This is a genomic window from Alphaproteobacteria bacterium SS10, from assembly GCA_019192455.1.
Taxonomy (GTDB): domain Bacteria; phylum Pseudomonadota; class Alphaproteobacteria; order TMED2; family TMED2; genus TMED2.
Map to the genome: position 1 here is coordinate 344870 of JAHCML010000006.1, position 57671 is coordinate 402540.

At 58.4% G+C, this 57671-nt stretch carries 55 protein-coding genes and 1 other RNA gene (2 of these 56 running past the window's edge); 27 read left to right on the forward strand and 29 right to left on the reverse strand.

The features are described from left to right. Nucleotides 1-10, forward strand: the final stretch of a protein-coding gene (locus tag KI792_11645) for a hypothetical protein (protein MBV6633670.1). 947 nt of this gene lie to the left of the window's left edge; the window shows 10 of its 957 coding nt (coding positions 948-957); its start codon lies beyond the left edge, outside the window; its stop codon occupies nucleotides 8-10. Between the two features lie 6 nt (nucleotides 11-16). Here the strand turns inward: KI792_11645 and KI792_11650 are convergent, their stop codons facing one another. The 5 genes from KI792_11650 to KI792_11670 form a co-directional block, all read right to left on the reverse strand. After that, nucleotides 17-1159, reverse strand: a complete 1143-nt coding sequence (locus tag KI792_11650) for a Fic family protein (protein MBV6633671.1) — start codon at nucleotides 1157-1159, stop codon at nucleotides 17-19. A gap of 245 nt (nucleotides 1160-1404) precedes the next feature. Then, nucleotides 1405-2052 (reverse strand): pyridoxamine 5'-phosphate oxidase family protein, encoded by a 648-nt coding sequence (locus tag KI792_11655; protein MBV6633672.1) that lies wholly within the window; start codon nucleotides 2050-2052, stop codon nucleotides 1405-1407. Between the two features lie 82 nt (nucleotides 2053-2134). Continuing rightward, nucleotides 2135-3157: a hypothetical protein gene (locus tag KI792_11660; protein ID MBV6633673.1), complete on the reverse strand. Its 1023-nt coding sequence runs from the start codon at nucleotides 3155-3157 to the stop codon at nucleotides 2135-2137. 221 nt (nucleotides 3158-3378) lie between these two features. Continuing rightward, nucleotides 3379-6510, reverse strand: coding sequence for an ATP-dependent Clp protease ATP-binding subunit (locus KI792_11665; GenBank protein MBV6633674.1), 3132 nt, complete (start codon nucleotides 6508-6510; stop codon nucleotides 3379-3381). Between the two features lie 154 nt (nucleotides 6511-6664). After that, on the reverse strand, nucleotides 6665-7840 hold the full coding sequence (locus tag KI792_11670; protein MBV6633675.1) for a pyridoxal phosphate-dependent aminotransferase: 1176 nt from the start codon (nucleotides 7838-7840) through the stop codon (nucleotides 6665-6667). 116 nt (nucleotides 7841-7956) lie between these two features. Here KI792_11670 and KI792_11675 point away from each other — a divergent pair, with 116 nt between their 5' ends. After that, a complete protein-coding gene (locus KI792_11675; GenBank protein MBV6633676.1) occupies nucleotides 7957-8652 on the forward strand; it encodes a DsbA family protein in 696 nt (231 codons plus the stop codon). A 17-nt stretch (nucleotides 8653-8669) separates the two neighbouring features. On the opposite strand, the gene KI792_11680 is transcribed toward KI792_11675, so the two are convergent. Next, the gene (locus KI792_11680) at nucleotides 8670-9962 is read right to left on the reverse strand and encodes an OpgC domain-containing protein (protein ID MBV6633677.1); all 1293 of its coding nucleotides are present in this window, start codon (nucleotides 9960-9962) and stop codon (nucleotides 8670-8672) included. Nucleotides 9963-10069: 107 nt separating this feature from the next. Next, nucleotides 10070-11518, reverse strand: a complete 1449-nt coding sequence (locus tag KI792_11685; GenBank protein MBV6633678.1) for a tetratricopeptide repeat protein — start codon at nucleotides 11516-11518, stop codon at nucleotides 10070-10072. 391 nt (nucleotides 11519-11909) lie between these two features. Between KI792_11685 and pepN the strand changes: the two genes are divergently transcribed. The 5 genes from pepN to KI792_11710 all read left to right on the forward strand — a co-directional run bounded on the left by pepN (nucleotide 11910) and on the right by KI792_11710 (nucleotide 18507). Next, the gene (pepN, locus tag KI792_11690; protein ID MBV6633679.1) at nucleotides 11910-14735 is read left to right on the forward strand and encodes an aminopeptidase N; all 2826 of its coding nucleotides are present in this window, start codon (nucleotides 11910-11912) and stop codon (nucleotides 14733-14735) included. A 95-nt stretch (nucleotides 14736-14830) separates the two neighbouring features. Then, on the forward strand, nucleotides 14831-15901 hold the full coding sequence (locus KI792_11695; protein MBV6633680.1) for a TIGR00341 family protein: 1071 nt from the start codon (nucleotides 14831-14833) through the stop codon (nucleotides 15899-15901). 15 nt (nucleotides 15902-15916) lie between these two features. Then, on the forward strand, nucleotides 15917-16390 hold the full coding sequence (locus KI792_11700) for a GNAT family N-acetyltransferase (GenBank protein ID MBV6633681.1): 474 nt from the start codon (nucleotides 15917-15919) through the stop codon (nucleotides 16388-16390). Between the two features lie 194 nt (nucleotides 16391-16584). Further along, nucleotides 16585-17019: a hypothetical protein gene (locus KI792_11705; protein MBV6633682.1), complete on the forward strand. Its 435-nt coding sequence runs from the start codon at nucleotides 16585-16587 to the stop codon at nucleotides 17017-17019. 72 nt (nucleotides 17020-17091) lie between these two features. Next, entirely contained in the window at nucleotides 17092-18507 is a 1416-nt protein-coding gene (locus tag KI792_11710; GenBank protein ID MBV6633683.1) for a PepSY domain-containing protein, read from the forward strand. Nucleotides 18508-18549: 42 nt separating this feature from the next. Here the strand turns inward: KI792_11710 and KI792_11715 are convergent, their stop codons facing one another. From KI792_11715 to KI792_11745, 7 genes are all read right to left on the reverse strand, one after another. Beyond that, nucleotides 18550-20193, reverse strand: a complete 1644-nt coding sequence (locus KI792_11715) for an ABC transporter ATP-binding protein (GenBank protein ID MBV6633684.1) — start codon at nucleotides 20191-20193, stop codon at nucleotides 18550-18552. Between the two features lie 8 nt (nucleotides 20194-20201). Then, a complete protein-coding gene (locus KI792_11720; GenBank protein MBV6633685.1) occupies nucleotides 20202-21335 on the reverse strand; it encodes an ABC transporter permease in 1134 nt (377 codons plus the stop codon). 3 nt (nucleotides 21336-21338) lie between these two features. Beyond that, nucleotides 21339-22430, reverse strand: a complete 1092-nt coding sequence (locus tag KI792_11725; GenBank protein ID MBV6633686.1) for a microcin C ABC transporter permease YejB — start codon at nucleotides 22428-22430, stop codon at nucleotides 21339-21341. A 15-nt stretch (nucleotides 22431-22445) separates the two neighbouring features. Beyond that, nucleotides 22446-24320, reverse strand: a complete 1875-nt coding sequence (locus KI792_11730; GenBank protein MBV6633687.1) for an ABC transporter substrate-binding protein — start codon at nucleotides 24318-24320, stop codon at nucleotides 22446-22448. 128 nt (nucleotides 24321-24448) lie between these two features. Further along, nucleotides 24449-25240: a histidinol-phosphatase gene (hisN, locus tag KI792_11735; protein MBV6633688.1), complete on the reverse strand. Its 792-nt coding sequence runs from the start codon at nucleotides 25238-25240 to the stop codon at nucleotides 24449-24451. Nucleotides 25241-25294: 54 nt separating this feature from the next. Continuing rightward, nucleotides 25295-26026, reverse strand: coding sequence for a cytochrome c family protein (locus KI792_11740; GenBank protein ID MBV6633689.1), 732 nt, complete (start codon nucleotides 26024-26026; stop codon nucleotides 25295-25297). Nucleotides 26027-26212: 186 nt separating this feature from the next. Further along, on the reverse strand, nucleotides 26213-26971 hold the full coding sequence (locus tag KI792_11745) for an alpha/beta fold hydrolase (protein ID MBV6633690.1): 759 nt from the start codon (nucleotides 26969-26971) through the stop codon (nucleotides 26213-26215). 122 nt (nucleotides 26972-27093) lie between these two features. On the opposite strand from KI792_11745, the gene KI792_11750 reads away from it, so the two are divergent. After that, nucleotides 27094-27975 carry a prephenate dehydratase gene (locus KI792_11750; GenBank protein MBV6633691.1) on the forward strand — a complete coding sequence of 294 codons (882 nt, stop codon included), beginning with the start codon at nucleotides 27094-27096 and terminating at the stop codon, nucleotides 27973-27975. Nucleotides 27976-27984: 9 nt separating this feature from the next. On the opposite strand, the gene KI792_11755 is transcribed toward KI792_11750, so the two are convergent. The 3 genes from KI792_11755 to nudC all read right to left on the reverse strand — a co-directional run bounded on the left by KI792_11755 (nucleotide 27985) and on the right by nudC (nucleotide 29984). Next, nucleotides 27985-28434, reverse strand: coding sequence for a cupin domain-containing protein (locus KI792_11755; protein MBV6633692.1), 450 nt, complete (start codon nucleotides 28432-28434; stop codon nucleotides 27985-27987). A gap of 93 nt (nucleotides 28435-28527) precedes the next feature. Next, the gene (locus KI792_11760) at nucleotides 28528-28971 is read right to left on the reverse strand and encodes a PaaI family thioesterase (GenBank protein MBV6633693.1); all 444 of its coding nucleotides are present in this window, start codon (nucleotides 28969-28971) and stop codon (nucleotides 28528-28530) included. Further along, nucleotides 28968-29984, reverse strand: coding sequence for an NAD(+) diphosphatase (gene nudC, locus KI792_11765; protein ID MBV6633694.1), 1017 nt, complete (start codon nucleotides 29982-29984; stop codon nucleotides 28968-28970). Before nudC ends, KI792_11760 begins: the two co-directional genes overlap by 4 nt. Nucleotides 29985-30115: 131 nt before the next feature. Here nudC and ffs point away from each other — a divergent pair. The 9 genes from ffs to KI792_11810 all read left to right on the forward strand — a co-directional run bounded on the left by ffs (nucleotide 30116) and on the right by KI792_11810 (nucleotide 37461). Beyond that, nucleotides 30116-30212: signal recognition particle sRNA small type (ffs, locus tag KI792_11770), an RNA gene on the forward strand. Nucleotides 30213-30253: 41 nt separating this feature from the next. Then, a complete protein-coding gene (locus KI792_11775; protein MBV6633695.1) occupies nucleotides 30254-32116 on the forward strand; it encodes a DNA polymerase III subunit gamma/tau in 1863 nt (620 codons plus the stop codon). A 39-nt stretch (nucleotides 32117-32155) separates the two neighbouring features. Continuing rightward, nucleotides 32156-32479, forward strand: coding sequence for a YbaB/EbfC family nucleoid-associated protein (locus tag KI792_11780; protein ID MBV6633696.1), 324 nt, complete (start codon nucleotides 32156-32158; stop codon nucleotides 32477-32479). A 28-nt stretch (nucleotides 32480-32507) separates the two neighbouring features. After that, nucleotides 32508-33101 (forward strand): recombination mediator RecR, encoded by a 594-nt coding sequence (gene recR / locus KI792_11785; protein MBV6633697.1) that lies wholly within the window; start codon nucleotides 32508-32510, stop codon nucleotides 33099-33101. A 23-nt stretch (nucleotides 33102-33124) separates the two neighbouring features. Further along, complete coding sequence (locus tag KI792_11790) at nucleotides 33125-33835, forward strand: pyrimidine 5'-nucleotidase (protein ID MBV6633698.1); 711 nt, start codon at nucleotides 33125-33127, stop codon at nucleotides 33833-33835. Between the two features lie 113 nt (nucleotides 33836-33948). After that, on the forward strand, nucleotides 33949-34809 hold the full coding sequence (gene dapD, locus KI792_11795; protein ID MBV6633699.1) for a 2,3,4,5-tetrahydropyridine-2,6-dicarboxylate N-succinyltransferase: 861 nt from the start codon (nucleotides 33949-33951) through the stop codon (nucleotides 34807-34809). A 3-nt stretch (nucleotides 34810-34812) separates the two neighbouring features. Then, nucleotides 34813-36021: a succinyl-diaminopimelate desuccinylase gene (gene dapE / locus KI792_11800; GenBank protein ID MBV6633700.1), complete on the forward strand. Its 1209-nt coding sequence runs from the start codon at nucleotides 34813-34815 to the stop codon at nucleotides 36019-36021. A gap of 21 nt (nucleotides 36022-36042) precedes the next feature. After that, nucleotides 36043-36789 (forward strand): hypothetical protein, encoded by a 747-nt coding sequence (locus KI792_11805; GenBank protein MBV6633701.1) that lies wholly within the window; start codon nucleotides 36043-36045, stop codon nucleotides 36787-36789. A gap of 33 nt (nucleotides 36790-36822) precedes the next feature. After that, a complete protein-coding gene (locus KI792_11810; protein MBV6633702.1) occupies nucleotides 36823-37461 on the forward strand; it encodes a hypothetical protein in 639 nt (212 codons plus the stop codon). On the opposite strand, the gene KI792_11815 is transcribed toward KI792_11810, so the two are convergent. From KI792_11815 to argB, 6 genes are read right to left on the reverse strand one after another with little or no spacing between them, the layout of a single operon-like run. Beyond that, nucleotides 37458-38528 (reverse strand): alcohol dehydrogenase family protein, encoded by a 1071-nt coding sequence (locus tag KI792_11815; GenBank protein ID MBV6633703.1) that lies wholly within the window; start codon nucleotides 38526-38528, stop codon nucleotides 37458-37460. The two genes, KI792_11810 and KI792_11815, sit on opposite strands and share 4 nt — an antisense overlap. Before the next feature lie 17 nt (nucleotides 38529-38545). After that, a complete protein-coding gene (gene truA, locus KI792_11820) occupies nucleotides 38546-39322 on the reverse strand; it encodes a tRNA pseudouridine(38-40) synthase TruA (protein ID MBV6633704.1) in 777 nt (258 codons plus the stop codon). Next, nucleotides 39319-40245 carry a methionyl-tRNA formyltransferase gene (gene fmt, locus KI792_11825; protein ID MBV6633705.1) on the reverse strand — a complete coding sequence of 309 codons (927 nt, stop codon included), beginning with the start codon at nucleotides 40243-40245 and terminating at the stop codon, nucleotides 39319-39321. Before fmt ends, truA begins: the two co-directional genes overlap by 4 nt. Before the next feature lie 34 nt (nucleotides 40246-40279). Next, on the reverse strand, nucleotides 40280-40813 hold the full coding sequence (def, locus tag KI792_11830) for a peptide deformylase (protein MBV6633706.1): 534 nt from the start codon (nucleotides 40811-40813) through the stop codon (nucleotides 40280-40282). 58 nt (nucleotides 40814-40871) lie between these two features. Next, on the reverse strand, nucleotides 40872-42251 hold the full coding sequence (rmuC, locus tag KI792_11835) for a DNA recombination protein RmuC (protein MBV6633707.1): 1380 nt from the start codon (nucleotides 42249-42251) through the stop codon (nucleotides 40872-40874). Beyond that, entirely contained in the window at nucleotides 42251-43141 is an 891-nt protein-coding gene (argB, locus tag KI792_11840; GenBank protein ID MBV6633708.1) for an acetylglutamate kinase, read from the reverse strand. Before argB ends, rmuC begins: the two co-directional genes overlap by 1 nt. Nucleotides 43142-43415: 274 nt before the next feature. Between argB and KI792_11845 the strand changes: the two genes are divergently transcribed. The 4 genes from KI792_11845 to KI792_11860 all read left to right on the forward strand — a co-directional run bounded on the left by KI792_11845 (nucleotide 43416) and on the right by KI792_11860 (nucleotide 47169). Beyond that, nucleotides 43416-44159, forward strand: coding sequence for an aspartate/glutamate racemase family protein (locus KI792_11845; protein MBV6633709.1), 744 nt, complete (start codon nucleotides 43416-43418; stop codon nucleotides 44157-44159). Next, nucleotides 44156-45157: a hypothetical protein gene (locus KI792_11850; GenBank protein MBV6633710.1), complete on the forward strand. Its 1002-nt coding sequence runs from the start codon at nucleotides 44156-44158 to the stop codon at nucleotides 45155-45157. Before KI792_11845 ends, KI792_11850 begins: the two co-directional genes overlap by 4 nt. A gap of 113 nt (nucleotides 45158-45270) precedes the next feature. Beyond that, nucleotides 45271-46491: a zinc metallochaperone GTPase ZigA gene (zigA, locus tag KI792_11855; GenBank protein ID MBV6633711.1), complete on the forward strand. Its 1221-nt coding sequence runs from the start codon at nucleotides 45271-45273 to the stop codon at nucleotides 46489-46491. A gap of 3 nt (nucleotides 46492-46494) precedes the next feature. Beyond that, nucleotides 46495-47169 carry a DUF1826 domain-containing protein gene (locus KI792_11860; GenBank protein ID MBV6633712.1) on the forward strand — a complete coding sequence of 225 codons (675 nt, stop codon included), beginning with the start codon at nucleotides 46495-46497 and terminating at the stop codon, nucleotides 47167-47169. On the opposite strand, the gene yihA is transcribed toward KI792_11860, so the two are convergent. The 6 genes from yihA to rpmH form a co-directional block, all read right to left on the reverse strand. Next, complete coding sequence (gene yihA / locus KI792_11865; protein MBV6633713.1) at nucleotides 47166-47732, reverse strand: ribosome biogenesis GTP-binding protein YihA/YsxC; 567 nt, start codon at nucleotides 47730-47732, stop codon at nucleotides 47166-47168. The two genes, KI792_11860 and yihA, sit on opposite strands and share 4 nt — an antisense overlap. A gap of 120 nt (nucleotides 47733-47852) precedes the next feature. Then, entirely contained in the window at nucleotides 47853-48383 is a 531-nt protein-coding gene (locus KI792_11870) for an AAA family ATPase (protein ID MBV6633714.1), read from the reverse strand. Then, complete coding sequence (gene yidC, locus KI792_11875) at nucleotides 48380-50188, reverse strand: membrane protein insertase YidC (protein ID MBV6633715.1); 1809 nt, start codon at nucleotides 50186-50188, stop codon at nucleotides 48380-48382. Before yidC ends, KI792_11870 begins: the two co-directional genes overlap by 4 nt. Before the next feature lie 69 nt (nucleotides 50189-50257). Continuing rightward, complete coding sequence (gene yidD / locus KI792_11880; protein MBV6633716.1) at nucleotides 50258-50572, reverse strand: membrane protein insertion efficiency factor YidD; 315 nt, start codon at nucleotides 50570-50572, stop codon at nucleotides 50258-50260. Nucleotides 50573-50587: 15 nt separating this feature from the next. Continuing rightward, nucleotides 50588-50986 carry a ribonuclease P protein component gene (gene rnpA / locus KI792_11885; protein ID MBV6633717.1) on the reverse strand — a complete coding sequence of 133 codons (399 nt, stop codon included), beginning with the start codon at nucleotides 50984-50986 and terminating at the stop codon, nucleotides 50588-50590. A 41-nt stretch (nucleotides 50987-51027) separates the two neighbouring features. Further along, nucleotides 51028-51162: a 50S ribosomal protein L34 gene (rpmH, locus tag KI792_11890; GenBank protein MBV6633718.1), complete on the reverse strand. Its 135-nt coding sequence runs from the start codon at nucleotides 51160-51162 to the stop codon at nucleotides 51028-51030. Nucleotides 51163-51430: 268 nt separating this feature from the next. Between rpmH and KI792_11895 the strand changes: the two genes are divergently transcribed. The 6 genes from KI792_11895 to KI792_11920 all read left to right on the forward strand — a co-directional run. Then, on the forward strand, nucleotides 51431-52213 hold the full coding sequence (locus KI792_11895) for a TVP38/TMEM64 family protein (protein ID MBV6633719.1): 783 nt from the start codon (nucleotides 51431-51433) through the stop codon (nucleotides 52211-52213). 33 nt (nucleotides 52214-52246) lie between these two features. Beyond that, complete coding sequence (locus KI792_11900; GenBank protein MBV6633720.1) at nucleotides 52247-53674, forward strand: FAD-dependent oxidoreductase; 1428 nt, start codon at nucleotides 52247-52249, stop codon at nucleotides 53672-53674. Nucleotides 53675-53704: 30 nt separating this feature from the next. Next, nucleotides 53705-55141 (forward strand): HAMP domain-containing histidine kinase, encoded by a 1437-nt coding sequence (locus tag KI792_11905; protein MBV6633721.1) that lies wholly within the window; start codon nucleotides 53705-53707, stop codon nucleotides 55139-55141. 74 nt (nucleotides 55142-55215) lie between these two features. Then, nucleotides 55216-56229 carry a DUF547 domain-containing protein gene (locus tag KI792_11910; GenBank protein MBV6633722.1) on the forward strand — a complete coding sequence of 338 codons (1014 nt, stop codon included), beginning with the start codon at nucleotides 55216-55218 and terminating at the stop codon, nucleotides 56227-56229. A gap of 115 nt (nucleotides 56230-56344) precedes the next feature. Next, entirely contained in the window at nucleotides 56345-57061 is a 717-nt protein-coding gene (locus KI792_11915) for a hypothetical protein (protein MBV6633723.1), read from the forward strand. 232 nt (nucleotides 57062-57293) lie between these two features. Further along, on the forward strand, nucleotides 57294-57671 hold the 5' portion of the coding sequence (locus KI792_11920; GenBank protein ID MBV6633724.1) for an endo alpha-1,4 polygalactosaminidase. It continues 486 nt past the right edge of the window; the window shows 378 of its 864 coding nt (coding positions 1-378); the start codon lies at nucleotides 57294-57296; the stop codon falls past the right edge of the window.

The window sequence follows — 57671 nt, forward strand, 5'->3', positions numbered from 1 at the left end:
GGAGCGGTGAAGCATCCTAGGGCCTGACCAGTTTCATCAATGGCTCAAAAGCGTACAATGCCGCTCTTCGTCCAGAAGCAGGCTCAAGTTCAAGTAACAAACCTCGACTCACCAATGCTCTCGTGAATCTTGCTGCTGTTTGAGCAGGTATTCCAGCTTTTGTTGTAAACTTATTATTTCTGAAAATAGGTGATTTGAATAAAAAATCTTGGGCATTAGCTACCCATTGTGAATTTAATGCCTCTCTAAAAACAGGCTTCATCTCTTCATAAAGATCGGTAATGCTATTAGCCGTTTCGATATTACGTCTAGCTTGCCTTTCAAGAGCAACAAGAAAAAATTCAACCCATCCGGTCCAATCTTGACTCTCAGAAACGGCACGCATTCTATAAATATACTCTTCCTTTTTTTCTTCAAGGTATCCACTAATGTAAAAATTAGGCCTGGATATCAAGCCTTTTTGCCATAATATTAGAGTTATTAACATCCTGCCAATCCGGCCATTACCATCATTAAATGGATGCAAGGCCTCGAATTCAACATGAGATAATGCAGTTATCAAAAGCGGATCCAAATTTTCTTTATCAATAAAATCAAATAGTCTCGACATAGATGGAGATAATTGCTCCGGACTTATTGGAACAAAATAAATTTCTTTTTTAATATCATCACCAACATAGTTTTGCTGAGTTTTGTATTCCCCTGGAGATTTGCTTGCCCCTCTTCCAAAACTTAATAAGTGTTTATGAGCTTGCCTTATCAAAAATTCAGATATTGGCTGGCCTTTGTCGATTGAAACAGATGCCCTCCTCAAAGCAGCTGAGTAAAGAAACACTTCAATTGCCTCATGACGAGCCTGTGATGAATAGCTATCCGTTTCTTCACTATCAGCTTCAATCTGAAGGACTTCATCCAAGGTCGATATTGTCCCTTCCATTCTGGATGAAATGACAGCTTCCTGACCACGAAGAGACGTCAAAAGAATATCGCTGTTGTGTAAGGAAAGCAGCATCTGATCATATCGCGCGATCGCATTTGCAGCAGATGTAATTGGCCTAATCAGCCGTTCGAAATCTAGTTCGGCACTCTGGGGAGGAAATTTGCCATAATGGTACTCCACCGCATCTGCCATTGAGTACTTTTCAAAATCGTATCGCATTTAAATCGCTCAACTGATTGGTCTATAATTTGAATATCGACACAGCGCTGAATTGACAATCAATTTTCTTGATTTTTCATGATCAAAGAGTTTTGAGCTTAATTCTATAGAGCCAAAGCGATTAGAGAATCAAAATTCACTCAATCTGAATCTCAAAGCATATAGACCTTCAAAGATGAGCTCCTAACCATCTTGATAAACATTTTTCCTTTTTTTTGATCATCAAAAGGCACTCAAACCCAAGCCTAATACAACGTATCCCGCTGCCTGGCCGGTAGGGCTTGGTCGTAGCTGTCGCCGTCGAAGCCTTCTGTGGTGGCTTTGAGCATCTCGCCTGGTGACGGGATGGTGCTTTTATCCGGGTGTTTGGTTGGATCCCACAGGGCCGAGCGGAGTAGTGCGCGGCCGCATTGGAAGTAGACCGTGTCGATGTTGATCAGCAGAACTGTGGCCGGTGGCTTGCCATTGACCGCGAAGCTGGCCAGGAATTCCGGATCGGTGGTGACCACGCCCTTGCCATTGACCCGCAGGGTCTCAGCACTGCCGGGGATCATGAACAGCAACGCCAGATGCGGGTCGTGCAGGATGTTACGCAGGCTATCGAGGCGGTTATTCCCGCGCCGATCCGGTAGCGCCAGGGTGCGGTCATCAATCACCCGAATAAAGCCAGGCTCATCCCCCCTGGGTGAGGCATCCAGCCCATCCGGGCCGGTGGTCGCCAAGACCGCAAACGGCGCAGCCTCAATCCAGGCCCGGTAAGGCTTGGTGAGGGCACTGACTTCCTTTGCACGCGAGGCATCGGCGATCGGGTTCGGATAAAGCGCCGTAAGGGCTGCTTCACTGGTGACGATATGCGGGTTCTCTGCCTCGGGCGGCGATGCTGTATCTGGCATCTGGGCTACCTCAACTACGGATCTCTCGCGCGACGGTAACAGCCGGGCAGCTGACTGTCATGGGCAGGGTTGGCGGCAAGCCTTAAACGGACAGTCGCTCAGGGCCAGGGCCTGGAACCTCGCCGGCTTTAGCGCGCCAGATTGCTAGTTCCGGGATCGGCAACGGCGTCGCGGATATGACTGAGGCCGCCGATCTCGGTGCCGGGGTTGGTGGAGGCAGCAATTGCTTATCCATGGCGGCGAGGCGCTCATCAAACTCATCAATGAACGCTTCAAAGGCCTCGGCCATTTGCTGGCTGTCGGCGCGAGTCCAATAGGCGCGCGCCTCATTCAGGCCGGTGATCTTGCCAACCTCATCAATGGTGAAGGGGCGGTCCGCTTGTACCGGTTCATCCCAGTTCACCGCCTGTGATTCCACCCAGGCCATCAGATATCGGTCATACCCCTCAGAACGGAGTGGTTGTCCCACGGTTGGCCAAGTCTGAAACGCGGCCTTCATGCCGGCAGTCACCGCGCGCTCACTCAACGGGCCGGCCCCGGTGGCCTTGGCTGCCCTCTCGAAGCTCTCCACCATCGGGCCAAAATGCACATCTTCGCGCAGCTTATCCCAGGCGTGTTGGAAGTCGGGCTCGGCATGGGCGATCTCCCACATCACGGCGAGTGAGGTCGTATCGGCATCTGCCTCAAGCACGCGGTTCAGGCGAAGATAGGAGCGCATGTCGTGGGGCAGCTTGGTGCCCTTCTGATGAAACTCCGTGATGGTCGACCAACCGGCGACGGTTTGTTCGCAATGACGCCCCTCATGGCTGATCACTTGCACCGCCTGGGCCAAGGTTTCGGTTTGGCTGTACAGCGCGCGGTCGGCGGCGAGGTAATAGCCAAAAGCCTGTCCAGGCTGCAAACCGCCCAGCTGGACATCGTTGGCCTCGAGGGATTTCAACAATCGGGCGCCGCGCTTGCTCTTCTCCATCAGGGCGACGGTGCGCGCTAGCTGTTGGTTATGCTTAGCGAGTGGGGCTACCGGGCCGAACTTCCGAAGTTTGTCGATCGGCAGGGTATTGGCGCGTTTCGGCGATGGGTTGTTGAGAGGCGGTGGGCCGGTCACGCGCCGAGCCGCTATTCGCTTAGCGAGCTTATCGATCTCAGTTGGTGATATCTGCGGCTGCAACGCGAAACCCGTGGCGTAAGGACAGGAAAGCGGTTCGCCGCAGGGGCACTGCAATCACCGCATATCTAGTATGCAGTATGGCAACGAAAGGAACAGGGTTGCCGACAGCGCCCCATCACATTGTTGGGGACAAGCAAGCCGTGTGTTCTGCGCCTGGCCTAGAACGGCTCAGGGCGTTTCGCCTTATCCTTGTCAGCATCTGGCGCCCCTGTACGACGACGACCAAGTCGGGCGGCAATGCTTTGCACGAAGGTCTGATCACCTTCTGGCACGGCTGGGCTCTCCGCTGTGACGCCGAAATCCTTGCCAATGCCGTCCAGAACCAGGGTTGAGCCTGGGCGTTCGCGCATCTGCGAGTTCTTCAGCAACCACATGGCAAGCGGCTGTTCGACCATGTCAGAAAGCGCCCGCTTCAATGGCCGGGCACCCAAGACAGGGTTGAACCCCTCCTCAATGAGCTGCTCACGGTCGGTTTCGCCCAGTACCATCTCTAGTGACCAGGTCTGGCGCAGCTGGTTCTGCAACCGTTGAATATTGGCGTCCAAGATCGGGCGCATATGCTCACGGCCCAGCTGGTAGAATGGCACCGTGGCATCGAGGCGATTGCGGAACTCTGGCGTGAAGTGACGTTTCACCGCCTCCATCATGATTTCCGTCGGTGTCTCGCGCTTAGCGCCAGTCCCAAAACCAAATGGCTCTTTCTCTTGGGCTGCCTGCGCTTCAGCAGCTCCAAGGTTGGAGGTCATGACAATCAGCGTGTTGCTAAAGTCGACGGTTCGGCCGTTGCCATCTTTAAGTTTGCCATTGTCCATGACCTGCAGCAGGACGTTCATGACATCAGGGTGCGCCTTCTCAATCTCATCAAGCAGCAGCACCGTATAGGGGCGCTCACGCACCGGACCGGTTAGCAGCCCCTCTTGATCAAAACCGACATAGCCTGGAGGGGCACCGATCAGCTTACTAACCGAGTGCTTCTCCATGAACTCTGACATGTCGAGGCGGACCATATCGTCGGCGGAACCAGCCGTGCGCTTTGCTAACGCTCGGGTCAGCTCTGTTTTACCGACGCCAGTAGGACCAACGAACAGATATGAACCAATAGGTTTGTTAGGCTCTCTCAGGCCAGCCTTCGATGTAGCAAGCGCGAAGGCAACTCGGTTAATCGCTTCATCCTGGCCGAACACATCACCCTTCAACACTTCGCCTAGCTGGGCGTAGCGTTCATCATCCTCTTGCCCCAGAAACTCGGCGGGCAAACCGCCAAGCTCTGCCGTAGCTTGAACGACAGCCGCGCGATCAACGGTCGGCTTACCGGCAGCAAAAGCGATAGCACCGGCGCTATCGAGAATTTCAACACCCTTGTCTGGAAACTTCCGCTGAGGTGCGTAGCGTTCGCCGTAATAGACCGCATCAGCCACCACATCGGAGGGTATCTCCAACTCATAATGGCGCTCATACTTGCGCTTCACCCCCTCAAGAATGGTGTAAGTGTCCTCAATATCTGGTTCATTCAAATGGACCGGCTGGGTCCGGCGAACCAGCGCCCCATCCTTCTCCAAATGCTGTGCATACTCATCGCGGGTGGTGAACAGCATTGTCCGCAGATCACCCTCTTGAAGATAGGTCTTCAGGGTGTTGGAGGCATCCTGTGTGCCGCCGCGGGTCTGGCCCAGGCCGACCAGTTGGTGTGCCTCATCGATACCGATTACATAACGGCCATCGCCACGTGCGTTACGTTCGGCCATGCCTTGAATGACATTCCGCAACCGCTCCTCAAAATCACCGCGATACTTAGTGCCAGAAATCAGGGCATCGAGCTTTAGCTCATAAACCTCAGCGCCGATCTGGTTGCCTGGCACATCGCCGTCGACAACCGCCTGGGCATACCCCTCCAACAAGGCGGTTTTGCCGACGCCCGGATCACCGGTGACAATCGGATTTTTCTTATCCGCATGGGTCATGATGCGCTTGATCTTCGCAAGCTCATCATCCCGACCAATAATCGGTGGCAGATCGCCAGCACGAGCCTTATCAGTCACGTTCACCGTGAACTTATCCAGCGCCTCTTTGAATGCCTCATCGGTGATCTTGTAAGGCGGCAGCGACGTCTGTTCTGCCGTCGTCTGGGAGATTTCGAGCCAACGCTCACGGCGCATGGGGGTCAGACCGGCATCGTCTTCCAGCAACCGCACAATCTCCGGCTGGGAGCGCAGCAGGGTTTGAACGGCGTTTGACTTGGCCTTCGGACGGCCATCCTGGAACAACGGGCGGAGATACCCGACAGCGCGTTTGAACGATGGGGTTTGGCGCACACCGGGAATGATTGGTTGGCCCACCAGCTCTTCACGCCGGCCGAGGGCTTCCTGCATTGATGCGACAGAACTTTGCGTCATCGCCTTACTGTTGAGCCGATTAATCTCATTCGCGATTTCAGGCTGGGTCAGCAGGGCGAGAAATAGGTGCCGGGGCTCCAGCTGAGATGAGCCAGTATTGCTCGCCTCATTCACCGCGGTCGCGATTATCTTCTGCAAATCATTTTGCGGCATCTTCGTCTCCGTTGCCGTAATGGTGCCTGCTAATGCCCGATCGTTGCGGGTCGAAATAATGTCGAGAAGTTGGCCATCGAAGGCCTGCATAACGCGCCGGATATTGGCCAAATCAACAGTGTCTGGCCCCTTCTCTACCGCCATCAGAATTGACAGCGGTGAGTTCGCCATTTCCTTGGCGGCCTCACGTACTTCATCAATCACGTCTTGGGGGACGGTTAGGCCAGCTCGTGGGAAGCTGCCATCAACCCCGGCGGCCCGCTCACGCTCAATCGCCGCGTTTAGGGCGACGAGGCGGGCCACATCCTCTGGCTTTGCCGGGCGCTTACCTTCAAAGGCGATGCGCTCCTGCTGCTCAAAGGTGGTGATCGCATCATCAACGATCTCTTTGGCATAATAGGCGTAGGCGCCAGCACCCTTGAGCTGGTTGTCGATATGTTGTGAGAGGGCGCGAACGACCTGCGCCGATTGATGGGCCAGATTGGCCCGAACCGACTTCACCGGCTTAAAGGATGTGAGGCCCCGTGGACGACCATGGGTCTGGATATCTTCCAGATCTTGAACCGCCTTGCGGATATCGAGATTGGTAACGTGGGTAAGCGGGGCGCTGCCTTGGGTCCGTGCCAGGGCCAGCATCAGATCCACCATGTCATGCCGCTCGCGCCGACGGTCCGCCATGTCGCGGCCCAGAGTATGGGCGAGCGCGCGGAAGAACCGTGTACGGTTTACCAGCAGGTTAGACATATGGCGGCCTCAAACATCCGCTATGGGGAGATAGTGATCCCCCTGATATGCCTGTCATACGAAAGCTGGAAACGCTGTTATTTCACGGCGTTACATGTCAACAGTACTGACCAATTAAAAAACCCAGAAACCCGCGGATTCAATCCAGCAGGTATCAATTTGCCTGCATCCATTTAACCAAACGATCCATGGCCTGGGTCAGGCTTTCCTCCCCCCGGGCAAAGCAAAGCCGCATAAAGGCCTCACCGCCTGGACCGAAGGCGGTGCCCGGTGCCAGGCCAATACCGGCCTGATCAATCAGGTCAAAGCCCAGCTGTCGCACATCCTCAATCCCATCAATGGTGAAGAAGGCGTAGAAGGCACCATCCGGTGGGGTAAAGCGCACCCGGTTTAACCCGGCAACGGCATCGGCAACGATCTGCCGCCCCTTGGCGGCCCGGGCCACCTGTTCGGTAATAAAGTCATCGCCCTGATCGAGCGCCACCACGCTCGCCCGCTGCATGAAGGTGGCGACACCAGAGGTTGAGTATTGGATCAAGTTCTCAATCACCTGGCCCAGCGCCGGCGGTGCTTCAAGCCAGCCAACCCGCCAGCCGGTCATGGCCCAGTTCTTGGACATCGTGTTGACGTAGAGGATCTTGTCATCCGGTTCAGCGACATCATGGAAGGACGGCGCCCGGAAACCATCATGGGCCGCCCCGAAATAATACCGGGCATAGATCTCATCAGCGACAATCCAGAGATCGCGCTGCCTTGCACCCTCCAAGATCGCGCGCAACTCCCCCTCACTGGCAGTCCAGCCGGTTGGGTTGCCGGGTGAGTTTAGGAAAATCGCTGTGGTGTCCGGCCTGATCGCCGCTAATAGCTTCTCAAGGTCGAGCTGCCATCGATCATCTATGAAATCCATCGGCACGGTGATCGCCTCACCGCCCGTCAGCTCAATAGCGGCGGCGAAGTTAGGCCAGGTCGGCGTGGGAATAACCATCGAGGCGCCAGCACCAGCGACCGCGGCGATCGCCAACTGCACGGCCTGCATGCCCGAACCCGTGACGTAGAAGCGGTCATAGGTGAACGGGAAGGCCCCGCCATAGAGCCGCCGCATATAGTTGCTGATCGCCTCCCGCAACGGCGGGATACCGCGCTGGTAGGTATAAAACGTCTCCCCGGCATCGAGGGACTCAACGGCGCCCGCCCTGATGAATTCGGGGGTCGGCAGATCACCCTCCCCGGCCCATAACGGGATTAAGCCATCGCGCCCAATGCCATGATTGACCATCTCGACAATGCCACTCGGCGGTGCATTGCGGGCCTCAGGGCGAAGGCCACCCATCAATGAGTTGTTGATGTTCACGGACGCAATCTCCAAGGTGGGCGGCAATCGGCAGCGCCTGGTGTTAGCACCATCAATGCCATAGCAAAAACCACCAGCTCGAGATAGCGCGACCCATGACAGACAATGCCGCACCAGAAGGCGAAGATCAGGATCCAGCCGGCCCACAAGCGGCGCAGCTGGTCTATTTCGCTGACCCGATGTGCTCTTGGTGCTGGGGCTTTAAGCCGTCGCTGCTTGCCGTGTTGGAAACCTATGGCAGCCGGTTGCCACTGCGTATGATCATGGGCGGCCTCCGCGCCGGTAACACCAAGGCGATGGATGCTGAACAGAAGGCAACGATCCGCCAGCATTGGGAACATGTGGCAGAGGCCAGCGGCCAGCCCTTCCGCTTCGACTTCTTTGATCAAGATGGCTTTGTCTACGATACCGAACCCGCCTGCCGCGCCATTGTTGCGGCCGGGGAGATCGCGCCGGATCGGGTTATCCCCTATCTGGTCGCGGTGCAAAGCGGTTTTTATGAAGAAAACCGAGATGTGACGGACCCAGAGGTTCTGGCCGACCTCTCAGTTGATGCTGGCATTGACCGGGATGAATTCTTAGAGGCGTTTAACGACCCAGAGGTGGCGGATGCGACCCAGCAGGGTTTCGCCCTTAGCCAACAGATTGGCGTCTCTGGCTTCCCCACCGTACTGATCGGCGCTGATGAGACTGGCTATGACCTGCTCACGGCTGGGTTCCGCAAGCCCGACATTATGGTGCAGATGGTCGGTGACTGGCTAGAGCAGCACGGCCATGAGGCAGTGCAGTAGCACGCGCCTTCACAACCCTATCGCGCCGGAACGCCACCCTGCATGGGCGGCATCGATGCGGAACTCGACGTTGAGGTGACCGGCTCAGCAGGCGTTGGTTTCGGCGCCTTTGGCTTGCGCCAGGGTTGGCCTTTGAACCAGCCGACCAGATAGGCCGTGATGATCAAAAGACCAAAGCCGGTCAGGTTGACCGCGATGACTGTGTACCAATCCTTGCCCAGGTAATCGAAGGCGAAGCCACCAACCCGGCCCAGGACCATGGAGAGCAAGAACACGGCGAGCGATTGCTGCCCCACCTTGCGGATCACGGCGATCACCTTGGCTTTAATACCGCTGCCCATCAGGCGGCGGCCACCCTCACCCACCGCCGCATAGGCCAGATAGGCAAGTGCTAGAAAGTGGATGTAACGGAACAGGCCAAAATCGGTCTTGTTGATCACTGGCTTCAGCGATCTGCGCCATTCCAAAAGATCAGCGCCGAAGATCACAAAGTCGAGGCGATAAACCCGGAAATAGGCGGTTGGTACTGCCGCCAGCACAATCACCGCCGCCAGAATGACCAGCCGATAATCAATCGGCGGTGCTGGGATCCAACCGCGCATAAAGGCATAGCCGGTGAAGAAGACCAGCTGCCAGGCAAACGGGTTGAAGAACCATTCCCGATCCGACCACGGCTCCGCCGGCAGTTGCAGCATCTGGAAATGCGCCAGGGCATAGAGACCGGAGACGAACGCTAGAACCAGCGCCACATGCATGCGGGACAGCAGCATCACCACCGGCAGCAGGCATAGGATCACCAGATACATCGGCAGGATGTCGAAGTAGTTCGGCACATAGGTCAGCGTGAACAGGCCGACAATCTGGGGCATCGGGTTGTTGAAGAACGGGTAGAGGTTCAGCCTACCCACCTGGTCCTTCTCAACCAGCGCCATCTCATTCATCACCACCAACATGGCGGCGATGATGAAGAACAGGGCGATATGGGCCCAATAGACCTGCCAGACCCGGTACGCGACCCGTGCCGCGCCTAGGAACCAGCCGGCATTGTCAAACACCTTGCCAAAGGCGATGGCCGACGCCATGCCAGAGCAGAAGACGAAAATCTCAGTCGCATCGGAATAGCCAAACCGCGCTGGGATCCAGAGGGTCCAGGGATTTCCGGGCGTGTGGGCGAGTAGGATGATGAACATGCAGATGCCACGGAAGAAATCGAGCCGTGGATCGCGCACCCGTTCGGGGTTGCGGGCGGGTGGCTCAGCGAGCGCGGCACCCTGACCGGGTAGGGCGTTTGGTTGTTGCTGTTCGCTCATTACGTCACATCTATTGGCTGGCCCCAACGCCAGCACTCATCAAAAACCGGCCCGGATATAGGCCGCATCTTTCATGAAAACCAAGGGGGCTTTTGCTGTTTACGGCCCTAACCGAAGAGTTGGCTCGACCCCGCTATGGCAGGGGCTGCCATCTGGGTGATCGCCGCGCCAAGGCCAGCCGCCTGGGCACCGCGTGCCTCGTTAATCCGCTCAAGCCGGGTTAAGGCGAACCGATCAGCACTACCACGCAGGCCCGTCCGCTCCTTAATCAACTCACGCGCAACTTCACCACGACCGGCGCGTAGGGCGGCCTCTGTCATTACCCATTTGAAGACATCGCGTTGGGCGTGACTGCCACCGATGCGATACAGCTCCGGATTAGCGCGGACAAAAGCATCCAGGGCTGATTTGTAATCACCCTGCTTGAACGCAAGCAGGCCCAGCGCGGTCTTATGCGTTGCCTTGCGGGCCACCACGCCCAAATCACCAGGATCCGTGGCAGAGGTATTGGCTAGCTGCCCAATCAACGCCTCGGCATCATCCATACGGCCAGCCCCCAGAAGCGAGAGCATGTAGTGAAGATCGGCAAAGGCAAGGCATGCATCGTTGGTTCTGGCAGCGGATTTATCCGCCAGCTCATCCCAACGCTCGCCAACATCAACGCCCTCTAGCTCCAACCGTTGTAGCAGGGAGGCGCCATTGGAGATGTCGCGGAAATCGTCGGTCTGGTCGGCCCGCACCTCATCATCATAGAGTGCCAGCGCGCGGGCGGTATCGCCCTCTTCCAGATAGAACAGCGCCATATGCCACCAGACATGGCCGCCGAAATTATTGCAGTCGGACCAGGCGGGGCGATTATCCTCTAACCAGCGCAAACCAGCCTTGGTATCGACCTGCATCTCATAAACATGGGTGACGGCATGCAGGCCCCAGGCATCATCATTATTGATGTCTAGACCCCGCTTGCCCCAAGCCTCTGCCTCGCTATAGACGCCGGTTTCTTCGAGCGCAAAGGCGTAGCAGCCATAGACATAGCCAGCATGGGGGTGATCGGCTGGATACTCATCCAACACGGTCTCAATCGACCGGCGCATGCCGCGCGCATCACCAATCATAAAGCGGAAGGAATGCACCAATTTAAGAAGCAGGGCATCACGCGGACCAGCGTTTAGCGCCTGGTCGAGCTTATCAGCACCGGCGCGCCAGCGACCCTCAAGCATCAGGCCGAGCGCCTCAACGGTCACCCGCTCACGCTCACTGCCGCCAACCTCTTGTAGGGATGCAACAGCCTCCTCATGGGCATTTCGAGCGGCGTCCACCAGCTCACGGCGTGCCAGGACCAGCGCGCCAAGCCCCATGACTGCCCAGCCATAGGCGAATTGCGGCGCATCATTCAAAAGCGACGCCATCTTGGTGTGCAAATCCACCTTATGGCCCAGCACACTGCAGGAGATGTCCGCCCAGCGATCAACGAACGCCGCCGGGTTGGTATCCGCCCCGGGCGTCAGATCGCCAATGGTCAACTCATGGCCGTAAATGTCAGTGAGCGTGGTCATGCCGCGTCCAGAATATGTGTCGTCGTTGCTTAAGTTACGGCGCGTTCGCCAAATCCCCTAGACCCGATGACAAGTTCGTGAGCCTGGTTTACCGCCGCTTCTGATCACCCGGGTACGTTCAACGCACCCTGCGGTTGAGCGTGTTCTTAGTAAGCCAAACGCAAAAATCTGGGGTTTGAACTATCAACAACGTATTTGCACCGCACAATGATAACAGTTTGCGCACATATTGTTCCCCTCTTTCGTCACAAAATTGAAACGTTAGGTGTCATTGGTTTCGGCCCGCGCAACATCGCGGCGCCGCTCTCCTCCCCCGTCCCAATGACCAAGCAACGCGCCGTGCCCCCCAACGCACCCGGCAGCGACCCGTTTTGTGACCTGAGGAGAGAATATGCGCCCCAATAGCGCCAGCCCCGAACCATCCGCGCCTAAGCGCCTCGCTGATTACACCCCGCCCGGCTACCTGATTGATGAGGTCGATCTGAACATCGACATCCGGGACGATGCCACAACCGTGACATCCAAACTCGATGTGCGCCGTAACCCCGATGCGGCTGAGGGTGAACCGACCACCCTCCATCTGGATGGTGAAGAGCTTGAGCTGGTTGATATCAAACTGGATGGCAAGCCGCTGCAACCGGGCGACTACACCCGCACCGATACGGGCCTGCAAATCCCCGGTATGCCGGATGATGCCCAGCTGGAGATCACCACGCGCATCAAGCCGCATGAAAACCTGCGCCTTGAGGGTCTCTATAAATCCAACGACCTGTTCGTGACCCAGATGGAGGCCGAGGGCTTCCGCCGCTTCACCTACTATCCCGACCGTCCCGATGTGATGGCAAAGTTCACCACCCGGGTTGAGGGCGATGCCGACAGCCTACCGGTCCTGCTCGCCAATGGTAACCAGATTGATGCCGGCGTCACCGGTGAGGGCCGCCACTACACCACCTGGCGCGACCCACACCCAAAGCCAGCCTATCTCTTCGCGGTTGTGGCCGGTGATCTGGTGAAGGTTGAGGACAAGTACACCACCGGCTCTGGCCGTGAGGTGAACCTCGCGATCTTTGTTGAGCCAGGCGATGAAGACAAAGTCGCCCATGCCATGGACAGCCTAAAACGCTCCATGCGGTGGGATGAGGAAGTCTATGGCCGGGAATATGACCTCGACACCTTTCACATTGTGGCGGCCAATGATTTCAACGCCGGTGCGATGGAGAATAAGGGCCTCAACATCTTCAACACGAAGTATGTGCTGGCCAACCCAGAGACCGCGACTGACAACGACTTTGATGGCGTTGAGGGCGTGATCGCCCACGAATACTTCCACAACTGGACTGGTAACCGGGTCACCGTGCGTGACTGGTTCCAGCTGACCCTGAAAGAGGGCCTGACCGTCTTTCGGGATCAGGAATTCTCCGCCGATATGGGCAGCCGGGCGGTTAAGCGCATCGATGATGTGCAAGGCCTCCGCGCCGGACAGTTTGCTGAGGATGCGGGGCCAACCGCACACCCAATCCAACCAAAAGAATACATTGAGATCAATAACTTCTACACCGCTACCGTCTATGACAAGGGTGCGGAAATCATCCGCATGATGCACACGCTGGTGGGTGAGGAAGGGTTCCGGAAGGGCACCGATCTCTATTTCGATCGCCACGACAATTCCGCTGTCACAACGGAAGAGTTCATCTCCTCCATCGAGGATGCAAACGGCATCGATCTAAGCCAGTTCCGCAATTGGTATGACCAGGCAGGCACCCCAAATGTGGATGCCAAGGGCACCTATGACCCGGCGACAGAGACCTTCACCCTAACCCTGAAGCAACAGACCGACCCAACCCCGGGCCAACCGGAGAAGAAGCCATTCCACATCCCCGTGCGGATGGGCCTTGTCGGTGCCGATGGTCAGGATATGGCGCTGACGGTCGATGGTGAGGCAAAGGGCACCGAAACCGTCTTGAGCCTGACCGAGGAAGAGCAGACCTTCACCTTTACGGGCGTTAAGGAAGACCCGACGCCATCGCTGCTGCGCGGTTTCTCAGCACCGGTGAAACTGACCACCGATCTGAGCGAGAAACAGCTCCAATTCCTGGCCGGTCATGACAGCGATAGCTTCAACCGGTGGGAGGCGGCCCAGACGGTCAACCGCCACGCCATGCTGTCGATGATCGACGATCATAAGGCGGGCCGCGCGCTTGAGATGCCACCCGCCATGCTGGAGCAGATGCGCGAGAACCTGTCTGACCCATCCCTAGACGGCCAGTACAAGGCACTGATGCTGCGCACGCCAAGCTATACCGAGCTTAGCCAGGCCGTTGATGAGGTGGACCCAGACGCAATCCAAGCGGTTCGCAAATTCGTCCGCGAAGAGCTGGCGACCAAACTGGCACCGGAATGGCGTGAGCTGTCTGCCGCCACCAAGGCAACCGCGCCATTTGAGGCGACGGGTGAGCAGAAGGGCCAACGTGCACTGCATAACCTGGCGCTTGGCTACATGGCCGCCAACCCACGCGGTAAGGCGGTTGAGCAGGCGGTCAAACAGTTCGGCGAAGCTGACAACATGACCGAACGCTTAGCGGCCTTCTCCACCCTCGTGGAGACCAAAGGGCCTGAGCGTCAGCGGGCCATCGACCAGTTCTATGATGATTTCAAAGATCAGCCGCTGGTCATGGATAAATGGTTTGCCCTGCAGGCCATGAGTGGCCGCACCGATGCGGCTGGCCTGTCCAAGCTGATGGAGCATAAGGATTTCAGCCTAACCAACCCGAACCGCTTGCGTTCCGTGGTTGGATCCTTTGCCGCCGGTAATCCGGAGAACTTCCACGCCAAGGATGGCTCTGGCTACAAGCTGTTGGCCGATGTGGTGCTTGAGGTTGAGAAGCTGAACCCACGTACCGCCGCCCGCCTGTTGAGCCCAATGCGGCAATGGCGTCGCTTCGATGGTGAGCGTCAGGCCCTGATGCAGAAGGAGATGGAGCGGATCGCGGCCGTCCCTGGCCTATCCAAGGATGTCTATGAGGTCGTGACCAAGACCCTGGCCGCCCCACCGCGTGAACCCACCATGCCTAAGGATGCGATGCCGCGCCTGATGAGCCCTGACCCCATTCAGGTCTCACCACCAAAGGCCGCCGGTGATGTGCCGATTGATATCGAAGGCTTCCGCAAGCGGCGCGAGGGTGGCAAGCCGGAAGGTCCATCCATCCGTAAGCCGTAAAAGCGGACGGCCAACCAAAACCAATCGATTACAATCGGCACCAGTTAGCCTAAGCTGGTGCCGATTGCTTTTTCGCCTGCCCGCCCTGTCTCTTCATGGCGCTCCGCCTCATTGAAATCATTTCCGACAGCACCTCTGCCACGGCGGCCTCTGCGCTGGCCAAGCAGTATGAGGCCGTGTCGGTCCATGGCGGCCCGGTTAACGAGCAGGGGCGCCGCCGGACAACCGTGCTAATCGGCCGGGACCGACAGCAGGACTACCTCGACGCCCTGCAAGGTGCCTTCCCCAAGGATGGGGATTGGCGCATCGTCCTGATGCCGGTTGAGGCCGCCATCCCAGATCCTGAAAAAGAACGGGCCGAGAAGGACAAGGCCGCTAAAGAGATTGCCGAGAAAACCGGCCTAGAACTCGACCCTGAAGCGGAAAAAGAGAAAAAGGCCAAGGCGCGCAAAGCCATGCTCGCCTCCCGGGAAGAACTCTATAACGAGGTCACCAAGGGCGCAAAGTTGGACCAGAATTTCCTCCTGCTCGTCGTCCTCTCCGGCATCGTCGCGGCCATTGGCCTGATCGGGGATAATGTGGCCGTGGTTATCGGTGCGATGGTGATTGCCCCCTTGCTCGGCCCCAATCTAGCCCTCGCTGTTGGGTCAGCACTGGGTGACAAGGAACTGATGTGGCAGGCGATTAAGACCAATGCCGCGGGCCTTGGCCTAACCCTGGCCATGACGGTCATTATCGGCCTTATCTGGGGTACCGGCGCATTGGACAGTCCGGAGCTACTGTCGCGGACCGAAGTGAACCTCTCTGCTGTTGTGCTGGCCCTCGCCTCCGGCACCGCCGGGGTGCTATCCCTGACCAGCGGCCTCTCTTCGACCCTGGTGGGGGTCATGGTGGCCGTGGCGTTGATGCCACCAGCGGCGGTGGTTGGCATTACGTTGGGCGCCGGCCGCATTGACCTCGCCATCGGGGCCACCATGCTGCTGGCAATCAATATCGCCTCGGTCAATCTCTCAGCACAGCTGGTACTGTTGGCGAAGGGTATTCGGCCACGCACCTGGCTGGAACAATATCAGGCTAAACAATCGGTCAAGCGCACCATCTTAGTTTGGGGTGTGATGTTGGCCGTGCTGGTCGCAATCATTATTCTGTTACAGATCTTCGAATAGGGTTTAGTTGGTGGCATGGGAAAAGAGTTGAACTTCAAGCTAGATGATTTGACCGATCAGGCGGTGCTCGACCTCCTGACGACCCATCTTGAATACTCCCGCAGCATCACGCCGGTCTGCGCCTCCCATGCCATGGATGCCGAAGGCTTAAAGGGCAATGATGTCGACTTCTTCACCGCCTGGGATGGCGATGATCTGGTCGGTATGGGCGCGGTTCGCGATCTCGGTAAGAAACAGGGCGAGCTGAAATCCATGCATATCGCCCGGGCCCATCGCGGTAAGGGCTACGCGTCCAGAACACTAAAATTCCTGGTCGAACATGCCCGGGAAAAAGGCATGAACCGGATCAGCCTAGAGACCGGCGCCCATGACGGCTTCGCCGCAGCCCGTGCCCTCTATATCCGCCACGGTTTTGAAGAGAGCGGCCCATTCGGCGACTACGAATTCGATGAGAGCAGCATCTACATGACCCGTGAGCTGGGGCTGTAGATCAGCACACATCCTCAGTCGGCAGCAGTTCCGACAGCCATGGGCAACATCGCCATAACGTCTATATGACCCCTGGACTTATGCCTTAGAGCAGGGTGTGCGTTTTGCCGCTATCCCGATGGCCCAATTGCAAAGGCGGCAGGCATCCAATAGCGTCCGCTTATATTGAATAAGCATGGTTGCCATTGCACCCCATGACTGCGCGCGTCACCATCATTGTTGGTACGATACTCGCCCTGCTGACAAACGGGCTGGTCCCGGCTGGCTTCATGCCAAAGGTGTCAGAGGATAGCGGCTTTCTGGAGATGGTCATCTGTACCGGGACCGGTCAGAAAACGATCTATCTGCCGCTGGACGACGCAAATTCCGAGAACAACGACGACATGCCCTCTGATGAGGTCGATCACACCGTATGTGCCTTCGCCAATACTGTGCTGATTCAGCTTGGCGAGCCAACAGTCGTTGGATTGCTCGAACTACCGGTACAAGAGAACCAATGGGTTCTTGATCATCAGACGCATCGAGCACGGCTGCATGCCCTGCCGCCACCTTCACGCGGCCCGCCAGCATTGGCGCCTAATCAAAAACATATCGCCGTTGCGTCCGTCCTAGATACCAACACCGGGTAAGGCACTGCCTTAACCAATGTCTATGTGACTGCGCCCCGGCACCTGCTCACATAGACATTAGGACTGTTTTTCATGAACACCCAAAATGCGCCTCTCGCGTCTGAAATTGACGCCGAGGCATCGCGCAACAGTGCGTTTTACCGTGCCGCCTGGCGCTGGCACTTCTATGCCGGACTATACGTTGTTCCGTTTCTAATCATGCTGGCCATTACGGGCACACTGATCATGTGGAGCAGTGTGCTCTATGGCCGTGATGGCGAGGGCACCAAGGCTACCCCACAGGAGATTGCCCTACCCGTATCCGAACAGGCGGCCGCCGCCTTAGCCACGGTAAGCGATGGCACCATTAAGCAATACATCGCCCCTAAGGCCGATGATCTCGCCGCCATCTTTCGTGTCGATACTGAGGATGGCAGCGCCTACATGGTTGCGATCGATCCCTATACTGGTGATGTCGCGGGCAACATGAAGCGGCGTGAGAGCTGGTATGAGTTTTTCCGCGAAATACATGGCACCCTGCTAATCGGTGTTACCGGTGAACGGATGATCGAGATCGCCGCGTCACTGGCGATGGTGTTGATTGCCACCGGCCTCTACCTCTGGTGGCCTCGGGGAACTGGCGTTCTACAATCTTTGGCACCAAATCTAGCCTTGCGTGGGCGCCCCCTATGGAAGTCACTCCATGTCACCATGGGTGTTTGGACATCGCTGATCTTGGTAGTTTTCCTGATTACCGGTCTGTCATGGGCCGGTGTTTGGGGCAGCAAATTCGTACAGCCATGGAACACCTTCCCAGCTGAGAAATGGGATAATGTTCCCCTGTCTGATTTGACCCATGCCAGCCTAAACCATGGCGTCATCAGCGAGGTTCCATGGGCGCTAGAGCAAACCCCGATGCCAGCATCGGGATCTCAAGCCGGATTGGCTGGCATACCAGCGGGGACCCCAGTTACCCTCGATAATGTAGTTGGGTTTGCGCATCAGATTGGTTTTGACCAACGCTTCCAATTGCATTTCCCACGCGGGGAGACCGGTGTGTGGACCATTGCCCGCGATTCCATGAGCAATGACAGCGATGACCCCTACTCCGATCGCACTGTGCATATTGACCGTTACACCGGCAATGTTCTCGCTGATGTGTCGTTTGCGGATTACTCGGTTTACGCAAAAGCGATGGCCGTTGGGGTCGCATTCCATGTTGGCTTCATGGGCATTTGGAACCTGATCCTGAACACCCTGTTTTGCCTGTTGATCATATTCGTCTGCGTCAGCGGTGTGGTCATGTGGTGGATGCGTCGGCCCGCCAGCGCGGGGCGCCTGGTGGCCCCATCACTGCCTGCCAATATGCCACTTTGGCAGGGGGCGGTTCTGGTCGGTTTGATCCTGTCCCTGGCCTTCCCACTCGCGGGCTTAACACTCATCGCCGTGCTGGCACTTGATCTGCTGATCTTGTCCCGCATTCCGGTGTTGAAGCGGGCCTTCTCATAAACTGGCGATACAGTCCGGCCCCTACGACAGTAACGGGCCGGGCTAACCAGCCACCGCCTCTTCATGCACCGCCTCGATATCGAAGGCGGCCTTGATCAGGGCGCGGGTGTAGTCGGTTTGCGGGGCCTCAAAGATTTGTTCGACGGGGCCCTGCTCGACCACCTTGCCATCCTTCATCACGATGACCGAGTTGGAGAGCGCGCGGACGACCTTGAGGTCGTGGCTGATGAAGAGGTAGGCGAGGTCATGCTTGGCCTGTAGGTCACGCAGCAAGTCGACAATCTGCGCCTGCACCGACATGTCGAGGGCCGAGGTTGGCTCATCCAACACCACGAATTTCGGCTTTAAGATCATGGCCCGGGCGATGGAGATACGCTGGCGTTGCCCGCCGGAGAATTCATGCGGGTAGCGGTGCCGGGTTTCCGGGTCCAACCCCACCTCATTCAGCACATCGGCGATCATCTGATCTTCTTCCGCCTTAGAGCTTGCGAGCTTATGCAGGCGCACGCCCTCGGCAATGATCTCAGAAACCGAAAGACGCGGTGACAGGCTGCCATAGGGGTCCTGGAAGACCACTTGCATCTCACTGCGCAGGGGGCGAACCTCTGACCGGCTGAGGCCTTGAATATCCTTGCTCTGGAAGCGGATCGGCCCATCGCTATCAACCAGGCGTAACAGCCCCTGGCCTAGGGTGGTTTTGCCAGACCCGCTCTCCCCCACCACGCCAACGGTTTCACCCGGACGTACAGTGACTGGAATGCCGTCGACCGCCTTCACATGCCCCACAGTGCGTTTGATCACCCCTTTACGGATCGGGAAGTAAACCTTGAGGTTATCGGCTTCCATGATCGGGTTCTGATCACCATTGAAGGCGAGCGCCTGGCCCTTAGGCTCCGCGTCCAGCAGGCGGCGAGTGTATTCATGGGATGGACTGTCGAAGGTCTCGGGCAGCTTACCGCTCTCAACGATTAGCCCTTGGTTCATGACGCAGACCCGGTCGGCAACCTTACGCACCACGCCCAGATCGTGAGTGATCAGTAGCATGGCCATGCCGAGGCGCTTTTGCAGATCCTTCATCAGGCTCAACACCTGAGCCTGTACCGTCACATCGAGCGCGGTGGTCGGCTCATCCGCGATGAGCAGATCGGGCTCATTGGCGAGTGCCATGGCGATCATCACCCGCTGACGCTGCCCGCCGGAGAGTTCGTGCGGATAGGCACCGAGGCGTTTGGTGAGGTTGGGGAGGCCAACCAGCTCAAGCAGCTCAATCACCCGGGCGCGGGCCGCCACCTTATCAAGGCCCTTATGGATGAACAGCGCCTCAGAGATTTGCTTCTCGATATTATGGAGCGGGTTGAGCGAGGTCATCGGCTCCTGAAAGATCATGGAGATCTGATTGCCGCGCACATCGCGAAGGGTGTTTTGATCAGCGCCGATCAACTCCCGCCCGCGATACTTGATCGAGCCCGCAGGATGGCGTGCCACGGGATAGGGCAACAGCTGCAGGATTGAGAGGGCGGTAACCGATTTGCCCGAGCCACTCTCGCCCACCAGGGCCAGGGTCTCGCCGGGATGGATGTCGAAATCCACATCCCGCACGGCATCGGTTGCGCCAAAGCTGACCGCCAGATCCTTGATTGAGAGCAGCGGTTCGCCCGTCGCCTGGGTTGGCCGGTCTTCTGTCATCACGTCACTCATTGGGCCGGCACCTCGGCGGTCTTATCGGTCTTCGCGGCCTTTTCCTGAGCCAGACGCTTGGCTTCTGGGCCAACGGTCTTGGGCGGTGGTGGGGCCGCCTTACGCGGGTCAAACGCATCGCGCACGGCCTCCCCGACAAAGGTCAACAGGATCAGAATGATGGCGAGCGAGAAAAAGGCGGAGAAGCCAAGCCAGGGGGCCTGCAGGTTGTTCTTACCCTGGGCCACCAACTCACCCAGCGATGGTGAGCCTGGCGGCAGGCCAAAGCCTAGGAAGTCCAGGCTGGTCAGCGCCGTAATCGCACCCGAGAGGATGAAGGGCATAAAGGTGATCGTCGCGACCATGGCGTTGGGCAGAACGTGGCGGACCATAATGGTTAGGTCACCAACGCCCAGTGCCCGCGCCGCCTTCACATGATCAAAGTTACGGGCGCGCAGGAACTCCGCCCGCACCACATCGATCAGGGATAGCCAGGCAAACAGGGCCATGGCGATCAGCAAGCTCCAGAAACTAGGCGCCAAGAAGCTGGTTAGGATGATGAGCGCATAGAGGCTGGGGATGGAGCGCCAAATCTCGACAATCCGTTGTCCGATCAGATCAGTCAGGCCACCGAAATAGCCCATGGCCGCACCGACCAGCACACCAACGATAGAACCAATGATGGTCAGCACCACGCCAAAGACGACAGAGAGGCGGAAGCCATAAATAACCCGGGCCATCACATCCCGGCCCTGATCATCAGTGCCCAGCCAGTTTTCGGCCGAGGGGCCGGAGGGCACAGGCCCCTGAATGTCGTAGTTGATCGTATCGTAGGAGAAGCGGATCGGCGGCCAGATCATCCAGCCATTCTCATTGATCAGGTCGGCGATATAGGGGTCGCGATAATCCGCCTCAATCTCGAACTCACCGCCAAAGGTCGTCTCGGTATAGACGTTGAAAACGGGGGTGTAGAAGCCCCCATCAAACTGGATCAAGAGCGGCCGGTCATTGGCCACCCCCTCGGCAAACAGGCAGACCAGAAACAGAATGGTGAACAGGATCGACGACCAGTAGCCGCGTTTATTGGCCTTGAAATTGTGCCAGCGCCGCTTGACAATCGGGCTTTTGAAGATGCGATCTGAGAGGGCCATGACCTACCGCCCCTCAAAATCGATACGGGGGTCGACCAGGGTGTAGGTCAGATCACTGATCAGCTGGATGACCAGACCAAGCAGGGAGAAGAAGTAGAGTGTCGCAAAGACGATCGGGTAGTCCCGGTTCACAATCGCCTCAAAGCCCAACAGGCCGAGACCGTCGAGGGAGAAAATCACCTCAATCAGCAGGGCGCCGGTGAACAAGATGCCAATGAAGGCGCCTGGGAAACCAGCGATCACAATCAGCATGGCGTTGCGGAACACATGGCCGTAAAGGACCCGGTTCTCAACCAACCCCTTAGCCCGCGCGGTGATCACATATTGCTTGCCGATCTCATCCAGGAACGAGTTCTTGGTCAGCATGGTCAGGCTGGCAAAGCCGCCAATGACGAGCGCCAGAAGCGGCAGGGTCATGTGCCAGAAATAGTCGACCACCTTGCCCCATAGGCTCAACTCATCCCAATTGGGCGAGGTTAATCCCCTTAACGGGAACAGGTCGAAATACTGCCCACCGGCGAACAGGATGATCAGCAGAATGGCGAATAGGAAGCTCGGTATCGCATAGCCGACAATGATTACCGCGCTCGACCAGATATCGAAGCGGCTGCCATCACGCACCGCTTTGGCAACGCCCAGCGGGATACAAACCAGATAGGTGATCAGCGTCGTCCAAAGGCCGAGGGAGATTGAGACGGGCAGTTTCTCAATCACCAGATCGACAACCTGGCGATCTCGGAAGAAGCTCTCCCCGAAATCAAACACAGCGTAGCGGCCCAGCATCAGGAAAAACCGCTCCAACGGCGGTTTATCAAAGCCGTACTCCGCTTCCAGCTGCGCGATCAGTTCTGGGGGCAGGCCACGGGCACCACGGTAAAGCTGGTTACCCTCCCCGGCTTGCGCCTGGGTGCCGAGATCGGTGGTCGCCTCACCCGATACGCGGGCGGTGGCGCCAACCGCCGTGCCCTCAAGCTGGGCGGCCAGTTGTTCAATTGGGCCACCCGGCAAGAATTGGGTCATCAGGAAGCTGACCGCCATAATCCCGAACAGGGTTATGGGGATCAGCGCCAAACGCCGGATGATGTAATCGAGCATGGGTGGGGGAACCCTTTAGCGCTTCAAGTCAGTCTGAATTGTTGCGGCCTTGTCAGCGTCGATCCACCAGCGGGTCAGCAGACCCGGATCGCCGTAACGCGGCTGTTGGACAGGATGGCCGAACCGGCTCCAATAGGCGATGCGAAACGCCGCCAGGTGCCAGGCTGGGATATTGTAGTGGTTCGCTAGCAGCACCCGATCCATGGCCCGCGTCCGGGTAATCAGCTCTTCCCGGTTCGGCGCGGTGATCACCTTATCGATCAGCTTATCAACCGCCGGGTTTTTGATGCCAGGCAGGTTACGACTGCCGGGGGTGTCAGCGGCGGTCGTGCCCCAGAACTCCAGTTGTTCATTGCCTGGTGACAGGGACTGACCAAAGACGGTTGAGATCATGTCGAAATCAAACTCATCGACCAGACGCTGATAGGTGGCGGTGTCGACGACACGCACGGTCAGCTCAACCCCAACCCGTTCCAGCGTCTGTTTGTAGGCCAGGACGATCCGCTCAAAGGATGGAGAGTTGATCAGCATCTCAAAGGATAGCTGTTCACCCGTGCTGCCATTGATCAGCTTGCCCTCTTGCAGCTCAAAACCCGCCTGTTTGAACAGGCCAAGGGCGCGCCGGGTCATCCGACGATCACGGCCCGAACCATCGCTAACCGGCGCCGCATAGGGCCCCTCAAACACGCTGGCAGGCACGAACTCTGGGAACTCCTCGCGCAGGGGCTCAAGGATGGCGAGTTCTGCCGCGCTCGGCTTATCAACCGAGGCAAGTTCGGAGTTCTCAAAATAGCTGTCAGTTCGGGTGTAGCTGTCGAAGAAGATGGTGCGGTTCATCCACTCGAAATCGAACAGCTCAATCAGGGCCTGGCGGACCAGCGGGTCCTGGAACTTCTCGCGCCGCAGGTTGAAGGTGAAGGCCTGCATACCCTGGGGCAGGTCATGCTCAATCTCTTCCTTGATGATATCGCCACGCTCAACCGCCGGGATGTCATAGGCATTGGCCCAGTTGCGCGCCGTGTTCTCAATCCGGAAGTCCAAGGCGCCACCCTTGAACGCTTCCAGGATCACGGTCGCGTCGCGGTAATACTCAATCTCGATCCGATCGAAATTGTACTGGCCCTTAAAGGCGGGCAAATCAGCGGCCCACCAATCCTGAACCCGCTCCATCGCGATTGTTCGGGGGCTATCAACCTCGGCAACACGATACGGGCCACTGCCAAGCGGGGCTTCCAGCGTTGTATCGCCCAGGGTACGACCCTCGGCGGTCCAGTAATGCTCTGGCAGGATCGGCAGCTGGCCCAAGATCAGCGGCAGCTCGGTGTTACCGGCCCTCACGAAGTTGAAGGTGACGCGCTTCTCGCTCTCCGCCACCACATCTTCCACATCGGCGTAGTAATTGGCGTAAAGCGGGTGCCCGACCTCTCGCAGGGTGTTGAAGGTCCAGACCACATCGCTGGCGGTGATCGCCTTGCCGTCATGCCAAACCGCATCTGGATGCAGCTCAAAACTCACCCGGCTGTAGTCTTTCGGGAACTCGATGGTTTCGGCGAGGCCACCATATTGGGTGAACACCTCATCATCGCCCCGCTCCATCAACGCCATATAGAGGAAGCCAGTGCCCAGAAGGCGGCTAATGCCGGCGGCCTGGCCCTTGATGATGAACGGGTTGAGGCTATCAAAGCCACCAACGGCGCCCAGCTTGACTGTCCCGCCCTTCGGCGCATCGGGGTTCACATACTCAAAATGGGTGAAGTCAGGGCCATAGGCCGGGTCACCGGATTTGGCCGCGGCATGGCCACGGTAAACCTCGGCACCATCGGCGGCGATGGCAGGGCTGGCGAAACTGAACAGGGCAAGCGCGAGGGCTGCAGCAAGAAGGCGGGGCATGGACCATCCCGTCATGTCATGGCTCGAATTGAGCGGCGTGAACACCACCCATCAGACATAATGAATGGGGCAATGGAACGGCAAGGACAGCCGCCATAAATTTCGCGTCAGAGACAAGAAATCAGTGGTTAAGCCTGCAGAATAGCGCAGGCACCCTCATGCACGCCCTTATCACCGGCGGCGAGGATACGACCGTCGCTTTCCATGGTAAGTGGCTTACCGGCCCAATCGGTGACCATGCCACCGGCACCCTCAACCACCGGCACCAGCGCCATGAAATCATGGGGCTTCATACTGGCCTCAACCACGAGGTCCACAAAACCGGCGGCCAGCAGGCCATAATTCACCGCATCGCCACCGTAGGAGGTCACACCAGTCGCCTGGCTGAGGCGGTAGAAATGGGCCATATCGGCGCCCTGGAACATCTCAGGTGAGGTGGCCCGCATATGGGCGCGGTCCAGGCTGCGACAGCGGCGGGTCACGCCACGCTGTCCATTAAACAGGGTCGTACGACCAGCGGCACCCAGCCAGCGATCACCGGTAATCGGCTGATCAATCAGGCCCAGCACCGGCTTGCCCTTATGAAGGGCTGCAATCAGCGTTGCGAAGGTTGGCAGGCCAGCAATAAACGCCTTGGTCCCATCAATTGGGTCAATCACCCAAACCCATTCAGCATCAAGCCGTTCAGAGCCATGCTCTTCACCCAAGATGCCATCCTGGGGGCGTTCAGCGGCCAGCATCTCACGCAGGGCAGCTTCAATCGCCTTATCCGCCTGGGTTACGGGGCTGTCATCCGGCTTGTACTCGGTTGCGAGTGCGGCACTCCGCCAATAGGGCGCAATCACCTCACGTGCACGCTCAGCCATGTTCTCGGCGAGCGCCACAATATGGGCAGAGCAGGTTTCGATCTGCGCAGACATAAGCCGGTCTATCGCTTGTCAGCTAGTGGGAGAGGCACCGACACGAACTAAAGATTACTGAGACTGATCGTCGGAGGTGACGTCATCAATCGCATCACCCACAGCATCAATCACGGTATCAACGCCATCACTGACGGCATCCACCGCATCCTGTGCGGCATCTTCAATCGCTTCAGCGGTCGCATCACCGAGGTTCTCTTCGGCTGCCTCAGCAACATCATAGCCAAGGTCAACAATCTCTGCCTGAATACGTGCCTCATCTGGCAAGGCCACTGGGCTGCCGGACAGGGAACGCATATAGGCGATAAGATTGGCGCGATCCTCTGGGTCTTTGAGGCCGACATAGTTCATCTTGGTGCCCGGCACATAATCCTTCGGACGATAAAAGAACTTGTTCAGCGCCTCATAGGTCCATTCCCCCTCAAACGCCGCGAGGGCGGAGGAGTAGGAGTAGTTGTCCAGATGCGCCTTGGAGGCATTCACCACGTTGTAGAGGTTCGGACCAACCCGGTTCGGGCCACCCTCATCAAAGCTGTGGCAGGCAGCACAAGCACGGGCAACACCGGCACCGGCGTCAACATCGGCGGTTGCCAGCATGGCCAAGATTGGCTCTGGACCGGTGGGGCCAGATGCAACCACCGCTGTCTCAACACCGCTGATTTCAAGCGCCGTCTCATGCGGGGCTTCCGGGTGCACGATCTTGCGCGAGATAAAGCTGGCCATCATTGCCACGAGGCCGGCCATGATTAGCGCGCCAAAGATTTTGTTGTTTTCCAAGCTGCCCATGACAGTCGCCCATGAACCTAGAGTAAGTGCAAACGGCGAGCGGATGGTGCATCGCCGAAGATATGTCACCGGGGAAATTAGCGACGCGCCAACGGCTTGTCGATGGTCAAGAATGTCCCGGGTAAAAAAGCTTAGCCGCCTTTTGATAAGGATCAATAAATCCCCAGTTTTCCGCGGATAGCTAGATCAGAAACGCGCAAACCAGCGATGCGTCTTATCCAGCAGCGCCGATAAGGCCGCCGGGTTGGTGAAGCAATGATCGGAATCAGGGATCAACTCGCGGCGGTTTTCCGGGTGCCCGGCACTATGCCAAGAGCGGGGATCCTGCTGATAAACCTCAAACTCATCCCCCTCGGCGGCGCTTAACACCTGAACCGGCACATGCAGCTGCTGGGATAGGACGAGGCAGTTCTCAGCGTTATAGGCGGGGCCTGTTCCCTCGGCCACCATCGCCTGACCGACCACAACCTCAACACCGCCGAAGTTTAGGAGCGCGACGTCACCGCGATCCTCCACTGCCATCTGTTGCCAAATGGCCGGCAGGTTGAAGGAAGGATCCCAAAGGCAAATCGCCCGGGCCTTTTGTGGCTGGGCCCGCATGACGGTTGGCCCGCCATAGCTATGACCGATGATAAACAGCTGCTCATAACCCGCAGCGGGGCCTTCCAGAACCGCGCGTACATCCTGTGCATGGGTATCGAGGGTACAGTGGCGAAGTGGGAAGTCTTGTGACTGCAGGTTAAAACGCAGCACATCGTAACCAAGCGCGACAAAGTAGGGCGTGGCCTGCTGGTGCAGATGCTCATCCATCGAACCGGTAAGGCCATGAACGATAACAATCGCCGGGCGTGGCGCCGTGTGATCCGAACTGAAATCCGTCCGCCCGGCAATCTTATGACCGGTTTCAGACGTTATGGACCAATGTTTCGTTGTGATGTCGGACACCCGATACCTCGCTCCTATTGCTAGCATTTATGCAGCAGCATTTGACGGGCGGCATGCCACACTATTAAGCCTGCCTCCACCGCAAATTCTGCGGCCAACCCGCTATCCAGTGCTGACCCGTCATGTCCTCACCTGACCAAACACCAGAACAAACCATCGCCTTCCAGGGTGCCAGCGGCGCCTATTCTGACCTGGCCTGCCGGAACCGATTTCCGGAAATGACCACCCTACCCTGCCGGTCATTTGAGGATTTGTTTGGTGCAGTCACCAGCGGCAAGGCCAAGCTGGCCATGATCCCAATTGAGAACTCACTGGCGGGCCGGGTTGCCGATATTCACCGGCTGATCCCGGATAGTGGGCTGAAGATCATTGGTGAGCATTTTGCCCGTGTGCACCACCAACTGCTTGTGATGCCTGGGGTTAAGCGTGAAGACATCAAATCCGTGCACAGCCATGTTCACGCCCTCGGCCAATGCCGCAAGATCATCGGTGAGCTAAACGCCAGTTCAGTTGTTGAGGCGGATACGGCTGGCTCAGCTGCGGATCTGGCCAAGCATCAGCAACGCGACCGGGCGGTCATCGCCTCAAGCCTGGCAGCAGAGATCTACGGCTTAGAAGTGTTGGCCAAAGATGTAGAGGATGCGGACCATAACACCACCCGCTTCGTCATCATGACCCATGAGGAAGATCGCCCCGCCGCCGACCCCAGTAAGGACATTACCCCCAATACGGTAACCAGCTTTGTCTTCCGTGTGCGCAACATTCCAGCCGCCCTCTATAAGGCGATGGGCGGTTTTGCCACAAACGGCGTCAACATGACCAAGCTTGAGAGCTACATGCTCGGCGGCGATTTCCACGCCACCCAGTTCTATGCCGATATTGAGGGGCACCCGGACGACCGCTTGGTCGCCCTAGCGCTGGAAGAGCTGGCGTTCTTCGCCGCTGAGCTCAACATCATGGGCGTCTATCCGGCCCATCCCTATCGCTACGAGAACCGGGATTAAAACTGCCCGTTAGAAGGGCCGCTTATAGACATCGAAGCCCAGAATGACGACGGTCTGATCGCTCTCATTCTTCCACCAGTGATGCAGGCCATCAAACTCTGGTGAGACATCGCCAGGGCCTAGGGTATGGGGCTCCGTTTCGTCAGAGCGATACTCAACAATCTCGCCTTCAATCACCACGGCAATGGCCGGGCGACCATCATGATTGTGAAGCGGAATTACACCGCCTGGCGCCACCTCAAACCGGCGCAAACGCACCGAGTGGCCTTCAACGGATGGGATCTCGCCATCAAGCTTCCCCTCGGTTAACGGCATGACCTTAAGACCCTTGGCGCGCCGCTCACCGTCTGTGGCGGCACCCAGATCGTGACCCGGATCGGCCAAAGCCTGGCCAGTGAAGAAGAGGCCAAGCACCAAGGTAACGGCGGCAAGACGAAGGGTGAGGTTGGAAATCTGCATGTTCGGCGCTCCCAGGGCAGATCAGCGGGTTTGAACTCGCCAGATCGAATACCCGCAGCCAAGGATCAGGTAAATTCACCACTGAACACGGCTTTAAGAGCGGGCGTGAGCAAGCACCATCATGGTGGCGGTCATGATCGCCATGGGCTTGTCAGCCTGGCCCGGCGCATAGAGCGACCCTTGGGTCACGATCAGCTGACGTCCGGGTTTTAGAACCTTTCCCTCTGCCACAAACTGTTCCCCCGCTGCAGGGCTCAGCAGGTTCACCTTAAACTCAGCCGTGAGCATCAGGGCGTGGTCGGGGATCAGCGAGATCGCAGCAAACCCGCAGGCGCTATCCATCGCCGTTGTCGTCACCCCACCATGGACATAGCCATTCTGCTGGGTCACCGCCGATGACATGGGAAACCCAATAACCACCCGGCCAGGCTCAAGGGTCGTCAGGGTCATGCCTAAGGCGGCCATGGCACCCTGGGCGTCAAACTCCGCCTGCACACGGGCGGCATAGTCCGGATCCTTGGGCTCAAACACCGTCATGGGTTCACCTTACCGTCCAGCCAATCGTCGAGCAGGCGGCGCGCGATAGAATCCTCACGCGGTACGGAGAACTCGGGTGGGTTCTCAACATCAAAATCGGCGCCATTCTCTTTCAGCCAATCGCGGCTGTACCAATCGGCGCTGGCCATTTCTTCCGGGTCGAGGGTGATGTCAAAATCCGTCGCCCTGGCATAGAAGCCGAGCATGATCGATCCGGGAAAGGGCCAGGGTTGTGAGGAGTGGTAGCGGATATCCGTCACCGTCACGCCAACCTCTTCCATAACCTCGCGCGCGACCGCATCCTCAAGGCTTTCCCCAGGCTCAACAAAGCCAGCCAGGGTCGAATGCAACCCGGGTGGCAAACGGTGGCCACGGCCCAGCAAGCAGCGATCAGCGCCATCGGTCACCAACATAATCACCGCCGGATCGGTGCGCGGGTGATGATGGGTTGGGCCCTCAGGCGTGCAGTCAGGGTTGAGGCAAGCACGGACAAATCCAGCCTCACGCAGCGCCGTTGGCCCACCACAAACCCCGCAGAACTTATGCTTTTCATGCCAGGTGATCATGCCACGGGCATAGGCCATCAAGGCCGCCTCACCCGCATTGAGCAATGGCCCAATTCGGCGCAGATCGACAAAGGCGCCAAGCTTGTTCAGCGGCTCAAACTCTTTGGGATCAGGGATCTGCGACAGGTCGATCGCAAAATAGGTGTAGGGCTCTAACGGGCCATCGCCATCCGGGTCAGGGGACTCGCCCAACAGTATCGGCGCGCTCGCCGTGTATTCAGGCCACCAATCAACCTGGGGCGAGATATAGACTGGCTTCGGCTCACCGCGTTTTTCGGCGGGCTGGCGCTCAATCAAATGCTTGCCACGCCAAACCGGCACAAAGCGCGTGTTGGGCGCGTAAAGCCGTTCGGCATAAAACTGTGGGTCCCGCCGCTTAATCGACAGGCGATCAAGGTTCGGGTGGCTGTACCAATTTCCACCATTTAAGGGCGCATCTCTAAGCATCTGCGTGGCTTAGCAGAGGGTTGTTCAAGCCGCCACCCCCAAGCTGTCAGCCCAGCCCAAACAAAGATGACGGGGAAAAGGGATAAAAACCCCCTTGTTTTTGCCGCCGTGAGCGCCTCTATTGAGGGGTGGAAGGCTGGCGGCGGGCGGTGCCCTCGCCAACCCGGTCAGGTCCGGAAGGAAGCAGCCGTAACGAGTTCGCTCCGGGTCGCCTGTCCAGTCTTCCACTCTAATTCTTGAAGCCAGTTTCGCCCCTGGATAGCCCTCTTATGGACTCTGCCCTGCCCGGTCTCGATATACCGGCCGCTGAAGATGCGGCAGGCTACCGCGTGTTGGCGCGGAAGTACCGGCCCCAGAGCTTTGACACGCTAATCGGGCAAGAGGCGCTGGTCCGCACACTACGCAATGCGATTGCCTCTGGCCGTATCCACCATGGCTATATGCTGACCGGTGTGCGCGGTGTCGGTAAGACCACGACCGCCCGGCTGATTGCCCGCGCGCTGAACTATGTGGGCCCCGACGGCACGGGTGAGGCGACGGTCGGTGCGACCGATGATTGCCCGGTTTGCCAGGCCATTGCCGAAGGCCGCCATGTCGATGTGATCGAGATGGATGCCGCCTCAAACACTGGTGTCGATGACATCCGTGAGGTGATCGATGGCGCCCGCTACGCCCCGACCGAAGCGCGGTACAAAGTCTACATCATCGATGAAGTGCACATGCTCTCTAAGAACGCCTTCAACGCCCTGTTGAAGACGTTGGAAGAGCCGCCACCGAGCGTGATCTTCATCTTTGCCACCACCGAGATCCGCAAGGTGCCGGTGACGGTACTGTCGCGCTGCATGCGTTTTGACCTGCGCCGGGTGCCAGCCGAGCTACTGCTCGAACATTTTGCCAGCATCGCCGAGAAGGAAGCGGTGTCGGTTGAGGCCGAGGCCCTCGCCCTGATCGCCCGCGCTGCCGATGGCTCCGTCCGTGATGGTTTGAGCCTGCTTGACCAAGCGATTGCCCTTGGTGATGGCAAGTCGGTCAGCGCTGAAGAAGTGCGCGATATGCTGGGCCTGGCCGACCGTCAGCTGATCTTTGATCTGATGGAAGCGGCCGTCGCAGGTGATGCTGAGAAGGCGTTGGAAACCTACGGCATGTTGCATAATGCCGGGGCCGAAGGTGTCACCGTCATCCAAGACATGCTGGAGCTGGTGCATTTCATCACCCGCTGCGCCCTGGTGCCAACCGCCGCCAAGGGCGCTGACGTGCCCGAGGCAGAAGCCACCCGCGCCGCCGGAATGGCAGAGCAATTGGCCATGCCAGCCCTGACCCGCATGTGGCAAATCCTGATGACCGGCCTGGGCGAGGTTCAACGGGCACCGGAGCCGCATATGGCTGCCGAGATGGTGATCCTGCGCCTCTGCCACAGCGCTGGCCTGCCCGACCCATCTGATCTGATTAAGCGCCTAACCGATGGTGAGCTGACCACTGGTCGCGCCACGCCTGCCGGTGCGGGTGCTGCCAGCGGGCCAACAGCCAACCAGAACGCACCGCAGCCAATGGGCGCCCCGCCCCAGCGGGTTAGCAATGGCAACACCGCCCTTAAGCTGGCGCCAACACCGGCACAACCAGCGCCGCAGCCAGTAACACCACAGGCCTTGCCTGGCCCTGACAGCTTTGCCGCCGCAGTTGCCCTGCTTGGCGCGCATAATGAGCTGCGCCTTGAGGCAGAGTTTAAGCTCGATGCCCGGCTGGTGTCCTTTAGCGAGGGACGGATTGAGCTGGAAGAGAACGGCCTGATCAACAGCAATCAGGCACTTCGCTTTGCCCGGTTTTTGAGTGATACGACCGGCTCCCCCTGGGCGGTGGAGCTGGTGGACCAGCCCGGCCTCGACCCGCTGCGCGCGAATGAGAAGGCCGCTGAAGAAGCTGAGATGGAGGCGATCAGGCAGCATCCGCTGGTCGCCGCTGTGCTGGAAGCCTTCCCCGATGCCAAGATTGAACGCCGGGAAATTGCCGATGAGGCTGACGATGCGGCCCCGCTGGCCAGCGAGGACGCCATGCCCGGCGACCCAGACCTAGACATGACCGAAGCCCCGTTTGATCCAGATGATCCCGGCTTCGATGATGATTACGACTTCTAATCCCTACAATCTGATCAAGCCCAAGAGGCCTTAAGCGTGATGAAGAACCTTCAGCAAATGATGAAGCAGGCCCAAGAGGCCCAGACCAAGATTGCCGCGATACAAGCTGAGATCGAAGCAATGGAGATCACAGGTGAGGCCGGCGGCGGCGCCGTTAAAGTTGTAATGACCGGTAAGGGCATGGCGCGTTCGGTTGAGATCGATAAATCCATGATTGATCCCGAAGACAAAGAGATGCTGGAAGACCTGCTGGTCGCTGCGATCAACCAGGCTCGCACCAAGGCTGAGGAAGAAACCCAGCAACGCATGGCCAGCTTTGCCCAAAGCATGGGCCTGCCACCCGGCATGAACCTGCCGTTCTGATCCTGCCCGATACAGACTTTAAGCACTGATGGCCGGACCGGCACTCGACAATCTGATCCAAATCTTGGGCCGCTTGCCTGGGCTTGGCCCACGCTCAGCCCGTCGTGTTGCGCTCGCCCTTCTGCAGAAGCGTGACAGCTTGATGCGCCCGCTAGGCCAGGCGATCTTGTCCGCCGCCGATAGCATTCGCGACTGTCAGATTTGCGGCAATATCGACATCTCAGACCCCTGCTCGATCTGCAGCAATCCCGAACGGGATAACGGCCAGATTTGTGTTGTTGCCAGGGTTAGTGACCTTTGGGCGATTGAACGCACTGGTGCGTTTAAGGGCCGCTATGCCGTGCTGGGCGGCACGCTCTCCGCACTTGATGGCATTGGCCCCGATCAGCTGGGCATTCCTAAGCTGATCGCCAGGGCCTCAGACCCGGCAGTCACGGAGGTCATCCTAGGCCTTAACGCCACCGTCGATGGTCAGACCACCGCCCACTATATCGCCGAGCAATTGGCCGATAGCGGCGCCGAGGTTACCCGCCTCGCCCACGGCATGCCGGTGGGTGGTGAGATGGATTATTTGGATGACGGCACCTTGACGACGGCGCTTAAAGCCCGACGTCGTCAGTAGTCCTTCATCACCGCCTGGCCATCATGACCAACCAATTCGACCATATCGATACCTGGGTCTTCGACCTGGATAACACCCTGTACTCCGCACGCGATGGCGTCTTCGTCCAGGTGCACCGGCGCATGGGTCAGTTCATTGAGGATCGATTTGGCCTAGACCGCGATGCCGCCAAGGCGATGCAGCGCGACTATTTCCATAAGCATGGCACAACCTTGCGTGGCTTGATGACCGAGAAGGGCATTAACCCGCATGATTATCTGGATTTCGTCCATGACATCGATCTGTCAGTGATCGACATGGCGCCGAGCTTAAACGAGGCACTGCAAGAACTGCCTGGCCGTAAGATCATCTACACCAACGCCACCACGCCTTATGCCAGCCGCATTCTGGAGCGGTTGACCATCGACCATCACTTCGACGGTATCTTTGATATCGTGGCAGCGGATTTCGCACCAAAGCCAGATGGCAATGCCTTCGATCAGTTCCTGCGCGATCATAAGGTGACGGCAGGCAGCGCCTGCATGGTTGAGGATATGGCCGTTAATCTTGGCCCGGCAGCTGAGCGGGGTATGACCACGGTCTGGCTGCGTGAAGATCACGGCGATGCCCATCACCACCACATGCCGGGCAAGGGTGAGGTGCCAGCCTATGTCCACCATGTCATCGATGATTTGGAAGTCTGGCTAGCGAAGGTGATTGGCGAGAAACCACATGAGATGGCCGCCAATAGCTAAGCTTATGGGCGAACATATCAGACCGTTTGCAACCGGCTGTTGACTTGGCCCACCCGGCCCGGCACATCTCTCACCAACTATCTGAAACCGATACCGCTTTTAGGGCTATCCCCATGTCTACCGACCAATTGAAGCAGGCGATTGAATCCGCCTGGGACCGCCGCACCACGATCAATGCCGACACCCAGGGCCCCGACCGCACCGCGGTTGAGGATGCGCTGGATGCCATGGATAACGGCACCATCCGCGTGGCCGAACCCGCTGGCACCACCGCCGGTGGCAACTGGCAGGTGAATGAGTGGGTGAAGAAGGCCGTCCTGCTGTCATTCCGCCTGAACCCAACCACCACAATCGGTGGCGGCCCTGGCAATGCCCAGTGGTTTGATAAGGTCCCCTCAAAGTTCGACAACTGGGATCAGGCTAAGTTCACCGAGGCTGGTTTCCGGGCCGTTCCTGGCGCTATCGTCCGCCACGGTTCCTTCATCGATAAGGACACGGTGCTGATGCCCAGCTTCGTGAATATCGGCGCCCATGTTGGCTCTGCCGCGATGATTGATACCTGGGCCACCGTCGGATCCTGCGCCCAGGTTGGTAAGAATGTGCACCTCTCCGGCGGTGCCGGTCTGGGCGGGGTTTTGGAGCCGCTGCAAGCCACCCCGGTGATCATTGAGGATGATTGCTTCATCGGCGCACGCGCCGAGGTTGTTGAAGGCGTGATTGTTGGCCGTGGTGCTGTCGTCTCCATGGGTGTGTTCCTTGGCGCCTCGACCAAGATTGTCGACCGCGCCACCGGCCAGGTGCACCGTGGCCGCGTGCCGCCATACTCCGTCGTTGTGCCCGGCAGCTTGCCTGGCAAGCCACTGCCCGACGGCACACCAGGTCCCGGCCTGTACTGCGCCGTGATCGTCAAAACCGTGGATGAACAAACCCGCGCGAAGACGGCGATCAACGAACTGCTGCGTGGCATCGACTAAGCAATGATCCCCTCCCAGATCGCCGATCAGCTTGATCTTACCGATCCACTGGCGCTGACCCAGGCGCTGATCCGTTGCCGGTCGGTGACCCCGACGGATGACGGTGCGATTGATCTGGTCGCCGGCCTGTTAACGCGTCTTGGCTTCACCTGCCACACCATGACCTTCGGTGAGGGGACTGAGGGAACCAACGCAGCGATCCGCAATCTCTACGCCCGGCGTGATGGCAGTAAGGCCGAAGAGGGCCAATGCTTCGCCTTTGCCGGTCACACCGATGTGGTGCCACCGGGTGATGAGGCCGCTTGGCGCATCCCGCCATTTGATGCGAGCGTGACCGAGGATGGCTGGCTGATCGGCCGAGGTTCCGCAGATATGAAGGGCAATATCGCTGCGTTTATCAGTGCGACCGCCGCCGCTGTTGCCGATGGTACTGCAGATAAAGGCGCCCTTAGCTTCATCATCACAGGTGATGAGGAAGGCCCAGCACTAAACGGCACGACCAAGATCCTCGATTGGATGGCCGACCGGGGTGAGCAGTTCGACCTCTGCTTGGTTGGTGAGCCAACTGGCGTTGAAAAGCTGGGCGATACGATCAAGATCGGCCGTCGCGGATCCTTTACCGCCAAGCTGACGGTGACCGGTGTCCAAGGCCATGTGGCTTACCCCCACCGGGCGGATAACCCGCTGCACCCGCTGGTGCGCATGCTGAACACCCTGGTCGCTGAGCCATTGGATGACGGAACCGAGCATTTCGAGTCCTCAACACTGCAGATCACCACGATCGATGTGGACAATCCGGCCCATAACGTGATCCCCAGCACTGGCACCGCAACCTTCAACAGCCGGTTTAACGACCTACACACAGCAGAGAGCTTGGAAGCAGAAATTCGCCGGCGCCTCGATAGCGTTGGCGTGCCCTATGACCTCTCAATCCGCGTCTCGGCGCACCCATTTCTGACCCAACCTAATGAAGCGATTGCCGCGGTTGTTGGGGCAATTGAAGAGAGCACGGGCTTGCGACCAGAGATGACCACTGGTGGCGGCACTTCTGATGCGCGGTTTATCACCCGTATGGGCCCAGTTTTTGAGTTTGGCCTGATCGGTGACACCATTCATCAGGTTGACGAACGGGTGCCGGCGCACGATCTGCAACGACTAAGTGATGCCTATTACCGGATTATTGAGCGCTTCTTCGCGCTTCCCGCCAACTGACAACCCCGGATAACCAACCCCATGTCCACCAGCACCATCGCTGAGAGTATCCAAGGCGCCTTAATGCTAGCGCGCTTCGACCGGCGTGGGTTGGGCGCCTTTGATGGGTCGAATGCCAGCGCCCGCGCCTCGTTCAATGTGGCGTGGTTCATCATCGGGCTATACGCAATTTCGGCGATCCTGATCAGCGCCACGGTTGTCGACGGCGCCCAGACCATGTCTGAGGTTGCGAGCGCCGAGATTGGTAGTGAGGTTGAGGCACCACCATCCGATCTGTTGATCCGCTTTGGCGCCGTCATGGTGCTGGCCCAGATTGTTGGCTGGCTAACCCTGCTTAGCTTTATGTACGGCTTCCTTGGCAAGGGTGGCTTACAGCATCGCTATGCCACCGCGGTTGCCGCCTATAACTGGACCCTGTTATGGCGCCGGGCGGTTGAGCTTCTGCCGATCATGATGGGGGTTGCCGGGCTTGGCGGCAGTATTGGCCTGATCTACCTCGCCGTTAGCGCTTACAGCATCTACTACCTCTACTTCACCCTGAAGGCCGCGCTGGAAGAGCACGGTTTTGAGGCCGCCATGATTGTGCTGGCCGAGATTGGCCTGAACCTGGTGATGCCCGCCGCCGCCCTGCTTGCCCTAAGCCTCGCCTATTTCGGCACCTCAGATGTTCAGCAGCTGTTTGAAGCCTTGCCGCGCACCGGGATGGATGTTGGACCGGGTGTCCCCTCAATGCTTGATGATCCAGGGCAAAGCGGCACGGGTAACTAGGCTCTGACGCCTAGTCAGCGTAGTATCAAAGCCATGCAACATGATGGCGAAGCACGACTATCCCTGCTTGGTGCGCTAAGGCTGCTGCGGTTCAAATCCGATGGTATTGGCCTGTTTAGCGGCACGCCAGAGGCTGCCCGCCGATCCTTCCGACAAACGCTCCCATTACTGCTGATGGGCATGATCGCCCTTGCCATGCTGCGCCCGGTCGATATCGCGCCCGTAACGGCGAGTGAGGCAGAGCTCGTGCTGGCCTTCACCGCAACGGAGGCGGCCAGGGGCACCCATCTGGGCCATTGGATTGGCACCTGGATCGCTGCCGAATTGATGAAGTGGTTTGGCTTCCTCGTCGCCGTTCATGCCCTGATGCGGGTGATGGATCACGGCACCCACTTCCCACGCTTCGTCCAGGTCTTTAATTGGATGATGGTGGTCCGGCTAATGGTTCTGCTGGTCCCGCAATTCCTAGTACTGGCGGGTGTTTTCGCGCTTGAGGAAGGGCGCGGCGGCGTGGTGATCGTCTACTTCCTCGCCCTTGCCTATCAATGGTTTGGCTATCGAACAGCGCTGGAAATCCCCGGCTCGCTGGCTATCGCCCTGATCATCGTTGAGACGGTGATGTCGGTCTATATCGGCAGCTACGCCTACAGCATCCTGCTCACCTATCGCTAGGCGCTATCCAAGCCCGGCGGGATCAGCACGAAGTTGCCCATGTGCTTTTTCTCTAAGAACTCACGCTGGGCATCGGCGATGTCGGCAAGCGGGAAGGTCTTGGCCAGCAGGGGCTTAATCTCCCCCCGCTCGATATAGCCAACCAGATCGGGAAAAACGGGTTCATCCCAGCCAGTGCTGCCGAAAAGCGTGATGTCCTTCAGGTACATATCGCGCATATCGAGATCGACGATCGGCCCGGCAATGGCACCGGAGGAGGCATAACGCCCACCGCGTGCCAGGACTTTGAGCATGGCGGGAAAGCCCGGCCCGGCCACATTGTCGATGACCACACTGACGCTTTGCTCGCCCAGTTCGGCAACCAAATCAGCGCCACGCTCGATAACATGATCCGCCCCGATTGCACGCACCGCCTCAAGCTTTGACGCACCGGCGATTGCCGTCACCTTGGCGCCGCGACGTTTAGCCAGCTGTACGGTGGCCGACCCCACGCCGCCAGAGGCACCAGCCACCAACACATGATCATCCCCACCAACCGACGCACGGTGTAGCATCGTCTCAGCCGTGCCATAGGCGCATGGGATCGTGGCCAACTCGGCATCCGACCAATCACACTCAACGGCAAATACCTCGCTCGCTGGTACCTTCACATACTGGGCGAAGGCACCATCGAAGTCAGAGGCCATCCAGATATTGTCAAAGCTGTCGAAGCCGTTGGGGCGCATGCAGGCACGAACAATCACCCGCTTGCCCAACAGGTTTGGATTACCGGCATCGCCCACCTGCTCAACTAGACCACAGCAATCGGTGCCCTGAATAATCGGGAAGGGTGTCGCCTCATTCCAACCGCCATCACCATCGACCGTTGGTGCATCACTGGATGCCTCATCGGTGCTGCCGGTAACGCTGGATGAGTACCAACCAAGACGGGTGTTGATCTCAGTGTTATTCACCCCGGCGGCCAGCACCTTTAGCAGCACCTCATGCGGTTCAATGACCGGGACGGGAACCTGCTTGGCATCAAGCTTTTCGTAGCCACCATTGCCAGTGGTCACGATGGCAAACATCGTCTCTGGGATCGTCATCAATACATCGCCCTGACAAAGTAGAGACCGTCAGAAGGGGCGGTTTGACCGGCCGCACTGCGATCCTTCGCCCCCAGGATTTTCTTCATCTCCGCAGGCTGAAAACGACCGGTACCGAAGTCCCGGAGTGTACCGACCATGTTGCGGACCTGATGATGCAGGAACGAGCGGGCCTCTGCCTCAATCCAGATCTCCTCACCCCGCTTTGACACGTCCAATCGGTCCAATGTCTTCTCAGGCGATTTTGCCTGGCAGTGGGTTGCCCGGAAGCTGGTGAAATCATGATGGCCAATCAGATGTTTTGCCGCCTCAACCATCGCCTCAACATCAAGCGGAGCACCCAGATGCCAGACCCGGCCCACATCCAGGCCCGGCGGGGCGCGGCGGTTTAGGATGCGATATTGATAGGCACGTCCCTTGGCGGATAGGCGGGCATGAAACGCGTCATCAACCTGCTCTGCCGTCAGTACGGCAATCGGTGCCTCACCCAGATGGAAGTTGGTGGCATCACGCACAGCCTTGGCATCATAGCGGGGGGGCAAATCCACATGCGCCACCTGCCCCAGCGCATGAACCCCGGCATCAGTACGCCCACACACATAGAGATCTGGCGCCTCGCCACTGACGAATTTCGCCATGGCGGCCTCAAGCTCACCCTGGATGCTGGGTCCGTGTTCTTGCCGCTGCCAGCCGAGGTAGTTGCCACCATCATATTCAATGGTCAGCTTCCATCGCTGTAACGGCTCTGATGGCTCTGACGGCTCTTCGGCACTCATGATAGGCGGTCGCCGACGGTCAGGGTCTTCATACCGTTCCAGAAGGCGGCACCATCAACCGCCGCCTTGCCGGGGCGTTGTAGTTGATCAAGCTGCAGGGCGGTGCCGTCAGCGCAGGCGACCACCGGTGCTTTATCCAGGATCGTGCCCGGTTCAGCACCCGCCTTACCATCGGCGAGGCTAGCAGCCAGGACCTTGACCCCCTTCTCACCGATCGTGGCCTTACTACCCGGCCAGGGGCGGAAGGCACGGATGCGGCGCTCAATCTCTTTGGCCGGTAGGGACCAATCGATCTCGCTCTCCGCCTTCTCCAGCTTGGCGGCATAGGTTACGCCGTCATCCGGTTGCGGCGTATGGATCAAGCGGTTGGCATTCAAAAGCTCCAACCCCTCAACCATCATTTTGGCACCCATGGCCGATAGGCGATCATGGAGTGTGCCCGCATCATCATCGAGGGTGATCGGCGTGGCCTCGACCATCAGCATGGCGCCGGTGTCCAGCCCCTCATCCATCTGCATGATGGTGATGCCGGTTTCCGTATCACCGGCCTCAATCGCCCGCTGGATCGGGGCGGCCCCACGCCAACGCGGCAGTAGCGAGGCATGAATGTTAAAGCAGCCGTGTTTCGGCGCCTCTAAAATCTCCTTGGGCAGGATCAGGCCATAGGCGACCACCACTGCCGCATCCAGGTTCAGGGCGGCAAACTCAGCCTGGGCCTCTTCATTGCGCAAGCTGACCGGCGTGCGCACTTCAATCCCCGCCCCCAACGCTGCCGCATGAACCGGGGACGGTTGTTCCTTATGCCCACGGCCAGATTTACGTGGCGGCTGGGAGTAAACACAGGCCACATCGTGTTTGGCATTGATCAGGGCGCGGAGGGCCGTGACGGAGAAGTCCGGCGTACCCATGAAAGCGATGCGCATGTGATGTCCCTATTGGTTGGGTTAACCGCCAGCCTTAGCCTTCGGCGTACTCATCACTTGGATGCGTCTTCATGTATTTCTGCGCCTTCTTGATCAGCATGTTCTTGCGCAGCTTTGACAGGTAATCGACGAACAGCACACCGTCGAGGTGGTCCATCTCATGCTGGATGATCGTGGCCAGCATGCCCTCACATTCGATCTCGTGGCTCTTGCCCTCTTCATCGAGGAACTTGACCGCGACCTTGGCCGGGCGTTCGATCTCGGCATATTGCTCAGGGATGGAGAGGCAGCCTTCATTGAAGCTGCTCTTTGCCTCTGATGCCCAGACGATCTCTGGATTAATGATCTTGAAGGGCTGGGGCTCTTCCCCCTCATCGGCGGGGTCGAGGACCAGAATACGCTCCATAATCCCAACCTGCGGACCAGCAAGGCCAATGCCTGGCGCCTTGTACATGGTGTCGAGCATATTCTCGAGCTGCTGGCGATGTTCATCCGTGACATCAGCAACAGGCTTACATCTCTCGCGCAGGCGACGGTCGGGAACGGTAACAATCGGAAGAAGGGCCATGGCTCAAAGCTAGCTGGTGTGAAAACCTAGCCAACACCTAACGTTTTCGGGCGTCAGGTCAAGATTGGTTCGCGGCGATTCCGGTCTCGGTGAACTCTTCCGCCTGCAGGTCGCGGGGTGTTGCCTCAATCTGCTCGATGGCCAGCGGCTGTTCATGCTGATCTTCTACCAGCCCCTGAAGCTCACCCATCTTACGGGCGGCGGGCATCACGCTGCGGTCGAGCGAGCCGACCATGGCGTTGTAATCCTTCACCGCACCATCGAGGCGCTTACCGACCTTGTTTACATGCCCCGCCATGGTGCCGAGACGGTCATAAAGGACCTTACCCTGGGCTGCGATCTCCCGCGCGCTCTCGGCCAACTGCTCTTGCCGCCAGCCAAAATGGACGGCGCGTAGTAGGGCCAGAAGCGTGGTTGGGGTCGCAATGATCACCTGCTGCTCCATGCCCTCGGCGATCAGCTCGGGCTTATGGTCGAGCGCGATCGAGAAGTAATGCTCACCAGGCACAAACATGACGACGAATTCCGGGCTGAAATCGAGGGCATTCCAATACGCCTTCTTGCCCAGATCCTTCACATGCTTGGCCACCGCATTGGCATGGGCTGCGTAATAGCTCTCACGGGTCGCTTCTTCCGAATGCTCGGCGGCGTTTAGGAACGCCTCCAACGGCACCTTGGCATCGACGGCAATGCGTTGCCCACCGGGTAGGCGGATAACCATATCGGGCTGCTGGCGCCCCGCCTCGGTCTCCATCGAGGTTTGCTCGTGGAAATCGACATGGGAGAGCATGCCCGCCATCTCAACCACACGTTTGAGCTGCAGCTCACCCCAGGCGCCACGGGCCTTGGGTGCGCGCAGCGCCGTGGTCAGTTTCCGGGTCTCGTCACGTAAAACCTGGTGCTGCTCGCCCATCGCGGTGACCTGCTGGCGGAGGGACTGGTAGGCACCCTCCCGCTCTTTCTCGAGCTGGGTCAGCTGGTCCCGCATTTGGGACAGGTTTTCCTGCACTGGTTTTACGAGAGCGGCGATAGCTTCCTGCCGCTTATCGAGGTCGTTGCCGCCCTCGCTCTGCAATTGCTTGAACCGTTGCTCGGCGACCTTGAGGAACTCATCGGTGCTGCCCTTGAGCGCCTTACCGGCCAGGGCTTCAAAGGTGGAGGTCATGTTGCGCTGGGCCATGTCGAAGGCCTTTTGCTGCGCCTCCGCCTCAGCGCCCAGCTTGGCATTGCGGGCTTCAAGCTGGCTGATATTGGTCTTCAGGCTGTCGTTCTCGCCCGTCAGCTTATCCCGCTCAACCGAGACAGCCTCCGCCTGTCGCTCCAATTCCCCATGCCGCGCCTTCCAACGCGAGGTTGCGGCATAGGCCACCAGACCGCCAGCGGCCAAACCGGCACCGAGGCCAACCAGTACGGAAATCAGATCGACATCCAGCTCCATCAATCCCTCACAATTAGCGTTCCGGAACCACCTTCGGTGAAAATCTCTAGCAACAGCGTGTGCGGCGTGCGGCCATCCAGGATCACGGCGGCCTCACCACCTGCCTCAATTGAGGCGATGCAAGTTTCGATCTTGGGGATCATGCCGCCAGAGATCGTGCCATCCTTGATGTAGCTGCGGGCCTCACTGATGGTCATTTGCTTGATCAGCTTCTTATCCTGATCGAGCACACCCGGCACATCGGTCAGCAGCAGCAGGCGCGCGGCACCAATCGCACCCGCAACAGCACCGGCCGCCGTATCGGCATTGATGTTTAGGGTCTCACCCTCTGGCCCGATACCAATCGGTGCGATCACCGGGATCAGGTTTGAGCGCTCAAAGATTGAGAGGATTTCCGGGTCGACCTGGGCTGGCTCACCCACGAAGCCCAGATCCATGATCTTCTCAATATTACTGTCGGTGTCGCGAGTGGTGCGGCGCAGGCGCTCGGCCCGGATCATGGTGCCGTCCTTACCGCAGATGCCGACAGCCTTACCGCCCGCGGCATTAATCGAGGCCACCACCTGCTTGTTGATGGAACCGGCCAGGACCATCTCGACCACATCAACGGCGGCCTTATCGGTGACCCGCAGGCCATCGACGAACTCACTCTCAATTCCGACACGGTCGAGCATCTTGCCGATCTGTGGGCCACCGCCATGGACCACCACCGGGTGGATGCCGATCTGCTTCAGCAGGACGATATCTCGGGCGAACTGATCGCCCAGCTCCACATCGCCCATGGTGCTGCCGCCATATTTGACGACGAAGGTCCGCTTGGCGTAGCGGCGCATATAGGGCAGCGCCTCGGAGAGCACGCGTGCCTTGGCAAGTGGGTCCATGTCTTTCATCGCCGCTTCTTTGGCTGCGGCAAGCTTGTCATCATCGGTCATCGTATTGGCCACGCATCTGTTGGCGTCGGGTTGAGCCAGCCACCAACCTACAAGCCGGTAAGCGGCGGCGGCAAACATGGGCTGAATAGCTGGGTTGCGAGCACCGATCTATGGGCGTTCCAGGATGGCGGCTATGCTGCGCTTAGAAATCAGCACCCGGATTTCAAAGATTTTGAAGCTGCGATTCGGGGGTAAGCGAGACTTAAGGCTGGATGACATGACGAAGACACCAATCAAAACAATCGGCGTCATTGGCGGGATGAGCTGGGAAAGCACCGTCACCTATTACCAGCACCTCAACCGCCTAGTTCGCGAACGCCTCGGCGGCCTCCACTCCGCGAGCGTGATCCTAAACTCGCTCGAGTTTAAAGAGATCGCGGACTATCAAATGGCTGGCGATTGGGACAACGCGACCCGCCTGATGGTCGAGGCAGCGCAGAGCCTTGAGCGTGCTGGCGCCGACTGCCTGATCATCGCCACCAACACGATGCACAAGAGTGCGGATGCCGTGACGGCGGCGGTCAACATCCCGCTGATCCACATCGCCGATGTGACCGCAGCCGCGATTAAACAAGCGGGGTGTAAGCGTCCACTCCTCCTCGCCACCCGGTTTACGATGGAGCAGGACTTCTATCGCGGTCATCTGCGCGACCATCACGGGATTGAGGTTGCCGTGCCGAATGAGGCCGACCGTGAGACCGTGCACCGAATTATTTATGAAGAACTTTGCCAGGGGGTGGTCGAAACTTTCTCACGCGATGCCTATCTGCAGGTCATCAATCGCGAAATCGCGGCTGGCGCTGACGGCGTCATTTTTGGCTGCACTGAGATCGGCCTCCTCCTGTCCCCTCAAGATCTCCCTGGGGACCCACCCGTCACCGCCTTTGATACCACCCGCCTCCATGCCGAGGCCGCCGTGGAATTTGCCCTCGATTTCGCCCATAAAAACCGAAGCTCGAAAGCAATTTCCGCATGAATGATTATCTGAAAACCCTCGGCAAAAAAAGCAATTTCCGCATGAATGATTATCTGAAAACCCTCGGCAAAAAGAGCTTAAGCACCTTCTGGGCGCTGGCCAAAATCATGCTGCCCGTCATGGTTCTGGTCCGTATCGGCGAGCAGCTTGGCGCCACCGAATGGCTGGGTGAGGTACTGGTCCCCGTGGTTGGGTTGGTCGGCCTGCCAGCAGAGGCTGGGCTGATCTGGGCCATCACCCTGTTAACCGGCACCTATGGTGGGATGGGGGCTTATCTGACCCTTATGCCCGGCATGGATATGACCGTGGCCCAGCACAGTATCCTCTGCGCCATGATGTTGATCGCACACGCCATCCCGGTTGAGGCGGCGATCATCCAGCGAGCCGGGGCAAACTTCCTCGTCACCTCCTTCATTCGCATTTTTGGCGCCCTGCTCTTTGGCTTCATCACCTGGCAGATCTGTCAGGCGACCGGCTGGCTCGCTGAGCCGTTCATGCTGACCTGGGTGCCAGAGATTGGCGGCAGTGTCGGCTGGGTTGAGTGGGCGATTGGTACCGTCAGCTCCATGGCAACGATCCTGGGCATTATCGTCGTGCTGTTCATCCTGCTGGATGTGTTGGAGAAGATCGGCGTGATCGGTTGGTTCACCCGCAGCCTTGAGCCCCTGCTCAAGATCATCGGCATTGATCCGCGACTAGCGCCGGCAACCACCATCGGCCTGATGCTTGGCATTACCTATGGCGGTGGGCTGCTGATCCAGGCCGCGCAGGAGCACCCGGTGGGACCGCGGGCAAAGCTGCTGGCCATGTCCCTACTCTGTCTTTCCCACGGCATTATTGAGGACACGCTGTTCTTCCTCGCCTTTGGGGCGGACATCTGGATCATCTTGGTTGGGCGGGTTGCCTTTACCCTGGTGTTCATCGCCTTCATGGCCTGGATGCTACGTATCTGGCCAACCCCGCAGGGGCAGCTAGCCACCGAACAACCGGGCGCTTAAACGGCTTTGAAAATCTTTCAACAGCGGGCCTTGTTTATCCTTGGCGCCTGCCAAAATGTTATCATACAACAACTGTTACATTATAACATTTTGCGACGTTGGGACGGCTTGGCATGACGGATTCACGGCTACCGGTAACGGTTCTCTCTGGCTTTTTGGGTGCCGGTAAAACCACGCTGATGAACCATATCCTGAACAATCGTGAGGGCCTGCGGGTCGCCGTGATTGTCAACGATATGAGCGAGGTGAATATCGACGCCAACCTGATCAAGGAAGGCGGCGCCAACCTCTCCCGGACCGAAGAAACCCTGGTTGAGATGTCGAATGGCTGTATCTGCTGCACCCTCCGCGATGATCTTCTGGCTGAGGTGACCCGCCTGGCTGAAGAGAAGCGCTTCGATTACCTGCTGATTGAGAGCACCGGTATTTCCGAGCCACTGCCAGTGGCCACCACCTTTGATTTCCGTGATGAGGATGGTGTTAGCCTAGCCGATGTCTCACGCCTCGACACCATGGTGACCGTGGTGGATGCGGTGAACCTGCTGAACGATTTCGGCTCTACCGATTTCCTCGCTGATCGGGGTGAGAATTTGGGTGAGGAGGATGACCGCACCCTGGTTGATCTGCTCGTCGATCAGATTGAGTTCGCCGATGTCATCATCCTGAACAAGATCGACACCGCGACGGAAGAGCAGCGGGATGCCGCCCTCAAAATCATCGCCTCCCTGAACCCATCGGCGAAGCTGATCCAAACCAGCCAGAGCCAGGTGAACCTGAAAGAGGTCTTGGACACCGGTAAGTTCGACCTTGAAAAGGCGCAAGAGCACCCGCTCTGGTTCAAAGAGCTCTATGGCTTTGCCGACCACGTGCCGGAGACGGAAGAGTATGGGATCGGCAGCTTTGTCTACCGCGCCCGCCGCCCGTTTGACCCGCAGCGCTTTTTTGACTTCCTGCAGAAGGATTGGCCCGGCGTTATCCGTGCCAAGGGGCTTTTCTGGCTCGCGACCCGTGATGCCTTTGTCGGCGATCTAAGCTGGGCCGGCGCCATTGTTCGGCATGAGCCCATGGGCTTCTGGTGGGCGGCCGTGCCAATGAACCGCTGGCCACAGGATGAGGGCTGGAAGCGCACCATCTCCCAGTATTGGGACCCAATCTATGGTGACCGCCGACAAGAGCTGGTGTTTATCGGCAGCGGCATTGATCAAGAAGAAATCACCGCCGCGTTGGATGCCTGCCTCGTCGATGTTGAAGATGCGATGAAGTTCGACCCAGAAGACTGGAAAGACCTCAAAGACCCATTCCCGCGTTGGGTCCTTGGACAACAGGCAGCCTAAGCCATGTCCGCATCAGCCATCGCGTTTGAGGCCGCTAACTCATCAATAGCCCCGACCCGCGAGGTGGCGATTGATAAGGACCCGTCCGTCTTACGGTCGATTAACCACCCCCGAACCAGCATGGCGGTTTGGGAACGATCACACGATCTAAGTGTTGCCGGGCTCGGCCGCCAGTTGCGTGCCTTAGCGGCGGAGCAGACGCCCCATGGCCGCTTTGTCGCCCGGGCTGATGAGATCGGCATGATGCTGGAGGAATGCTATCAGCAACCCGCTGACAGCGATGAGGCAACGCAAACACGCCAGGCGCTAGCCAATGACATGACCCATCTCGCCGAGATGTTTCAGGGCATTACGAAATCTAAGTTTCTGGATGTGCGCATTCAGCTGGTGCGCAGTGATGCCTGCCGGTTTTGGCACCGCGATAGTGTCGATTATCGCCTGCTCTGCACCTATTACGGTCCAGGCACCCAATGGGTGAACCCAGAGCTAGGCGCCGAGGTGTTGGCCGAACGGGATAGTTGGAGTGGCCCCTGCCACGACATGATGGCAGGTGACGTCAGCCTGTTCGCCGGATCCTGTGCCATGGGTAAGACCGGCATCGTCCATCGCTCCCCACCGATTAAGGCGCAAGGCAAGACCCGCCTTGTCCTGTGCATCAATACCCGCTCAGACGGTTAAACAGCCAACATCGTGAGACTGGCCCGAATATCATCGAGGCCGATGCCCTTCTCTGAGCTGGTGGCAATCACCTCAGGATGCGCAGCCGGGTGCTTCACCAGGCGCGTCTTGGTCTGCTCTAGGCACTTCTCAAGCTCGCTCGCTTTGATCTTATCGATCTTGGTCAGGATTACCTGATACGGCACGGCGGATTGGTCGAGCAGTTTGAGGATGTCGGTGTCCCGATCCTTAATCCCATGGCGGCTATCGATCAGAACGCAAACCCGGCGCAGTGGCACGCGGCCCCGCAGATACTCTTTCAGCATCGCGGTCCAGGCCTCAACCACCGGCTTCGGCACCTTGGCATAGCCATAGCCCGGCATATCAACCAGCCGCAGCTGGCCACCCAAATCGAAGAAGTTCAGCGACTGGGTCCGGCCCGGTGTGTTTGAGGTGCGGGCAATCGTGCTGCGCCCGGTCAGCGCATTGATCAGGCTGGATTTGCCCACATTGGAGCGGCCAGCAAAGGCAATCTCTGGCAGGCTTTCGGCCGGTAGCTGATCGAGGGACACCACGCTCAACATAAAGTCGCAAGGCCCGGCAAACAGCTTACGGCCCGTGGCCTTTGCCTCGTCCTCGGCACCGGCGGTCAGGGATGGGGTGATGTCTTTCGTCACGGGCTTACAATCAACAAAAGGGGACGTTCAAAGCTTACTCAGCGCTTGCTCAATCTCGGTGACGCACTCTTCGCAGGACAGGCGCGCCGTGTCCAGCACCAGGCGTTTGCCCGCTGCGCGTTCGGACCAGGGTTCGTACTCCCGGTCCAACACCTCCTGCCAGGTTGGGAGCTTATGCCCCTGAATGTCCGCCACCCGTTCCTCAACCCGGCGGCGATGCTCAACCTGGTCTGAGCAGACCACCTCAACTTCTAAGAACTTGGCGTTGGCCTTGGTGGCGACGGCGACCCAATCATCCCGGGTTAGGGCGATGGGATTAACGCTGTCAGCAATGACGATACGGTCACCACGAAGGTTGTCACCGGCAACACCGTAGGCCGCGAGATAGCCCGCATCCTCAACCTGATCCACCTTTAGGACGGATCGTTGGATGGCCTGTTCAATCGTATCGATGCGCAAATGGAACGCGTCCAGGTGATCAGCCAGTGCCCGGGCCGTGGTGGTTTTACCGCTGCCGGGCAGACCGCCAAAGATCACCAGGACCGGGCCCGTGGTCACTCTGCCGTATCCGGCTTGTCCTTACCGAAGAACGTCACCTTCACACCCATGCGGTGCATGATCACCGATTGCTGGATGATCGACAGCACGTTGTTCCAGGTCCAGTAGATCACTAGGCCAGCCGGGAAGGTGGCGAGCAGGAAGGTGAAGATGATCGGCATGAACATGAACACCTTCTGCTGGATCGGGTCCGGGGGTGTTGGGTTCAGGCGCATCTGCAGCCACATGGTGATGCCCATCAGGATTGGCCAAATGCCAACAGCGAGGAAACCGGGGCTATCAATCGGTAGCAGACCAAACAGGTTCCAATGGCTGGTGGGGTCCGGCACCGATAGATCGGTGATCCAGCCATAGAACGGCGCATGCCGCATCTCAATCGTGACGAACAGCACCTTATAAAGGGCGAAGAAGACCGGGATCTGGATCAGGATCGGCAAGCAACCAGAAAGCGGGTTTACCCCCTCTTCCTTGTAGAGCTTCATCATCTCCTGCTGCAGACGCATCTTGTCGTCTTCATACTTCTCCCGCAGCTCCAGCATCCGTGGCTGGATTTGACGCAGCTTGCTCATCGACTTGTAAGATTTGTTGGCAAGCGGGAAGAATACCAGCTTCAGCAGGACGGTGAAGCCGAGGATCGCCAAACCGAAATTACCCAACAGATCGAACAGGAAGTCGAGGCCATAGAAGAACGGCTTGGTCAGGAAGTAGAACCAGCCAAAATCAACCGCGCGGTCAAAGCGTGGGATGCCATAGACCTCGCTATAGCGATCCAACAACGTCACCTCTTTCGCACCGGCGAAAATGTGGGAGGTTACGCTGACCGTCTCACCAGCAGCGATCTCACGGCCCTGGCCAAGCAGGTCCACCTGAAACTGATCGCGGGTGTCGCGGTAGTTGATGCGACCGGTGATCCGGGCATTGGTATCGGGGATCAGGCTGACCAGCCAGTACTTATCGGTGATGCCGATCCAGCCGCCATCACTCTCAAACCGTTCACTAACCCGGCCATTGCCGTCGAACGCCTCATCACGCAGGGCGTCATAGCCGCGTTCGGTCAGCTTGCCATCGAAGACGCCGAGCGGGCCTTCATGCAGGATGAAAAGCTGCGTGGCCGCAGGCAGGTTGCGGCGGGCCGCCAATGAGTATGGGAACAGGGTGACGGCCGCATCGGTGGTGTTGATCACCGATTGCTCAACGGTGAAGAGGTAATCTTCATCAACCGAGATGCGACGCTCAAAAGTAAGGCCAGCGCCATTATACCATTGCAGGGTAATCGGCGTGTCTGGGGTCAGTTCGGTGCCACTGTCGCCGACAACGGTCCAAACACTGTCATCATCAGGGACGGTTACCCCGTCATCCTGGGTAATCCAGCCAAGATTGGCGTAATAGGGCTGATCGCTACCCGCTGGGGACAGCAGTGCCACCTCCCGCTTACGCTCCACCGTCTCGTGGTAATCGGCGAGTGTCAGGTCATCAATACGACCACCGACCAGGTTGATTGAGCCGTGCAGCCGGGCAGTATTGATCTTCAGCCGGGCATCGGTCTCGGCAATCACTTCGGTACGGTCGCGAACTGCACCGGCGGCAATGGTTTCAGAAACAGGGGCGACATCATCCGGGGTCGGCAGGTCGCCATCGCTTAACACGCGCTGCTGCTGTTCCTGCTGCAGCTCAGCCTCAGCGGCCATCCGCTCCTGCTGGGCTTGAATGGCCTCGCGGCGGGGCTGCTCATAGAAGAAGTGAAAGCCCAGGATCACCAACACCGACAAAACGACGGCGAGGATCAGATTGCGTTGATCGGGCATTTCATGTTGCGGGCGCATGGGCGTTAGGCCTGTTTCAAGGTCGTTTGGTGAGCGTGTTGAGAAGTCGTCTTACTTAGCCGCTGATTTTCCATGCCCATTACAGCAGGAATGGGCACCCGGGACCGGGTCGTAACCGTGGCTACCCCAGGGGTGGCACTTGCTTATCCGTTTGACGGTTAGCCAGGTGCCTTTCACGGGGCCGTGCAGCTTTAAAGCATCGAGAGCATATTCGGAACAGGTAGGTTGGAACCGGCAGCTGGGTCCAATTAGTGGCGAGATCACATAGCGGTAAAAATAGACTAGCGCCAGCAATGGCAGCGTCAGCACACGGATGAGTCCGTTTGGCCTAGATGCGCCTGGTTTTGCTGGTGTTTCCCCACTCATGAGAGGGCCGTTCCTTTAACTTGCCGCCTGATCAGATCTGGCGCCCAACTTGTCCAGCGCACGAACCAGATCATCATGCAGATCGGTATAGGCTCGCGTCAGGCTGGCTGGGCGCCCGATCAGTACGAAATCGTGCCCTGGCTTGGCAAGCACAGGCAGCACATCCGAGGCAACGGCGCGCAGGCGTCGCTTCACCCGGTTACGAACAACCGCGCCACCAAGCTTCTTGGTTGCGGTAAAGCCAACCCGGATTACCGGGTCTGACCCGTTATCGGCTGGTTCACTGTCGGGCGATATGCTGCGTGCTGCCTGCAATACCAGACCTGGCATGGCTGCACGTTTTCCACGACGATTAAGGCGGACGAAATCCGCCCGCCTTTTCAAGGTCTTCAGGTGATATGTTCGGCCGGTCATGCGGTTAGGCATCCTGGCCGGTTGCCGCTATCGCTGGGCGATTATGCCGACAGCTTCTTACGGCCCTTGGCACGACGGCGCGAAAGCACCATCCGACCGGCCTTGGTGGCCATGCGGGCGCGGAAACCGTGGCGGCGCTTGCGCACCAGATTGCTTGGCTGAAACGTGCGTTTCACAGCACGAACTCCTTAACTAAAGAGAAGGTCAAAAAATTCAGTCGTCTTGCGAAGCGCGGTATATAGGGTGCGAGCGCGGCCCGAGTCAACAGCAGCCCGCTTTCTTATCTGCCAAACACTGTCATTCACAGCCACCTCACGGCGTGATCAACGCAACGTCAAGCGTTTGTCACTGGCGCGTGATCGACCTGGCGGTACATGACTGGGTGCGTTGACATTGTAATGGAACCACCGCGTTATGCCCGCCGACACCACCATGGAACCGACCATGACTGACCCTGAAGGCCAGACCACCTTGGCAACCAACTCCGCTGACCCAGCGGTTGAGGAGACCAGCAAGGCAAAGCCGCTTTGGCAGCGTTTGTTGCCGCTGGCCGTTATTGTTGCCGGTGCGGTGGCCGTCTATCTGACCGGTGCCCATCAATATCTGTCGTTCCAGGCCCTGTCTGATCATCGCGAGACCCTGACATCCTTCGTTCAGGAGCATTTCATTGTCGCGATCAGCCTCTACGTTCTGGCCTATGCGGTTTCCGTCGCCCTATCCCTGCCCGGTGCTGTGTTTTTGACCATCGCGGGCGGCTTTATGTTTGGCCTCATCACCGGCACGCTGGCCACCGTGGTTGGCGCAACCATTGGTGCGGTTGCGGTGTTCATCGCGGCCAAGACCGCGCTCGGCGATACCCTACGGGGCAAGGTTGGCCCCTGGCTCACCAAGTTTGAACAAGGGTTCAGTGAGAATGCGCTGTCCTATCTACTGGTGCTCCGCCTGGTCCCCCTCTTCCCATTTTGGTTGGTCAACCTGGTCCCGGCCTTCCTCGGGGTGAAGCTTCGCACCTACGCGCTTGCCACCTTCTTCGGCATCATGCCAGGCAGCTTTGTCTTCGTCTCAGTTGGCAACGGCCTTGGCGCTGTGTTTGAGCGGGGGGAGACCCCAGACCTATCCATCATCTTCAGCCCCAGCGTGCTGATCCCAATTCTTGGCCTTGCCGTGCTGTCACTGATCCCAGTGGCCTATAAGAAGCTGCGCGCCGGTAAAGCCACCCAAAACTAACGCACCCACTGCTACCCCTTAGGAACCAAGATCATGGCCCACGACGTTAAAACAGACATTCTGGTGATTGGTGCTGGCTCTGGCGGCCTATCGGTTGCCGCTGGCGCTTCCCAACTCGGCGTTGATGTCACCCTGCTTGAGGGCGGTGAGATGGGCGGTGACTGCCTTAACTATGGCTGTGTCCCGTCCAAGGCCCTACTGCGGGCAGCGAAGGCCGCGCAAGAGGTGCGCACCTCTGGCCAGTTTGGCGTGAATGGCCATGAACCAGAGATCGACTTCGCGAAGGTCAAAGGTCATGTGAAAAGCGTGATTGCCGGCATCGCCCCAATGGACAGCGTTGAGCGCTTTGAAGGTCTCGGCGTGCGGGTGATCAAAGAATACGGCCAGTTCGTTGATGAGAACACGGTCAGCGCTGGCAACTACCGCATTAAGGCCAAGAAGATTGTGGTCGCCACTGGCTCCCATGCCGCGGTGCCACCAATCCCTGGCTTAGATGAGGTTACCTATTTCACCAATGAGACGATCTTCGAGCAGCTGGAACGGCCAGAGCATCTGATCGTGATCGGTGCCGGCCCCATTGGGGTTGAGATGGGCCAAGCCCACCGCCGCCTCGGCTCGGCTGTGACAATCGTGGATATGGGCAAGATCATGCCCAATGACGATCCCGAATTGGTCGACGTGATCCGGCAAAAGCTGATCAAAGAAGGCGTTGAGCTCAAAGAGCAGATCGCCGTTGAGCGGGTTGAGCAAAGCGGCAATGGCATCGCCGTCATCATCACCAAGGACGGTGTTGAGGAACGGATTGAAGGCACGGACCTGCTGATCGCAGCTGGCCGTCGCCCCAATGTCGGTAAGCTGAACCTGGAAGCCGCCGGTATCACCTTCGATCGCCGTGGCATCACCGTCGATGATCGTCTGCGCAGCAGCAACCGTAAGGTCTATGCGATTGGTGACGTGGCCGGTGGCCCGCAATTCACCCATATCGCCGGGTACCATGCTGGGGTGATCATCAAAAACCTGCTGTTCAAGATGCCAGCCAAGGTGGACTACACGGCCCTGCCTTGGGTCACCTATGTTGAGCCAGAGCTGGCCCATGTCGGGATGAGTGAGAAGCAAGCCCGCGAGCAGTTTGGCGATGGCGGTTTTGAAATCGCCCGCTGGTCCTTCCATGAGAATGACCGCGCCTCGGCCGAGGCGAAGGGCGATGGCATGGTGAAGGTGATCATCCGCAAAGGCCGCGTCTATGGCGCCTCAGTCGTTGGGCCAAATGCCGGTGAAATCATTCAACTTTGGTGCTATGCCGTCCAAGAACGGGTGAAACTGTCCAAGCTCGCCAGCATGATTGTTCCCTATCCGACCCTAGCGGAAGTGAACAAGCGGGCAGCCGGGTCCTACTTCACGCCGAAGCTGTTCAGCGCCCGCACCCGTAAGATTGTTAAGTTTCTGCAGATGTTTGGCTGATTTCTGCCTCTACGCACCGCCTGGGAACCGATGTTACTGAAACCGATAGCGCGCAGCCTCTCTTTGAAGCTGCTGGTCCTAACCGTTCTGTTCGTCCTTCTGGCCGAGGTGCTTATCTTTGCGCCGTCGATCGGCCGCTACCGCCTGGTCTACTTCCAAGAGCGGTTGGACCAATCCTATCTGGCGACACTGGTGCTTGAGGCCGACGCCGACGGCATGTTGCCCGAGGTAATGCAGGCAGAGCTTTTGGGCACCGTTGGTGCGCACCAGATCATGCGTAAGGTGGATGGCCAGCAGGATGTCGAGCTTGCGGCCATCATCTCCGTCGGCAGCGATCAGACCTACGATCTTCGCGAGGCGGGGTTCGTAACCCTCATCCTTGATGCCTTTGCCACCCTGGCCACAACCGATGATCGGGTCATCGATGTCATTGGTGAACCCACCAATGCTGAGGGTGTAACGCTAAAAATCCGGATGGATGAGGCACCGCTCAGGCAGCAGATGATCGACTTCTCAGTCCGTATCTTCTGGTTATCCCTATTCATCTCAATCATGGCGGCGTTACTGGTCTTCCTGGCACTACGCGGCCTGTTGGTGACCCCGCTGCAAGACATGGTGCGCTCCATGATCGCCTTCCGCGATGCGCCGGAAAGCGATGCCAGCACGGTGAACCAAAGCGGCCGAATTGATGAGATGGGCCTCGCCGAGCGAGAGCTCGCGGTTATGCAAGATGCGGTCAGGCAGGCCCTGCGGCAGAAGACTAGGCTGGCGCTGCTAGGCACCGCCGTTGCCAAGATTAACCATGACCTACGCAATATCCTGTCCACGGCGGCGTTGCTCTCAGAACGCCTCAGCAACAGCCAGGATGAACAGGTGGCCAAGGTCGCCCCCCGGCTTGAGACCTCAATCAACCGGGCAATCGACCTCTGTAGTGAGACACTCAAATTCTCCCAAGAGGGCTCAATGCCCGTGCGGCGTCAGCCGTTCCAGTTGATGCCCTTGCTGGATGAGATTGGTGAGGAGCTGGTCGCCTTCGCCCCGGAAGGCCAGGACTGGTATTGGAACAACACGATTGAAGGCGACTTAAACCTCAATGCCGACCGTGAGCAGCTTTACCGCGTGATTGCCAATCTTGGGCGCAATGCTTTTGAGGCCGGCGCCGTAACGGTCAGTCTCTCGCTGGCCATGCTGGATAGTGAGAAAGAAATCGCGGTTGAGATTGAGGATGATGGCCCCGGCCTACCACCGCGCGCGAAAGACAACCTTTTCGTGCCATTTGCCGGCTCAACCCGGGGTGGTGGCACCGGCCTTGGCCTAACGATTGCCCGCGAAATTGTTCGTGCCCATGGCGGTGACCTAACGCTTGAGAAGACCGACGGCGCCGGCACCCGGTTCCGCATCCGCCTGCCCAACCCACGGCAAGCTGCCAGCAACCGTGCAACACCCTCCGCCTCTGCCGCCGAGTAAGCCCGGCAAGGCTAGTGATCTACAGCCAGATCAGCGATTCTGATGGTTCGACACCGTATTGAAGGATCGCGGCAATGCGCCTGCTTCATCGTTTGGCATGCCTCTCAATCGGCGCTGTGACAGCGCTGACCCTGACACTGACACTGACCAGCGCCATCGCCTTAGCTGGGCAGAAGTCTAAGCTTATTGATGAGCATTGGTTGGCCCATGAGCCCAGCTCCAAGGTCACGCTTGAGCATGATGACTGGCAAGCAATGCTGGATATCTATCTTGAGGTGGCCGACCCGTTTGATGGCAGCCTTGAAACGATCCGCTCCAACGAGCGCCGGAACAATCGGCATTTTGCAAATTACGAGATCCACGATCAGTTTGAAGTGGTCGGTAAGCACCATGGCCGCCGCGAACACTTATCCCGCTTTGATTATGGCGCTGTACGCCCATCGGACCGGCAGCGGCTGGATGATTACCTGACCCGCATGCAGGCGGTGACCGTCACCGACCTCAACCGGGATGAACAGCGTGCCTATTGGTTAAACCTCTATAACGCGCTGATCATGAAGATCATTCTGGACCACTACCCGGTGGCCAGCATCCTGGACATTGACCTGTCCGACGACCCGGTGCGACGGGGTCCCTGGACCGCACGACTGGTCAGTGTGGAAGGCCGGGCGCTTAGCCTGGACAATATCGCCCACGGCATTTTGCGCCCAATTTGGGAAGATCCACGCCTACTTTACGGTCTCAGCTGCGGTGCTTTGGGCTGCCCAGAGCCAAGCCCAACCGCTTTTCGGGCCGATAGCGTTGATAAATTGCTGGATGAGGCGGCAATTCGTTTCATCAACCACACAAGGGGCGCGTCGATCCGTGAAATCGGCAAACGGAAGGATGCGCTTGAGGGGGATCGACGGCTTCACGTTTCCAGCCTATATGATTGGTACGCCGAGGATTTTGGCCGGAAAAGCGGGGATATTGCGGTGATTAACCACCTGCGGAAATACGCCAAAGACCCGCTCGACCCTATGCTGACCGGCGCCAGCGAGATCGACAGCACCACCTTCAATTGGAAGCTGAACGATATCGAAGACTAGGCCCTTAAATTGGGTATCATATAATTAATGCGCGAAATCCTCCCGCAAACGTAAGTTTTGCTTGGACAAACGCCCGTTCTGCCCTATCGTTTAGTGGGAAGTGAAAGGGGTGTTTATGACTGCATTGGTGGCTGAAGCGAGGGATCGGTTAGATACCTATCGCACCATGCAATCTCTAAAAGCTGAGGCTGATGGGTCAAAACTGGCGCATTCAGCACTCTCTGACGTACCTGAGGCATCGACGCGAGGCCTGACAGGTTCCGCCGTTCGTAACGCGGGTAAGGGCATTGGCACGGTCAATGGTTCTTCAGCCTTCACGAAGGGCGGTAACGACGATTTCTCCGATGTTGATGTGGGTCCGCGCGATAAGGCGCCAGCCACCCCGGCTTGGGAACAGCCCGGCGGGGTCAGCATCGCGGCACCGATTATGGGTGCCGGTGCCGCGACCTTGAATGCACATGCAAAAGCGTTCAGCGAGGAAGGCCCAACCGCAGGTCCAAACCGCTACCGCGACGTTCAGTTGAGCGAGAGCCACCATGGCGAAGCTGGCGGCGTCACCATGATGACTGGCCTTGGCGAGCAGAGCGAACGCTCAACCCTTGAGACCCTGCCGGATGATGGCAATGCCAAGCGTGTTGCCGCTGAAAGCCGGATGGCAAAATCCATGGGTATGGAAGGTGAAGGCCCAGCAGGCGGTATCGATACCGCGGCGATGCTGAGCAAACTGCAAGAGCGGCGCGAGATGGGCCAACCATTCGGCGCCCCGACACCAGCCACACCAGCACCAGCGGCGATGCAGCCACCAGTGCAAGAACGCCGGTTGGCCATGTAATCAAACGGTCCAATGGACACTAGATCAAAACCGCGGCAGCATCGCTCAGCCGCGGTTTTTGTTTGGGCTGCCACCAAGCCTTAGCCCGGCCTCTTCAAGGGGCCGCAGATGGCGGGCAACAGCATCGGGGCAAAATGCCCCGAAATAGCCGGTGCTCGTTTGCGAGCTTGGCATGGATACCGCATACTGATGGATAGTGTTTCGCTTCCTAGTTGATGGAGTTCCCCCGCTGATGTTTCGGCCTAGTCGTCGAGGGCGTCTGACCAAACGCCTCCAGCATGCCGCTGCCGCCGTTGTTGCGCTATCGGCGTGGGTTTTCGTTCTTGGCAGCACCGCCTCGGCACAGCCCGTGTCGGTGATCACGCCATCACGCTGGACACCGGCACCCGATGCCCGGTTTGACCTTCAATTCTCAACCCCAATGCAGTTGCAGCGGGTCGTTGACTTCCTAGTCCTCGATCTAAAGGACGCGCTACCGGATGAGATTAATTCGATCCGTGCTGGTGGTGCGGCGGCGGTCTGCTATTTCGACGGTGGCACAATCGCTGAGAATGCAGACGACTTTGGCTCGGTTCCACCACTGACCGTTGGCCGTCGAGTTGAGAGCCAA

Excerpts from the sequence above, each read along its gene's own strand:
- KI792_11650 (MBV6633671.1), bottom strand. The coding sequence starts at position 1,159 with ATGCGATACGATTTTGAAAAGTACTCAATGGCAGATGCGGTGGAGTAC.
- KI792_11655 (MBV6633672.1), bottom strand. The coding sequence starts at position 2,052 with ATGCCAGATACAGCATCGCCGCCCGAGGCAGAGAACCCGCATATCGTC.
- KI792_11665 (MBV6633674.1), bottom strand. The coding sequence starts at position 6,510 with ATGTCTAACCTGCTGGTAAACCGTACACGGTTCTTCCGCGCGCTCGCC.
- KI792_11670 (MBV6633675.1), bottom strand. The coding sequence starts at position 7,840 with ATGGGTGGCCTTCGCCCTGAGGCCCGCAATGCACCGCCGAGTGGCATT.
- KI792_11675 (MBV6633676.1), top strand. The coding sequence starts at position 7,957 with ATGACAGACAATGCCGCACCAGAAGGCGAAGATCAGGATCCAGCCGGC.
- KI792_11680 (MBV6633677.1), bottom strand. The coding sequence starts at position 9,962 with ATGAGCGAACAGCAACAACCAAACGCCCTACCCGGTCAGGGTGCCGCG.
- KI792_11685 (MBV6633678.1), bottom strand. The coding sequence starts at position 11,518 with ATGACCACGCTCACTGACATTTACGGCCATGAGTTGACCATTGGCGAT.
- pepN (MBV6633679.1), top strand. The coding sequence starts at position 11,910 with ATGCGCCCCAATAGCGCCAGCCCCGAACCATCCGCGCCTAAGCGCCTC.
- KI792_11695 (MBV6633680.1), top strand. The coding sequence starts at position 14,831 with ATGGCGCTCCGCCTCATTGAAATCATTTCCGACAGCACCTCTGCCACG.
- KI792_11700 (MBV6633681.1), top strand. The coding sequence starts at position 15,917 with ATGGGAAAAGAGTTGAACTTCAAGCTAGATGATTTGACCGATCAGGCG.
- KI792_11705 (MBV6633682.1), top strand. The coding sequence starts at position 16,585 with ATGACTGCGCGCGTCACCATCATTGTTGGTACGATACTCGCCCTGCTG.
- KI792_11710 (MBV6633683.1), top strand. The coding sequence starts at position 17,092 with ATGAACACCCAAAATGCGCCTCTCGCGTCTGAAATTGACGCCGAGGCA.
- KI792_11715 (MBV6633684.1), bottom strand. The coding sequence starts at position 20,193 with ATGACAGAAGACCGGCCAACCCAGGCGACGGGCGAACCGCTGCTCTCA.
- KI792_11720 (MBV6633685.1), bottom strand. The coding sequence starts at position 21,335 with ATGGCCCTCTCAGATCGCATCTTCAAAAGCCCGATTGTCAAGCGGCGC.
- KI792_11725 (MBV6633686.1), bottom strand. The coding sequence starts at position 22,430 with ATGCTCGATTACATCATCCGGCGTTTGGCGCTGATCCCCATAACCCTG.
- KI792_11730 (MBV6633687.1), bottom strand. The coding sequence starts at position 24,320 with ATGCCCCGCCTTCTTGCTGCAGCCCTCGCGCTTGCCCTGTTCAGTTTC.
- hisN (MBV6633688.1), bottom strand. The coding sequence starts at position 25,240 with ATGTCTGCGCAGATCGAAACCTGCTCTGCCCATATTGTGGCGCTCGCC.
- KI792_11740 (MBV6633689.1), bottom strand. The coding sequence starts at position 26,026 with ATGGGCAGCTTGGAAAACAACAAAATCTTTGGCGCGCTAATCATGGCC.
- KI792_11750 (MBV6633691.1), top strand. The coding sequence starts at position 27,094 with ATGTCCTCACCTGACCAAACACCAGAACAAACCATCGCCTTCCAGGGT.
- KI792_11755 (MBV6633692.1), bottom strand. The coding sequence starts at position 28,434 with ATGCAGATTTCCAACCTCACCCTTCGTCTTGCCGCCGTTACCTTGGTG.
- KI792_11760 (MBV6633693.1), bottom strand. The coding sequence starts at position 28,971 with ATGACGGTGTTTGAGCCCAAGGATCCGGACTATGCCGCCCGTGTGCAG.
- nudC (MBV6633694.1), bottom strand. The coding sequence starts at position 29,984 with ATGCTTAGAGATGCGCCCTTAAATGGTGGAAATTGGTACAGCCACCCG.
- KI792_11775 (MBV6633695.1), top strand. The coding sequence starts at position 30,254 with ATGGACTCTGCCCTGCCCGGTCTCGATATACCGGCCGCTGAAGATGCG.
- KI792_11780 (MBV6633696.1), top strand. The coding sequence starts at position 32,156 with ATGAAGAACCTTCAGCAAATGATGAAGCAGGCCCAAGAGGCCCAGACC.
- recR (MBV6633697.1), top strand. The coding sequence starts at position 32,508 with ATGGCCGGACCGGCACTCGACAATCTGATCCAAATCTTGGGCCGCTTG.
- KI792_11790 (MBV6633698.1), top strand. The coding sequence starts at position 33,125 with ATGACCAACCAATTCGACCATATCGATACCTGGGTCTTCGACCTGGAT.
- dapD (MBV6633699.1), top strand. The coding sequence starts at position 33,949 with ATGTCTACCGACCAATTGAAGCAGGCGATTGAATCCGCCTGGGACCGC.
- dapE (MBV6633700.1), top strand. The coding sequence starts at position 34,813 with ATGATCCCCTCCCAGATCGCCGATCAGCTTGATCTTACCGATCCACTG.
- KI792_11805 (MBV6633701.1), top strand. The coding sequence starts at position 36,043 with ATGTCCACCAGCACCATCGCTGAGAGTATCCAAGGCGCCTTAATGCTA.
- KI792_11810 (MBV6633702.1), top strand. The coding sequence starts at position 36,823 with ATGCAACATGATGGCGAAGCACGACTATCCCTGCTTGGTGCGCTAAGG.
- KI792_11815 (MBV6633703.1), bottom strand. The coding sequence starts at position 38,528 with ATGTTTGCCATCGTGACCACTGGCAATGGTGGCTACGAAAAGCTTGAT.
- truA (MBV6633704.1), bottom strand. The coding sequence starts at position 39,322 with ATGAGTGCCGAAGAGCCGTCAGAGCCATCAGAGCCGTTACAGCGATGG.
- fmt (MBV6633705.1), bottom strand. The coding sequence starts at position 40,245 with ATGCGCATCGCTTTCATGGGTACGCCGGACTTCTCCGTCACGGCCCTC.
- def (MBV6633706.1), bottom strand. The coding sequence starts at position 40,813 with ATGGCCCTTCTTCCGATTGTTACCGTTCCCGACCGTCGCCTGCGCGAG.
- rmuC (MBV6633707.1), bottom strand. The coding sequence starts at position 42,251 with ATGGAGCTGGATGTCGATCTGATTTCCGTACTGGTTGGCCTCGGTGCC.
- argB (MBV6633708.1), bottom strand. The coding sequence starts at position 43,141 with ATGAAAGACATGGACCCACTTGCCAAGGCACGCGTGCTCTCCGAGGCG.
- KI792_11850 (MBV6633710.1), top strand. The coding sequence starts at position 44,156 with ATGAATGATTATCTGAAAACCCTCGGCAAAAAAAGCAATTTCCGCATG.
- zigA (MBV6633711.1), top strand. The coding sequence starts at position 45,271 with ATGACGGATTCACGGCTACCGGTAACGGTTCTCTCTGGCTTTTTGGGT.
- KI792_11860 (MBV6633712.1), top strand. The coding sequence starts at position 46,495 with ATGTCCGCATCAGCCATCGCGTTTGAGGCCGCTAACTCATCAATAGCC.
- yihA (MBV6633713.1), bottom strand. The coding sequence starts at position 47,732 with ATGTTGAGCGTGGTGTCCCTCGATCAGCTACCGGCCGAAAGCCTGCCA.
- yidC (MBV6633715.1), bottom strand. The coding sequence starts at position 50,188 with ATGCCCGATCAACGCAATCTGATCCTCGCCGTCGTTTTGTCGGTGTTG.
- yidD (MBV6633716.1), bottom strand. The coding sequence starts at position 50,572 with ATGAGTGGGGAAACACCAGCAAAACCAGGCGCATCTAGGCCAAACGGA.
- rnpA (MBV6633717.1), bottom strand. The coding sequence starts at position 50,986 with ATGACCGGCCGAACATATCACCTGAAGACCTTGAAAAGGCGGGCGGAT.
- KI792_11895 (MBV6633719.1), top strand. The coding sequence starts at position 51,431 with ATGACTGACCCTGAAGGCCAGACCACCTTGGCAACCAACTCCGCTGAC.
- KI792_11900 (MBV6633720.1), top strand. The coding sequence starts at position 52,247 with ATGGCCCACGACGTTAAAACAGACATTCTGGTGATTGGTGCTGGCTCT.
- KI792_11905 (MBV6633721.1), top strand. The coding sequence starts at position 53,705 with ATGTTACTGAAACCGATAGCGCGCAGCCTCTCTTTGAAGCTGCTGGTC.
- KI792_11910 (MBV6633722.1), top strand. The coding sequence starts at position 55,216 with ATGCGCCTGCTTCATCGTTTGGCATGCCTCTCAATCGGCGCTGTGACA.
- KI792_11915 (MBV6633723.1), top strand. The coding sequence starts at position 56,345 with ATGACTGCATTGGTGGCTGAAGCGAGGGATCGGTTAGATACCTATCGC.